Origin of the sequence: Allobosea sp. AAP35, assembly GCF_001295925.1 — a bacterium.
GTDB lineage: Bacteria > Pseudomonadota > Alphaproteobacteria > Rhizobiales > Beijerinckiaceae > Allobosea.
This window is the reverse complement of the sequence record NZ_LJHQ01000018.1, coordinates 167655-224227: the sequence shown is the minus strand read 5'-3', so window position 1 is coordinate 224227 and position 56573 is coordinate 167655. Positions and strand designations below refer to the sequence as shown.

The following is a 56573-nucleotide window of genomic DNA, read 5'->3' as shown; positions in this document are numbered from 1 at the left end:
ATCAAGGTCGGCTACACCGCCGGCGAGGCGATCGGCCCCGAATTGTTCAAGTTCTACCGCTCGATCGGCGTCAACCTGAAGCAGCTCTACGGGCAGACGGAAGCGGGCGTCTACATCACCATGCAGCCCAATGGCGAGATCCGGGCCGACACGGTGGGGCGTCCGGCGCCGCTGGTCGAGATCCGAATCGACGACAATGGCGAGGTGCTCTACCGCTCGCCCTCGATCTTCGGCGGCTACTACAAGGACCCCGAGAAGACCGCCGAGACGATGACCGCCGATGGCTATGTCCGCTCCGGCGATGCCGGCTTCTTCGACGATGAGGGCCACCTCAAGATCATCGACCGCGCCAAGGATGTCGGCAAACTCAACAGCGGCGATCTGTTCCCGCCGAAATACATCGAGAACAAGCTGAAATTCTATCCCAACATCAAGGAGGTCGTCGCCTTCGGCCAGGGCCGCGATTTCGCGACGGTTGCGGTGAACATCGACCTGACGGCGGTCGGCAACTGGGCCGAGCGCAACAACGTCGTCTACGCCTCCTACCAGGAGTTGGCCGGGCACGATCTGGTCTACGACATGATCGCCCAGCATGTGGATGAGGTGAACCGCTCGCTGGCAGCCGAGCCGCTGATGGGCGGGGCGCAGATCAGGCGCTTCCTGATCCTGCACAAGGAGCTCGACGCCGATGATGGTGAGCTGACGCGGACCCAGAAGGTCCGGCGCGGCTTCATCGCCGAGCGTTACGCGCCGCTGGTCAATGCGCTCTATGACGGCTCGCAGGCTGCCGACATCTCGACCGAGGTGACCTTCGAGGATGGCCGCAAGGGCGTGATCTCGGCCCGCGTCAAGGTCCGTGACGTCAAGACCTACCCCGTGACCGCGCCCGAGCGACCGATTCCAGCGAGGGTTGCGGCATGAACGCGGAACCGATGAACGTGACCGGCGAACCCATCGGCGAGAAAAGCGAGGTTCTGCTCGCCGTGCAGAACGTCTCGCTGCGCTTTGGCGGCGTGAAGGCGATCTCGGATGTCTCCTTCGACATCCGCAAGGGCGAGGTGCGCGCCATCATCGGCCCCAACGGCGCCGGCAAGACCTCGATGCTGAACTGCATCAACGGCTTCTACCAGCCGCAGGAGGGGCAGATCAGCTTCAAGGGCCAGCGCCGCGACAAGATGAAGCCGCATCGCGCGGCGGCTGCCGGCATCGCCCGCACCTTCCAGAACGTCGCTTTGTTCAAGGGCATGTCGACGCTCGACAACATCATGACCGGGCGCACGCTGAAGATGAATCGCGGCTTCTTCTGGCAGTTGCTGCGCCACGGCCCGGCGATGAACGAGGAGATCGAGCATCGCCGCGTCGTCGAGGACATCATCGACTTCCTGCAGATCGAGCACATCCGCAAGCTCCCCGTCGGCAAGCTGCCCTATGGGCTGCAGAAGCGGGTCGAGCTCGGACGGGCACTCGCCATGGAGCCGGAACTGCTGCTGTTGGACGAGCCGATGGCCGGCATGAACCTCGAGGAGAAGGAGGACATGTGCCGCTTCATCCTCGACGTGAACCAGCAGTTCGGCACCACGATCGCGCTGATCGAGCACGATATGGGCGTGGTGATGGATCTCTCCGACCGCGTCGTCGTGCTCGAATACGGCCGCAAGATCGCCGACGGCACGCCCGCCGAGGTCAAGGCCGACCAGAAGGTGATCGATGCCTATCTGGGAGTGGCGCATTGATGGCGAACGTCCCGTTCCCTCGTTCCTTGCAAATGCGCGCCGTCATTCCGGGCGCAGCGAAGCGGAGACCCGGAATCCATCCTAGAGCGCTGGCGCCCTTCGATGGATTCCGGATCGGCGCGGCTACGCCGCTTGTCCGGAATGACGCTGAGGATTTGAACAGCCGTCAGGATCAACAGCCATGAGCGACGTCGCCGCACGGCCCGCGCCGAACCTCCTGGCCAATGGCTGGGTCAAGGCCGGGCTGATCCTCGCCGGCATTGTCGCCGCCGCGCTGATCGGCGCCCGGCTCGATTCCTCCGGCACGCTCTACAAGATCTTCATCGACCCCTTCGACCAGATGGCGGCCGCGCCCGATCTTCTGGTACAGACGATCTGGGAGGGGCTCGTCACCGGCGTGCTCTACGCGCTGATCGCGCTGGGCTTCGTGCTGATCTTCAAGGCGTCGGGCGTGTTCAACTTCGCGCAGGGCATCATGGTGGTGTTCTCGGCGCTGACGCTGGTCGGCCTTTACGAAATGGGCGTGCCGGCCTTCCTGGCGGTGATCCTGACGCTCGGCGTCATGTTCCTGCTGGCGGTGACGATCGAGCGGGTGGTGCTGCGGCCCCTGGTCAATCAGCCCGACATCATCCTGTTCATGGCGACCTTCGGGATCACCTATTTCCTGATCGGGCTCGGCGAATCCGTCTTCGGCGGCAACCCCAAGCAGATGATCGCCGAGCAGCTCTATCTGCCCAAGGGCGCCATCGACCTGAAGATCCTCGGCGGGCTGGTGACGCTGCAGAAGATCGACATCGCCGCCGCCATCATCGCCTCGGTGATGATCGCGGCGCTGGCTGCCTTCTTCCAGTACACCCGGATCGGGCGGGCCTTGCGTGCGGTCGCCGACAGCCACAAGGCGGCGCTCTCGGTCGGCATCTCGCTCAACCAGATCTGGGTCATCGTCTGGTTCACCGCCGGCATCGTCGCGCTGATCACCGGCATCATGTGGGGCGCGCGATCCGACGTCTCCTTCGCGCTGGAGATCGTGGCGCTGAAGGCGCTTCCCGTTCTGATCCTGGGCGGCTTCACCTCGATCCCGGGCGCGATCATCGGCGGGCTGATCATCGGCATCGGCGAGAAGATGGGCGAGTTCTACTGGGGCCCGCTGATCGGAGGCGGCATCGAGAGTTGGCTGGCCTATTTCATCGCGCTGGGCTTCCTGCTGTTCCGGCCGCAGGGCCTGTTCGGCGACAAGATCATCGAGCGGATTTGAGGGCCAGAGCATGTTCTATCGCGAGGCCGGCCAGTTCAAATCCACCTACGCCGCCGACATGGCCGTGTTCCCGATCCGGCAGGACCGGATCGGGCTGGCGATCATCCTGGGCATCGCCTTCATCGGCATCCCGCTGCTCGGCAACGACTTCTTCATCACCTCGGTGATGATCCCCTTCCTCGTCTTCTCGATGGCGGCGATCGGGCTCAACATCCTCACCGGCTATACCGGGCTGATCTCGCTGGGCACCGCGGCCTTCATGGGGGTCGGCGCCTATGCCTGCTACAAGCTGACGACGGTGTTCCCCGATGTGAACATCATCGTGCTGATCCTGGCGTCGGGGTTCTTCTCGGCGGCGATCGGCGTGCTCTTCGGCCTGCCTTCGCTGCGGATCAAGGGCTTCTATCTCGCGGTGGCGACGCTGGCCGCGCAGTTCTTCCTGCAATGGGCCTTCGTGCGCGTGCCCTGGCTCTACAACTACAACGCCTCGGGCGCGATCGAGGTGCCGCAGCGCCTGCTCTTCGGCATCCCCATCACCGGCGCCTCGGCGACGCCTGAGACGCGCTACTACGTCTGTTTGGGGTTGGTGGTGGTCCTGACCTGGTTTGCCTCGAACCTCGTCCACGGCAAGATCGGCCGCTCCTGGATGGCGGTGCGCGACATGGATATCGCCGCCGAGCTGATGGGCATCAAGCTGCTCAACGCCAAGCTGCTCGCCTTCGCGGTGTCGTCCTTCTATGCCGGCGTCGCCGGAGCGATGATGATTTTCCTCTGGTATGGTGGCGGCGAAGCGGCCGATGCGTTCTCGATCCGCCTCTCCTTCAACATCCTGTTCATGGTCATCATCGGAGGCCTGGGGTCGCTGATCGGCTCGTTCTTCGGGGCGGCCTTCCTCTCGATCCTGCCTACTGCGATGAAATTCGGCCTGCCGGCGCTGGGCGTGCCGATGGCGGGCGCCACCGCCGAACATGTCACTTTCATGCTGATCGGCGGGCTGATTATCTTCTTCCTGATCGTCGAGCCACATGGCCTGGCGCGTCTTTGGCAGATCGGGAAACAGAAGTTGCGGACCTGGCCATTCCCCTACTGAGAGCGGGGCACGACCGAGACGACGATCCGCGTCGGCCTTCAAGGACGCGGACGACAAGCAGACCGGCCGGGCCTCGACGCCACGGCCGGAGGGAAACGAACGGAGGACACCGATGAAGACACAGCATCTGATGAAGGGCGCGGCACTCGGGGCGCTCATTGCCGCCGGTAGCGTCGCCGCTCCCGCCCTGGCGCAAGACTCAGTCTATTTCGCCAACAACGCCTATCGCACCGGCCCCTTCGCCGGATCGGGCATCCCGATCGGCGACGGCATGCGCGACTACATCACCATGATCAACGAGCGCGACGGTGGCGTGAACGGCGTCAAGATCGTCTACGAGGAATGCGAGACCGGCTACGACACCAAGAAGTCGATCGAGTGCTACGAGCAGGCGAAGGGCAAGAACACCATCGTCTATTCGCCCTGGTCGACGGGCGCGACGCTGGCCGCGATCCCCCGCGCCCATATCGACAAGATCCCGATCCTGTCGATGGCCTATGGCCTCTCGGCCTCGGCCGACGGCACCAACTTCCCCTGGGTCTTCATTCCGCCCTTCACCTATTGGGACGGCGCTTCGCTGATGGTGCGCCACATGGCGGCCGAACTCGGCGGCATGGACAAGCTCAAGGGCAAGAAGCTCGGGCTGATCCATCTCGATGCGCCCTTTGGCAAGGAGCCGATCCCGGTGCTCGAGAACCTCGCCAAGAAATACGGCTTCGAGGTCAAGCTCTACCCTGTCGCCGCCGCCGACATGCAAAATCAGGGTTCGCTTTGGCTCGGCATCCGCCGCGACCGGCCAGACTATCTCTACAACCAGGGCTGGGGCGCGATGAACCCGACCGCGGTGAAGGAGGCGATCAAGAACAACTTCCCGATCAACAAGCTGGTCGGCGTCTGGTGGGCCGGCGGTGACGATGATGCGCGCGCTGGCGGGCCCGAGGCAAAGGGCTACAAGTCGCTCAACCTGAATGCGGCGGGCACCAATTTCCCGGTCATCCAGGACATCCAGAAATATGTGATCGAGAAGGGCAAGAGCTTCGCGCCGAAGGAGAAGGTCGGCGAGAACCTCTACAACCGCGGCGTCTACAACTCGATGCTCGTGGTCGAGGCGATGCGCAACGCGCAGAAGCTGACGGGCAAGAAGGTGATCACTTCCGAGGACATGCGCCGCGGTCTGGAAAGCCTCAACATCACCGAGGCGCGGCTGAAGGAGATCGGCATGGAAGGGTTCGCCACGCCGACCACGATCTCCTGCACCGACCATTCCGGACACAGCAAGGCCTATGTCGCGGAGTGGGACGGCACCAAATGGACCAAGAAGGGCGATTGGCTGGAGCCGCTCAAGGACGAGGTCCGGCCGCTGATCGAGGCCAACGCCAAGGACTACACCGACAAGGCCGGCAATTGGCCCAAGCGGACGGAGCCCTGCGAGAAGTCGTCGTGAGCTGAAGCGGCAGCCGGAGAGATCCGGCCGTCGCACCCTCGCCGTCATCCTGGACAAGCGGCGGAAGCCGCGCCGCTCCGGAATCCATCGTCGGGCTCGACAGCGCCCTATGATGGATCCCGGGGCAAGCCCGGGATGACGTCGCGCTTTGTCCAAGCCAGCATGCTGGCAGCCGCCGGGAGACCGCCATGTCCACCGCCACGCTCGACCTGCCGACCGTCACCACCCCCACCACCGACAACATCCTGTCGCTGAACAACATCGAGGTGATCTACGATCACGTCATCCTCGTGCTGAAGGGCGTGTCGCTGCATGTCCCGCGCAAGGGCATCGTCGCGATCCTGGGTGCCAATGGGGCCGGCAAGACGACGACGCTGAAGGCGATCTCCAACCTGCTCAAGGCCGAGCGCGGCGAGGTGACCAAGGGCTCGATCGTGTTCGAGGGTGAGCGGGTCGACCGCATGTCGCCCAACGAACTGGTCCGGCGCGGCTGCATCCAGGTGATGGAGGGCCGGCACTGCTTCGGCCATCTCTCGATCGAGGAGAACCTGCTCACCGGCGCCTTCACCCGCCGCGACGGCAATGCCGCGATCAAGCGCGATCTTGAAAAGATGTATGAGCTGTTCCCGCGGCTGAAGCAGCGCCGCAACTCGCAGGCCGGCTACACCTCGGGCGGCGAGCAGCAGATGTGCGCGGTCGGGCGCGCGCTCATGTCGAAGCCCAAGATGATCCTGCTCGACGAGCCCTCGATGGGGCTGGCGCCGCAGATCGTCGAGGAGATCTTCGAGATCGTGCGCCGGCTCAATGCCGAGGAGGACGTGTCCTTCCTCGTCGCCGAGCAGAACACCAACATGGCGCTGCGCTACGCGACCTATGGCTACATCATGGAAACCGGCCGCATCGTCATGGATGGCGAGGCTTCGATGCTGCGCGAGAACGAGGATGTGAAGGAGTTCTATCTCGGCGTCTCCGAGGGCGACAAGAAATCCTTCCGCGAGGTGAAGAGCTACAAGCGCCGCAAGCGGTGGCTGTCGTGACCGGCGAACTTGCTCACTCCCATCGCGTGTCATCCCGGACAAGCGGCCCTCGGGTCCGGCCTCAGGCCGGCCCAAGGACAGGCTCCGCCGCGCCGATCCGGGATCCATTCCGGAACCCATCCGATCGAGGTTCCGGCATGGATCCCGGGTCTCCGCTTCGCTGCGCCCGGGATGACGAATCGCTTTTCGCCCAAAGCGTCACTTGAGGACGAGGCCGATGACCGAGCACCATGACGCTCTCGAAACCCGCTCCCCCGATGCCCGCGAGGCCGATCTCTTCGGACGCCTCCCGGCAGTGCTGGTGGCGGCGATGCAGGCGCCGGCCTATGCACAGCGGCTGGCGGGGATCGACCCCGCAGCCATCACCGACCGCAATGCGTTGTCCACCCTGCCTGTCCTGCGCAAGGCGGATATGCCGGCCCTTCAGAAGCAGGCGCTGCCCTTCGGCGGCTTCGTGCCCGTTTCGCCCGGCGGTTTCGGCCGGTTGTTCACCTCGCCCGGCCCGATCTTCGAGCCCGAGGGCACGGGCGCCGATCCCTGGGGGGCGGCGCGGGGGCTGTTCGCGGCGGGGTTCCGGCGCGGCGACATCGTGCTCAACACCTTCGGCTATCACCTGACGCCGGGCGGCTTCATCATGGATTCGGGTGCCCGTGCGCTGGGCTGTGCCGTCATCCCGGCCGGTCCGGGCAACACCGAGCAGCAGATGGAGGTCATCGCCGCCTACCGGCCAACGACGTATGCCGGCACGCCGGATTTCCTGAAGATCCTGGTCGAGGCCGCAGACAGCCGCTGCGTCGATATCTCCTGCATCAAGCGCGCGGTGGTGTCGGGAGCGGCCTTCCCGCCGTCGCTGCAGGCTTGGGTGCGCGAGCGCGGCATCGATGCCTACCAGCTTTATGCCACTGCCGATGTCGGCATCATCGCCTATGAGACGTCAGCCCGCGAAGGCCTGGTGCTGAACGAGAACCTGATCGTCGAAATCGTACGGCCCGGCACGGGCGATCCCGTGGAACAGGGCGAGGTCGGCGAGATCGTCGTCACCAATCTCGATCCACATCATCCGCAGATCCGGCTCGCGGTGGGGGATTTGACCGCGATCATGCCCGGCCTGAGCGCCTGCGGGCGGACCAACGCCCGCATCAAGGGGTGGATGGGCCGCGCCGACCAGACCGCCAAGATCAAGGGCATGTTCGTGCGGCCCGAGCAGATCGCCGAGATCGCGCGGCGCCATAGCGAGATCCACAAGCTGCGTCTTGTCGTCGGCCGCGCGGCGGAAGCCGACACGATGACGCTGAAGGCGGAAATCTATGCCGAACCGGCGGGTTTGCTCGACGCCATGTCCTCGACCCTGCAGCAGATCACCAAGCTCAAAGGTGTCGTCGAGATCCTGCCGCTGGGCGCCTTGCCGAATGACGGCAAGGTGATCGCCGACGAGCGGCCGATCGGCTGAGTTTTCGGCCGATCGGTGGCTTGACCGGGCTCAGGGACCCGGTGCGGCCGGCGGCGGCGGTGCACCTGTCGGCGCCTTGGTCGGATCGGGCTGGATCAGATCGGTGCGGGCCTTGTTCTGCAGATCGGGTTCGTCGGCGGCAAACATCGCGGCCGCCAGCGGCGACAGCATCATCACCGCGATCAAACCGGCTGCGAGATATTCCTTGGCTTCGAGACGCATCACGTCCTCCTGAAGATCTGAGAACCCCCGCCGTTCGAGCAAGCAACGTCACCCGGCCGGCCGATGTTCCGTCCGGGTGCGCTGCGGCACGACGGCATGGCCAGCCTGCGACGCGACCGGCGTCACCAGTGGATTTCCGATGCGCCTTGCTGCCTCAGCCAGACATTTGTCTGCGAGAACGGCTTCGAGCCGAAGAACCCGCGCCTCGCCGAAAGCGGCGATGGGTGTGGGCTGGCGAGTACGAGGTGGCGGGTTTCGTCAATGAGGCCGCGCTTGGCCAGTGCCGGATTGCCCCAGAGGATGAAGACGACATGGCGCCGCTCTCGCGAGACGGCGGCGATGATCGCATCCGTCACCGCGCCCCAGCCGAGCAGCAGATGCGAGCCCGCCTTGGCGGCGCCCTCGCGCACGGTCAGCGCCGTGTTGAGCAGCAGCACGCCCTGTTTCGCCCAGGGGGTGAGGTCGCCCCCGGCGGGCACGACGGCGTCAAGGTCGTCCGCCAGCTCTTTGCCGATGTTGACCAGCGAGCGCGGCAGCGGCGGCGGGCCGACATAGGAGAAGGCCAGCCCATTGGCGTGGCCCGGCGTCGGATAGGGATCCTGTCCGAGAATGACGACGCTGACCGTGTCCAGCGGCGTCAGCGCCAGCGCGGCGAAGATGCGCTCGGGCGCGGGCGCGACGACGTGACCGGCCTCGCGCTCGGCATCGACTGCAGCGCAGGCACGCTCGGCCTGCGCTCCGGCCTCGAAGACCGACAGTTCGCGCCACCCCTTCGCGGCATCGCTCGCGAGGAACGCCGCGAGCGCGGCTCGGCAGTTCACTTCAGGACGATCCGCCCCTCGACCCTGGCATCGATCGTGCCGAGCTTGCGCAGATAGACCATGACCTCATTGGCCATCAGCTTGCCGTCCGTCAGGCCGATCAACGTCTTGCCGCGCCCCAGGGCCGTATAGCCGTCGCCGCCGTCCAGCATGAAGTTGTTCGAGGCGACGGTGAAGCTCTGCTCCGGCTTGATCTCGGCGCCATCGACCTTGATCGATGTCACGCGCGAGCCGGGCGGTTGCTTGAGATCGGCCTCGATCGTCATGCCGGAGACAACCGGGAAGCGCCCGGAGCCCTGCGGCGCTGGACGAAGCCCGTTCTCGATCGCGTCCTTGACGTCCTTGCCGGTGATCTCGACCATCACGGTGGCGTTGCCGAAGGGCAATTCGCTGAGCACATCGCGCCGGGTCAGCTTGTGGCCGGCGGGATACTGCTTGTTGGCGCGGATGCCGCCTGCATTGGTGATGGCGAGCTGGGCGCCGGTCGCGGATTTGATCGCATCGGCGATGAGATTGCCGATCGCCGCCTCCTGCGTGCGGATGACGCCGGTGCGCGAATCGAGCGGGGCGGCGAGCACCGCGACATCGATGTCGAGTTCCTTGGAGAGCTCGGACTCGTAGCCTTTCACCAAGGCCGCGATTTCGGGATCGGGCGTGGCGGCGCGCGAATCGTTGACGCGGAAGGTTGGCGTCCAGGAGACCTGGCGGGCAGCGCCTTCGCCACGCACGCTGACGGCGATGTCGATCGCCGTGACGTAGTTGCCCTCCTCATTGGACTCGACCATCACGACCTTGCCGTCATAGGCGATGGCGAGGTCGTGGTCGTGCCCGGTGAGCAGGATGTCGACGACGCGCGAGCGCACGATCGCGTTGTCCATGCCGCGATCGGCATGAACGACGGCGACGAGAATATCGGCGCCCTGGCTTTTCAGCGCCTTCGCCTCACGCTGGAGCGCCTCCATGGTCGAGGAGAATTTCAGGTCGCCAGGGTTGGAGATCTGGGGCGTGGGATCATAGGCCGTGCCGATGACGCCGACCTTGACGCCGCCAAGTTCGAAAATCTGCGAATCCCGGTGGCCCGGGAGTAGTTGGCCGGCGGCGTCGCGCAGATTGGCGGCGAAGGTCGGGTAGTTCTGGGCGGCGGTGAGCTTGAGATAATTGTCCTTGCCGAAGTCGAATTCGTGATTGCCGGGCACGAAAACGTCGAGCCCCATCTTGTTCTGCATCGCGACGATATGGGCGCCCTGGTCGAAGCCCGACATCAGCGAGGGCGAGTAGCAGTCGCCCGCATGGCAAAACAGCACCGGCACGCCCTTGGCCCGCTCCGCCTTGGCGATGCCGGCGGCCCGCGCGAAGCCGCCGCGGCCCTTGTCGTCGCTCATCTTGTAGATGTCGTTGACCAGCAGCAGCGTGAAGGCAGGCGCCGGCTGCTGGGCCAGCGCGGCCGGGGCAGTGGCGGCCAGCGCGGCGGGGGCGGCGATGACGCCCAGCGCGTTTCGGCGAGTGAGCTTGGTCATGGGATGGGGCCTCTGTTGAGAACGTCTCCAGCGTAGCAAAGCTTGCGCCGTCCTGGCCAGCCAAAGGATGGTCGAGAGCGGGCGGACCGCGGGCGATGTCGCTCTCCAGTGTCGCACCCGGGTGGTCGAGACTGGACGAAACTGCCAACTCGTCTAAATCACGGCTGCGGTCCGTGATCCGTTGTCGTATCGGATCTCGTATCGCAGCCTTAAGCTTGTGCGTCGGCCCTTTTCCGAACACCGCGAATGCGGTTGTGGGCCGGTGCCTGAAGGACATCTGCGATGATAGTCGAGACCAAGCCGGCCCCCGTGCAGCACGCCGTCGTGCTCCCGCCAGACCATCCGCCGGTCAAGACCGGGCGTATCGGCGTGCTGATGATGAATCTGGGCACGCCGGAGGGCACGACCTACTGGCCGATGCGGGCTTATCTGCGCGAGTTTCTCTCCGACCGGCGGGTGATCGAGACCTCGCGCTGGCTGTGGTGGCCGCTGCTCAACCTGATCATCCTGACGACGCGACCGGCGCGCAAGGGCAAGGACTACGCCTCGATCTGGAACAACGAGCGCGACGAGGGCCCGCTCAAGACGATCACGCGCTCGCAGACCGAGCAGCTGGCGGCCCGGCTCGGGCCCGAGATGGGCGAGCGGCTCGTCTTCGACTGGGCGATGCGATACGGCCTGCCGGACGTCAAGAGCCGCCTCGAGGCGCTGCTCGCCCAGGGCTGCGACCGCATTCTGATGGTGCCGCTTTATCCGCAATACGCCGCCCCAACATCGGCCACGGCCTGCGACCAGGCCTTCCGCGCGCTGATGACGATGCGCTGGCAGCCGGCGGTCCGGGTCGCGCCGCCTTATCATGACGACCCAGCCTATATCCAAGCCCTGGCCGCCTCGATGCGCGCCTCGCTGGCGAAACTCGATTTCGAGCCGGAGGTGATCCTGTGCTCCTTCCACGGCATGCCCAAGGAATACTTGCTCAAGGGCGACCCCTATCACTGCCATTGCGCCAAGACCTGGCGGCTGCTGCGCGAGGAGCTGGGTTACAGCCGCGAGCGGTTCAAGCTGACCTTCCAGTCGCGCTTTGGGCCCGATGAATGGCTGCAGCCCTACACCGACGAGACGGTGAAGGCGCTTGCGAGCGCCGGGACGAAGTCGATGGCGATCGTCGCGCCGGGCTTCTCGGCCGACTGCCTGGAGACGCTGGAGGAACTCGATGTCGAGAACCGCGAGATCTTCATGCATCATGGCGGCGAGAAATTCGCCTATCTGCCCTGCCTCAACGACTCGCCCGAGGGTGTCGATGCCATCGAGGCGGTGGTGCGGCGCGAGCTGATGGGCTGGGTTTGAGCTCACGACCCCGGTTCTGCCGGCGATCTCGCATCATGCAAAAAGGCCGCTCGGGTGAGCGGCCTTCTCTTTGACGCCAGCGTCGCTGGGCGAAGCTTACTTCGCCGGGGCGAAGATGCCGATGCTGCTGGCGGTGATGTCGAAGGAGAGCGTGCCGACCACGGTCGGGTTGCACCAGTTCGAGGTGAAGCCGCCGCCGGCATTGCCGCGATTGATGCCGCGCGGATCGGAGGTCAGCGTGAAACATTCGGTCTTGGACAGGTTGGTGTCGTGGTAGCGGACATCCGCCGTCAGGTTCTTGTAGGTGTAGGAGACGCCGACATTCCAGTAATTGTAGTCGGGCAGGCGGATCGGCACCGGGAAGGCGATATTGGCGTTGGTGGTGCCGAGCCAGTAGCGCCCGAACTCGCCTGACACCGACAATCCCTCGACGAAGGGCAGGTTGTACTTGGCGGTTGCCGAGGCATAGGTGCCGTCCGCGCCGGTTCCCAGCCAATCCCAGGCGTGGAAGACGTTCGCGCCGACGACGACCTTGTCGTCCCAGTTATACGAGACCTTGCCGACGACTTCGGTGAAGTCGGTGTTGCGCGGAGTCCAGATCACACCGAGCGAATCGACGAAGCGTTTCTCGCTGGGGTAGTAGTACTGGACCACGCCGAAATCGAAGCTGACGGGGCCGAATTTCGGCCGGATACCGGCGGTGAAATCGATCTCGGCCGGCGGATTGGTGGCGAGATCGACATTCGACCCCCAGACGCCGACATAAAACAGATTGTCATAGAACTGCAGTTCGACGCCGCCCTGGATCGCGGGTTTGCGGTCGGTCTGGGAAATGCCGCGGAAATTGTAATCCGTGACGCCCTTGATGCTGATGGCTGCATCGATCCAGGTGATGCTCGGCGGGATCGGCGTGAGGGAAGCACCCTTGCGGCTTGGCAGATCCGCGGCCTGTGCCGCGCCGCCGAAGGCCGCCAGCGACAGGGTCAAACCGGCGATGGAAGACCGGACAACATCGAAGGCCATGATCTGCTCCGTGCCAAAACAGGCGCGAATATTCGCGCTTTCCCGGCAAAGAGGATGGCGGCGCCGCGTTTTTCGGCAAGGCGAGCTTTTTGGCAGATTGTTTTCGATTTAGGCAAAAGACCCCGCGAAGCGGGGCCTTGATGCCGCGAAAACCGTCTTGTTCGATGAAATGCTGCGACGTTGTATTTTCGTCACAATCTCGGGCGGCATTGCGCCGGGATCAACGCCTGGAAGGCTGGCTGGCAAACGCGGCCGCCGGCTCGTCAAGGCGGGTGGTCCTCAGCTTGTCGGACCGACGCGGCGGCAGGGGAGCGACCACATTCGTCGGCGCCGAGGGCACGACCGAGGCAACCGGCGCCGAGCCTTGGGTCTCCGCCTGACCCGCGTTGCCGATCAGCGGCACGAAACTCAGCGCGCGGCGATAGAAGGGCTCGTTCTCCACCGAGGCCGTGCCAAACGAGCCGGTCGCGGTCGGAACGCCATCGGCAGCGCCCGGCTGGACTTTGGCGAGCTGCGTGGCGGCGGTGGCAACAGGAGCAGCGGCAGGCTGGGTTGCCTCGGCCTTGACTGGCTCCGGCTTGGCGGCCGGCGTCACAGCCGACGAAACGGCGGCCAGGACCGCGTCGTTGTCGGCCGATTCAGCCCGCACCGTCGCCTTGGGTTTGCCCTTGTCGTCGAACACCACGACGCGCGGGCCGATGGTCAGCGCATCGGGGCGGCTGACACCGACATCGCGCGACGCCCAGGAGGCCGAGCGGTTGAGCGTATCGGAGCCGGCGGCGACAAGGGTGCGCTTGAAGGAGCCATGCTGATCGCCATCGTCATAGATGAGCTTGACGGCGGGCGTGCCCTTGGCGACGAGCGCGGCGACCTGGACCTCGTCCTGCTGGCGCTTCTGATGCACTGCCTGGGCGACGGCGGGGTCGCTGGTGCTGCCGTTGAAGACATAACGACCACCGGAGACGCCGACCTGGGGCTCATCGCCTGTGACGTCGAAATAATCGGTGCCTTCCTTCAAGTTCTTCCAGAAGGCGATGTTGGAATCGAGCCGGTGCTTGGCGAGATTCTGCGGCGTCATGCGGAAGGGCAGCGCCTGCATCTGCACGGCGCGCTGGCCGCCATTCTGCGCCTCGCGGACGAGTGCATAGATCTCGCCCATCTGATCGTCGGTCATCGAATAGCAGCCCGCCGAGGAGCAGGCGCCATGCACCATCAGATGCGCGCCGGTGCGGCCATGCGAACGGTCATAGGCGTTGGGGAAGCCCATGTTGAACGAGACGTAATAGGAGGAGTTCGGGTTCATCTGCGCCGGGGTGATGGCGTAGAAACCCTCGGGCGCCATGCGGTCGCCTTCGCGGATCTTCGGGCCGAGCTGGCCCGACCAGCGGCACATCGGATAGGTCTTGAGCAGGGCGTACTGGCCGTTGGGCTTGCGCTTCCAGATCTCGAGTTCCGACTCCTTCTTGTAGGAACGGATCAGGATCGGCTGGTCCTTGCTCATGCCCTTCTCGGCCATGAGCGTGTAGGTCGCGGACGGGATCGGGATGTGATGCCGCGCGGAACCGCGATAACGGTCCTCCTCGCAGGCACCCAGGGACAGGGCAACAAAAGTCACGAGCGCGATTTGCTTGAATGCCACGTCGTCAATCCCAATCGCTCGGCCGGCCCTGATGCCCGACCTTCTGCCTTCGCAAGACGGCTAAATTGTGCCGGCCATCCCGTTGTAGAAGCGTTAGCCTTGAAGCTTCCTTACCACAGGCTTCTGCCGCGTGGCCACATGGTGAAGGCGACGTTAAGCTCCGACGCCGCCGATGCCCGAGATGGACCGCGGCGCGGCCGTCAAAGGCTGCGGCCGATCGCCAGGAACTTCTCGGCGCGCTGCGCGACGATGTCCTCGGCAGACAGCCCGGAAAGCTCCGCCAGCGCCGCCGCCAGCGCATCGCCCGCCCGCGCGATCACGACGTCCCGGTCGCGATGGGCGCCGCCGGTCGGCTCGCTGACGATCCGGTCGATGACGCCGAACTTCAGCAGGTCCTGCGCCGTGATCTTCATGCCGGTGGCGGCATCCTGCGCGCGGGCGGTGTCGCGCCAGAGGATCGAGGCCGCGCCTTCCGGCGAGATCACCGAATAGATCGCATGCTCCAGCATCATGACGCGGCTGGCGGCCGCGATCGCGATGGCGCCGCCCGAGCCGCCCTCGCCTATCACCAAGGCGATGCTGGGCGTGCTCAGGCCGAGGAAGGCCTCGGTCGAGCGCGCGATCGCCTCAGCCTGGCCGCGCTCTTCCGCCTCGATGCCTGGATAGGCGCCGGCGGTATCGACGAAGCTGAGCACAGGAAGCCCGAAGCGGTCGGCGAGCTCGACGAGCCGGACGGCCTTGCGGTAGCCCTCGGGCTTGGCCATCCCGAAATTGTGCCGGATGCGGGTGTCGGTGGAATCACCCTTCTCCTGGCCGATGACGCAGACCGGCTCGCCGCGAAAACGGCCAAAGCCGCCGATGATGGCCTCGTCCTCGCCGAAGGCGCGGTCGCCCGCCATCGGCGTGAATTCCTCGATCAGCGCGGCGCAGTAATCCTTGAAATGGGGACGCTGCGGATGGCGCGCGACCAGGGTCTTCTGCCACGGCGTCAGGGCGGAATAGAGATCCTTCAGCGCCTGGCTTGCCTTGGCCTCGAGCCTGCTGATTTCTTCAGACAGCGCATAGCCCTCGCCCTTGGCGTCCAGGGCCTGCAATTCATCCACCTTCGCCTCAAGTTCGGCGACCGGTTTTTCGAAATCCAGATAGCTTCGCATGGTGATCCAGTTCAGTTTCGCACCGGTTCGGCGCTGGGCGCGCCGAGCGCTATGCGGGACCGGGCTCGCGAAAAGCGGCGGACCTTGGCCGCGAGCGGACTTTTTTGTCAACCCGGAGGGGCGCGGTCGCCGGCTGTGTCGGTTCGCTGCGTCGGGGCCGGCTGCGGCATCAGGATCGGGCGAAAAGCGAAGCTGCGGCGGGTCGCGCGCAGCGGAATACGGCGATAGACCTGCTTGGTCGCATCGATGACATGGACACCCGCGAAGGGCAGGGCCAGCCCCGCCCCGACGCGCTCCCAGGCCGAGGCCGAGCGCATCAGCAGCCGCCGACGCAGGGGAGGGACATAGAGCGCTTCAGTCCAGTTCTCGGGGGCAAACTCGGCGGCGCGCAGCAGCGATTCGAGCTGCGAGCGGCTGAACGGCCGGCCCTGTCCAAAGGGCGTGCCGTCCATTCGCGCCCAGAGGCCGCGCCGGTTCGGCACGACGAGGATCATCCGCCCGCCCGGCGACAGCACGCGCCCGACCTCCTCGATCAGATCATCGGGACTTTCCGTCTCCTCCAGCGCGTGAACAAGCACGACGCGGTCGATCGAGGCTGTCGGCAGGGGCAGCAGCGTCGGCTCGACCAGCGCGGACGCCGACAGGCCGCCGGTCGGCCAGTTCACCACACCCTGCGCCGCCGGCATGAAGGCGATCACCCGTTCGGCATTGACGCCGAGCACGGAGAGATAGGGCGTGGAGAAACCCAGGCCCAGCACGCGCTGTCGGGTGCAATCGGGCCAGAAGCGCAGCATGGCCGTGCCGATGAAGCGCCGCGCCACATGGCCGAGCGGGCTGGCATAGAAGGCACGCAGGTCGGCGACGTCGAGGGACATGGAGCCGCAAGATGCGGTGCCGCGTCGATGTGCGCAAGGGCAGGGCGCAAATGGCGATTGGCGAGGAGTGATCGGCGAATGGGGCTGGGCCTGCGTCGCGGGGTGGCGCTAAGGTCCGGCTTTGTCTATTCGGCACTCGCCATTCGCACCCCGTTCCGGAGTCCGCCATGCCGCTCGATCTCCATGTTTTTCCGACGCTGAGCGACAATGCCGGCGCATTGCTGCATGACCCCGCCACCGGGGCCTGCGCGGCGATCGACGTGCCCGATGCGGCGCAGGTTCTGGACGCGGCGCAAGCCAAGGGCTGGACGATCAGCGACATCTTCGTCACCCACGCCCATGCCGACCACACCCAGGGCGTGGCGCAGGTGAAGGCTGCGACCGGAGCCAGTGTTTGCGGGCCGGCGGATGCAGCGGGCTCCTGCCCGCTGGACCGGGTCGTCGGAGAGGGCGACACGGTCCGCTTCGGCGGTGAGACCTTCGAGATCTGGCATACGCCAGGGCATGCGCCGGGCCATCTCAGCTTCGTCTCGCGGGAGGCAAAGCTTGCCCTCGTCGGCGACGTCGTCTTCGTGATGGGCTGCGGGCGCGTCCAGCCGGGGCAGATGGCGGCGATGTGGACGTCGTTGTCGCGGATCATGGCGCTGCCGGGTGACACACGCTTGCTCGGCGGTCATGATTACACGCTGTCCAACGCTCGCTTTGCCGCCGCGATGGAGCCGTCCAACGCGGTGGTCGCGGCAAGGCTTTCCGAGGCGCAGGCCGCCAAGGCCGAGGGCCGCTTCTGGGCCCTGACCACGGTGGCCGAGGAGGCAAAAACCAACCCGTTCTTCCAGGCGGCCGAGACCACGCTCGCGGCTGCCGTCGAGCGCGTCGGCGCTCCCGCGGGGGAAGTCTTCGCCGCGTTGCGCGAAGCCAAGAACCGGTTCTGAAGGATCAGCGACGATGAACGGACTGACCGCCGCCGAGGTGATCCGCCTGCTCGAGCTCAAGCCGCATCCCGAGGGCGGGCACTACCGCGAGACCTTTCGCGACCCGCGCGAGATCGACGGGCGCAGCGTCTCGACCGCGATCTATTACCTGCTGGATGTCGGCGAGACCTCGGACTGGCACCGGGTCGATGCCGCCGAGACCTGGCACCATTATGCCGGCGCGCCGCTGGTGATCAGCGTCTCGCCCAACGGGCATGACGCCTCGGCGCATCATCTTGGCACCGATCTCGCGGCCGGCCAGCGCCCGCAATTCGTGGTTCCGGCGGGTTGGTGGCAGAGCGCGACCTCGCTGGGCGCCTGGACGCTGGTCGGCTGCACGGTGGCGCCGGGCTTCGTGTTCGAGGCCTTCGAGATCGCTCCGCCCGGCTGGCGGCCGACCCCGCGCAAGGCCGGTGGACCAGTATGATGACCGAGGAACGGACCGCGCTGAGTCAGGACGATCTGACGCTCGTGCTCGATTGCGAGCGGCGCATCGTCAATGCCTGGCCGTCGCCCGCAACGCTGCTGATCGGCGACTGGGTGGTGCGTTTCGCCGGCGGCTATTCGGGGCGCGCCAATTCCGCCTCGCCGCTGAAGCCAGGGGCCCAGCTCGACGAGAAGACACTTGCGCTGATCGAGGAGCTCTACCGGGCGGACGGCTTGCCGCCCTGCATCCGGCTGACGCCGCTTGTCGGCGAGGCGACGCGAGACTTGGTCCTGGCGCGCGGCTATGAGGTGAAGGACGCGTCATTGGGGCTGGTCCGGTCGCTCACCGACGTGGTGTTCGAGGCCGAGCCCGATCTCCAGATCGAGGCGCGGCCGAGCCAGGAATGGGTCGCCGGCGTCGCCGCGCGCCAGACGGGAATCAAGGCCGATCCGGTGAAGCTCTCGGCCATCGTCGATGCGGTGAGGCTGCCGGCGGCCTTCGCGACCTGGATGGTCGCAGGCGAGCCGGTCGCCTTCGGGATGAGCGTGGCCGAGCGCGGCATGGCCGAGATCGGCAGCGTCGTGGTCGATCCGGCCCATCGCGGCCATGGCTATGGCCGGCGCCTGATCGGCGGGTTGATGGGCTGGGCCCGCGCGATGGAGGCCGACTGGGCCTATCTGCAGGTCGACCGCACCAATGCGGTCGCGCTGGGCTTGTATGGCTCGCTGGGGTTCAGGCAGCTCTACACCTACGAGACGCGGGTGCTCGATCTGGCGGAGTGAGCGGGGGCGTCATTCGCGGGCGCGCCCCGGGAATCTCCGGCTCGATGAGGCGCCGGAGACATCTGGTCGCGAGGTGCTCGGGTCTTCGCACGAGATGCTCGGGTCTTGGCCCGAGCATGACGCGCTCGGCCCTCAGCCCAGGCTCGCCCGCTTCACGAAGACGCCGCCCTTCATGATCAGCGGCATGTGCTTGCCCTGACGGGTCAGCAGCGAGAGGTCCTTCAGCGGGTCGCCGTCGACGACGATCAGATCGGCATGGGCGCCCGCCGCGATCGTGCCGATCTTGCCTTCGAGCTTGAGAAGCCTGGCGGCGACATGGGTGGCCGAGCCGATCACCTCATGGGCCGGCAAGGCGCGGCCGCGGATGACGAACTCCTCGGACTGGTAGCGGTGCATCTCGCCCAGCAGGTCGCTGCCATAGGCCATGGCCAGCCCGGCTTGCTTCATGATGGCCAGCGAGTTCATGCCGGCCGAGCGCACGACATCGACCTTGGCGATCGAATCGGGCGGAAAGCCGAGCTTGGGGCCATCCGAGACCAGCTTGTCGTAGGTCACGAGGGTGGGCACCGCGACTGCGCCCTTCGACGCAGCGAGTTTGGCCGTCGCGGCCTCGATCAGGTTGCAATGTTCGAGCGAATGGACGCCGGCCTCGACGCAGCGGCGGATGGCCTCGTCGGTGTAGACATGGGCGGAGACATAGGTGCCTGCCATGCGCGCCTCCTCGACGATCGCATCCAGCTCGCTGACGGAGAAGCCGAGGAAATGGATCGGGTCGGTCGGCGAGGCGCAGCCGCCATTGGCCATGATCTTGATGAAGTCGGCACCGCCCTTCATCTCCTCGCGCGCGGCGCGGCGGACCTGGTCGAGCCCGTCGCAGATGCGCCCGAGCGCGCCGAGGCGGTGGCGGGTGAGCGGCGTGGCGGTATCGTTGTAGCGGCCGCGGAAATCGCCATGGCCGCCGGTCTGGCTGAGCGCCTTGCCGGAGATCACGAGCCGCGGCGTCGGGAATTGGCCTTCCTCCGTTGCCTGCTTGAGCCCGAAATCGGCGCCGCCGACATCGCGCACCGTGGTGAACCCACGCATCAGCATATCCCGCATGATCACGAAGGCCCGCGCCGTGACGAGCGAATCCGGAAGCTGCGCGTTGCGGCCGAGATCGGCGTCGCTGGCGACGACATGGACATGGGCGTCGATCAGGCCCGGCATCAGGGTCTTGCCCTTGAGGTCGACGACCCTGGCCTTGGGCGAGGCGACGGCCTTGCCGACCTCGCGGATCGTCGCGCCCTCGACGAGGACATTGACGGGAGCTCCCGCCTCGGGCGCGGTCCCGTCGACGATGCGGGCATTGGTGAAGAGCGTGCTGGCCATGATGGGTCTCGACGACAGGACGGGTGAAGGGAGGATCAGCGGGTGAGCAGCGCGGTGCCGTAAAGCCCGATGGCGAAGACGGTGTGGCCGGCGATGTTCATCAGCCGCACGGTGTTGGCGTTGGTTCGCTTCGAGGCGGCGATCCCCGCGCCCATGCCCGGCTGCAGGATGAACCAGCCGCAACCGACCGTGGCGAGGCCGACGATCAGGGCCGGCAGGAAGGTCGGGTTGCGGGCCCATTCGATCCCCCAGATCGCGAGCACGATGGCGGCGAAGAGGATGCCGACGGCGTAATGGGCGACCCAGCCGATGGCGCGCTCATTGGCGACCGGCTGCGAGCGGGCGATATCCTCATGCAGCAGGCGCCCGCGCGGCAGATGCGCGAACCAGCGCCCGACCAGCGCCCAGTTCGGCAAAGGCAGGCCGAAGGCCCGGTTGAGGAGCTGCGCCCAGAGATCGAGCAGCGCGGTTGCCCCGACGCCGAGAATCGCCGCCCGAATCCAGAAGTCCACCATGTCTTTCCCCCGCCCCCCGGAACGCCGGCATCTCGTCAGCCATCCGGGCTTGTCATGGAGCGATGCAAGGCCGCGAGCGTCAACTGGAGATGACCTCCGGATCGCTGCGCCGGGCGCAGGCACGCCATGCAGCGGGCGCCCCGCGCGGGAACACGAAGGACCAATAAGGGGTTGCGAGCCAACACCATTCATGGGGGGCTCGACATGGTCGGCAAAGCAGCCAAGGCAGCAGGCAAAACCGCAGGGACGGCACGCCAGCGTGAAACGGGGCCGCACGGACCCCATGGTGCGGCCGAACTGCCCTCCGTCAGCGTGGTCAGCTACAATCTCGAAATCCGCGACGAGGACGGCTTCGTCGGCGACAAGGCGAGCCGTTCGGCCTTCGTCGAGCATCTCGACGCGCTGCGGGCGGAGTTTCGCGAGCAGCGCGGCGATCCGCTGAAGGGCAAGACCGCCGAGATCAGCAAAGGCGATCTGGACGCCCTCCTGCGCGACGGCGATCCCCATGAGGGAGCGCTCATTCTCAGCGCGATCGAGAACTTCGCGCAGTCGCTGGCCTTCGTGATCCGGCGCTTCGTCCGGCTGAAGAGCTGGGCGCAGGTCGAGCGGATCGCTGTGGGTGGCGGCTTCCGCGACAGCCGCATCGGGGAACTCGCGATCGGGCGGGCCAATATCATCCTGACCATGGACGGCCACGGCATCGATCTGGTCCCGATCAGGCATCATCCCGACGAGGCCGGAATGGTCGGCAGCGCGCATCTGGCGCCGAAATGGATTTTCGACGGATATGACAGCCTGGTGGCGGTCGATATCGGCGGTTCGAACATCCGTGCCGGCATCGTCGCCCTGCGTCAGGACAAGGCTCCTGATCTGAGGAAGGCGAAGGTGTGCTCGTTTGAACTCTGGCGGCATGCCGATGACGAGCCGGGCCGGGACGAGGCGATCGCGCGGCTGGGCGAGATGATCAGGGGCCAGCTCAAGCAGGCGAAGAAGGACGGGCTGCGGGTCGCGCCCTTCATCGGCGTCGGCTGTCCGGGCCTGATCGAGGCGGATGGCGCAATCGAGCGCGGCGCCCAGAACCTGCCGGGCAACTGGGAAAGCAGCCGTTTCAATCTCGTCGAGAGCATCCGGGACCATGTGCCTGAAATCGGTGGTCACGAAACGCTGGTGACGATGCACAACGATGCCGTCATCCAGGGTCTCAGCGAAATGCCGGCCATGCAGGATGTCGAGCACTGGGCCGTGCTGACGATCGGCACCGGGCTCGGCAATGCGAGCTACCGCAACCGGACAAAGCCGGCAGGCAACGGCAAGGACAATTCCGAGAGCAAGGCCAAGTCGAAGTCCAAGGACAAGGCCAAGTCCAAGGCCAAGGCCGACGGAAAATCCGACAAGGACTGATAGCCGTCGCCTCGCCTCCGCTGGGCCGCGCCATGATGATGTCTGGTTTGGGCGCGAAGGAGGGCTGTCCTTCCGCGTCCGCTGCTCGGCACCAGGTGCCTTGCTCCGCTACAGACAGGTTTTGCTCTTGCTTCTCGATCGCCCGCGCGCGCCTTGCGTTGTGACCGAAGCTGTGACGAGGGTCGAGCCGGGATCGAATCATCAGGCTCAGCGAGGCCGGACCGGAATGGCTGCGCGCATCGGGCGATCGCCCTCATCACCCCGCCGCATGTGGCACGGCTTCATCATCGCTTTGACGCTGGTGATGGCGGGAATTGTTGTCTGTGGCTCCGCCTTCGCGCAGCAGCCCGCCACGGAGGCCGGGCTGCCGCGCGCGCGGCTCGATGGGATCCGGCTTGAGCTGACGCAGATCGAGGCAAGCCTGGCCGCCCCGACCGCGACGGAGGCCGAGCTGCAGCGCCAGCGCGTGCGCCTTCAGCCCTCGCTCGAACAATTGCGCCAGCTGATCGAGGAACAGATCCCCCGGGTCGAGCAGGCCAAATTGCGGCTCGAACAGCTCGGAGCCAAGCCCGACGCGGCGGCGCCGGCCGAAAGCGCCGAGGTGACGCGCGAGCGCGAGGCCCGTCTCAAGGCTTTCACCGACGCCGACGAGACGATGAAGATCGCCCGCGCCGCCTTCCTGCAGGCCGAACAGTTGCAGACCGCGATCGGAGACCGGCGCCGCGAGCTCTTCGCCAGGGCGCTCTTCGCCGCTGGGCCCACGGTTTTCAGTCCCGAGATGTGGGGCAGCGCGATTTCCACCGTGCCGGAGGATCTGCGCGCCTCGGGCTATATCTTCGGCGGCTGGCTCTCTGGCGTGGCCGATTCGATGTCGGGCTGGCGCGGCGGCGTGGTGGCGCTCGCCTTCATCGGGGCTTTGCTGCTCTACGTCGTGCGCGGCCGCTATCTGCCACGCTTCAAGGCGCGCTTCGGCAATACGCAGGACACGGGCAGTCTGCACTGTCTCTATATCGCGCTCGCCCATGTCGTCGCGGGCGCCGCGCCGCCGGCGCTGGCGAGCTGGCTGATCTATGCCGCCTTGAATACCGCCGGGCTGCTGCCCTTGCGGATCCAGCCGGTGATTGCGGCACTCGTCGCCGGGTTCGCCGTCGTCGCCTTCGTCCAGGCCGTGCTCGATGCGCTGTTTGCCCCAAGCCAGCCGCATCGGCGGCTGATCAGCGTGATGGATTCGACCGCGCGCGTCGTGGTCTGGATGGGCACCTCGCTGGCGCTGGTTTTGTCGGTCAGCAAGGTGCTCGAAGCCTGGCTGACGGCCATCGCGGCGGGCCTTGCGGTCTCGATCATCCTGCGCAGCATCCTGGTGATCATCTTCGCGGTCACGCTGGTCGCGGGGCTTTACCGCCTTCGCGACAATGACGAGGTCGAGGAAGAGGCCTGTCTGGGCCCCTATGTCGCGGTCGATGGCGCCAGCCTGGGGCCGATCCGCATTCTCGGCTGGGTCGTCGGCCTGGTGATGACGCTGGCCGTGCTCGGCGGCTATGTGATCTTCGCCTCGTTCCTGACCGAGCAGGTGCTGTGGCTTGCGATGGTGGCCTGCGTCTTCGTGCTGGCCTACCAGCTGGTGGATCTCGGCATCCCGCATTGGCTCACCGGCAAGGGGCGATTGGCGCTGACCCTGAAGGCGGGGCTCGGCATCCGTACGGGCACGCTCGACAAGATCGCCGTGATCGCGGCCGGCCTGCTGAAGCTGATCCTGGTCATCGTCGCCTTCCTGCTGATCATGGCGCCATGGGGGCTGGAATCGACGGATTTCCTCACCTCGCTGCAGGCGGCCTTCTTCGGCTTCCAGCTCGGCGGCGTCACGATCTCGCTGTCCTCGATCATCATTGCCGGGCTCTTGTTTGCCGCCGGCCTCACCGCCACGCGCTCGATGCAGAGCTGGCTCGAGGCCAAGTTCCTGCCGACGACGCAGCTCGACACCGGCCTGCGCAATTCGATCACCACGGCGGCGGGCTATGTCGGCTACATCGCGGCCGTGGCGCTCGCCGTCTCGGCGCTGGGGCTGAGCCTGGAGCGGCTGACGCTGGTGGCGAGCGCGCTTTCGGTCGGTATCGGCTTTGGCCTGCAATCGGTGGTGTCGAACTTCGTCTCGGGGTTGATCCTGCTCTGGGAGCGGCCCATTCGGGTCGGCGACCAGGTCGTGGTCGGCGACGCCGAGGGTATCGTCAAGAAGATCAATGTCCGCTCGACCGAGATCGCGACCTTCGATCGCTCCTCGGTGATCGTGCCGAATTCGAACCTCGTCTCGGGCGTGGTCAGGAACCGCGTCCGCAACGACCGCACCGGGCGCATCCTGATCGCGCTGTCGGTTCCCCGCACCCTCGATGCCGGTGCGGTGCGTGGCATGCTCAGCGATGTGGCGAGCGCGCATGGCGACGTCATGCAGAAGCCGCCGCCGACGATCCTGTTCAAGAAGATCGCCACCGCGACGATGGATTTCGAGCTCATCTGCATCGTCGCCGAAGTCGATATCGTGGCGCGCGTCACCAGCGACCTCAACTTCGCCATCCACAAGCGGCTCACGGAGATGGAGCCGGCGGTCGGCACGCCAGAATTACTGGTAAAGGGGCTCGAAGGGGTCGAGCAGTCGCTCGGCGATATCGCAGCCGCCGTGACGCGCGATGGCAAGGCGCCCGCACCACGACGGGCCAAGCCGGCAGTGCTGTCGGCATCGGGCCCACGGGCGGCGCTCGGGCCGGCCGGCGACGAGGATGGGGCCGATGCCCCCCCCGAACCGGCGCCCGCGCCCGCGCCGCCGGAACCGGCCAGGGACGACAACAAGGAATGAGACGATGTTCAGCTTCAATCGCGGCCTGGCGAAAGCCCGGCCGATGACATGCCCCGTGCTTTTCGCCGGAGCACTTGCCCTGATGGGCGTCGCAGGCTGCACCGAGCCTGTGCGCCCGAGCCAGCCGGCTTTCTACCGCGATCTCGGCTCGGCCTCGGCGCGCGTCGATGCCAATGAGGCGCGGGCGATGATCTCGGCCTATCGGCTCAATGCCGGGCTGAACACGCTCGTGCTTGATCCCGATCTGGTGGTGGCGGCGCAGCAGGAGGCCAGCGCGATGGCCGCAGCCGACAAGCCGGCCCAGGCAGAGGCCGTGAAGGCGAGGCTGGCGCGTGGCGGGGAGATGGGTACGGAGGCCAATCTCTCGGCGGGCTACCGCCGGCTGGCCGAGGCCTTCTCGGGCTGGCGCGATTCGCCGCAGCACGACCGGGTGATGAAGACGCCGGGTGCAAAGCGGATGGGCATCGCCACGGCCTATGCGCCGGGCTCGAAATACCAGGTCTACTGGGCCCTCATCCTCGCGCCCTGATCCTGCCACGGTGATCCTGGCGCCGCGATAGCGGGTCTCGGTCGCCTGGAGGCGGCGTTGCCCGGTGAAGGCGCTTTGGAATGCAAAGGCCGATGCGAGACCCGATCAGGGCGCCAATGTGCTGGGTAGGGACGGCGCGTCGGCCTTGAGCGTGAGGGAGATGCGCCGGTTCACCGCAAGATAGGGATTGTCCTTGATCATCGGCTCGGACGTGCCCTTTCCGGCGACCGACTCGAAGCGGTCGTCCGGCAGGCCGCCATTGGCCAGCATGTCGCGCACGGCCATGGCCCGGCCGACCGACAAGGCCCATTGCTCGCGCTCTCCGGGATGGCCGGGGCGGGCGGCGGCGGTGTGGCCGGAAATGACGATCTTGTTCGGCAGCCGCCGAAGCGTGGGGGCGATTGCGAGCATCAGTCGCCGCACGCGTTCGTTGGGCTGAAGCGCATTCTCGGCAAACATGGCTCGGCCTTCGAGGTCCACCAGTTGGATGTTCAGGCTGTCGTCCTCGACGCTGATGATGATGTTGGTCGCGAGTTCGGCGATTTCGGGCATCTCGCGCAGAGCCTGGCGCAGGGAGACGGCAGCGCTGGCAAATGCGCGGGCGGTCTCGGTCGGCGACAGCTTCTGGTCGCCCTCGGGCATGTCCTTCGGCGTGGTCAGATCCGAGGACGCCTCAGGACGCTCGGGGCCGACATTCTTCAGCTTCGTCCGAAAGGGCTGGCCGTCGATCTCGATGATGCCGGAATAGCGGATCTCCTTTTGCGTGCCGAAAGCCTCGCGCATCGAGCCCGCGACGACCTGCAGCTTCTGCTTGTCCTGCGTCGAGTAGGCCGCGAGCATGACGAAGAAGGCCAGGATTGAGGCCAGCAGATCGGCGAAGGTCACCATCCAGACCGGCGCTCCGGCGACCGGGGCGACTTTCTTGCGCGCCATGGCTCAGGCCTCGACGAAGGCGGCGCGATGGTGGTCCGGCAGGTAGGCGACCAGCATTTCCTTGACCAGCGTCGCGCTCTTGTTGTCCCGGATCTGCAGCACCCCATCGATCACCATGTTGCGGATGACCTCTTCGGCCTCCAGCTTGACTGCAAGTTTGTCGGCCAGCGGCAGGGCGAACAGGTTCGAGATCACCGCGCCATAGAGCGTGGTCAGCAGGGCGATCGCCATCGCGCCGCCGAGTTTCGAGGGGTCGGACATGTTGGCAAACATCATGATCATGCCCAGGATGGTGCCGATCATGCCCCAGGCGGGGGCTGCATCTCCGATCGCGCGATAGACCTTGGCGCCGGCATCGAGGCGCATCAGGAAGTTGTCGCGGTCGCGTTCCATGGTGCTGACGATGAATTCGCGATCATATCCGTCGGCAAGGTAGCGCACGCCCTGCGCCAGAAAAGCCTCGGAGACCTTGACGTTCTCGAGCGCCGTCACACCCGACTTCCGCGCGATGTCGGCAAGCTTGGTGATCTCGTCGATGATGCCGCGGGGTGTCGAGCCCTTGTTGGTGAAGGCGTAGCGGGCGCCGATGGGCAGGCCGGCAAGCATCACGGACAGGGGGTAGCGGATCATCGTGCCGGCGATGGTGCCGCCGAGAACCATCACGATCGAGAGCGTATCGACGAACATGTCGGCGCCGCCGCCGGACAGGACAACGATCATCACGATCGTGCCGACGCCCAGCACGATTCCAAGGCTTGTCGCGATGTCCATGATTTTACGCCCTCAACGCAACGGACACACAGCTATTCCGACTGCACGCCTTGCAAATTTCTATGCGCGGCGCGTTGAAGGAAGGGTTAAGGATGACGCTCCTTTCGGTCCGGCGTGTCGCCAGGGTTCATCGATGTCATTGTTTGCGATCTATATGCGCGTCCTTGGCGAGCTCGGCCCGGAAAAGCGGCTGGGCGTGGTCCTGGCGCTGGCCAATGTGCTGCTGGCGGCTGCAGCCTTCGCCGAACCGATGCTGTTTGGCGCCCTGATCGACCGCCTGTCGGCCTTCCAGGGTTCGGGCCAGCGCCCGGCCTGGAGCGATCTCAACGCGCTGATTTTCGCCTGGGCGGGTTTCGGCCTGTTCTCGATCGCCGCGTCCGTCTTCGTCTCGCTGCATTCGGACCGGATCGCGCATCGGCGGCGCCTGGCGGTGATGGCGAATTATTTCGAGCACGCCCTGACGCTGCCGCTGGCCTATCACACGCAGACGCATTCGGGCCGCGTGCTCAAGGTCATGCTCGAAGGCACCAGCGGCATGTGGGCGCTGTGGCTGTCCTTCTTCCGCGAGCATTGTGCCAGTTTGGTCGCGCTCTTCATCCTGCTGCCGTTCACCGTGTGGAAGAACTGGCAGCTGGGGCTATTGCTGATCTCGCTCGTCGTGCTGTTTGGCGCGCTGACGGCCTATGTGCTTCGCAAGACCGACACGCTGCAAAGCAATGTCGAATCCTACCACTCGAATCTTGCCGAGCGCGCCTCGGATGCACTCGGCAACGTGCCGGTGATCCAGAGCTTCACCCGGATCGAGGCGGAGGTGCGCGGCCTGCGCTCGACCATCGCCAGCCTGCTCGAGGCGCAGCTCCCCGTCCTGTCCTGGTGGGCGATCGCGACGGTGGCGACGCGCGCCTCGGCGACGCTGACGGTGCTGGCGATCTTCGTCGTCGGGGCGTGGCTGATGATGCAGGGGCTCACCACGGTGGGCGAGATCGTCACCTTCATGGGCTTTGCCACCATGCTGGTCGGGCGCCTCGAGCAGATCGTCGCCTTCGTGAACTTCATCTTCATGCAGGCACCGAAGATGCGAGAGTTCTTCGATGTCCTCGATACGCTTCCCGCCGTCCGGGATCTGCCGAGCGCACCCGATGCCGGTCGGCTCTCGGGTGCGGTCGCCTTCGAGAACGTGTCGTTCTCCTATGACGGCAAGCGCGCCGCCGTGCAGGATATGTCGTTTTCGGTGCTGCCAGGCGAGACCATCGCCATCGTCGGCTCGACCGGCTCGGGCAAGTCGACGACGCTGGGCCTGCTGCACCGCGCCTTCGATCCGCAATCGGGCCGGATCACGGTCGATGGGCAGGATATCCGCGAAATCTCGCTGTTGTCGCTGCGCCGCAATATCGGCGTCGTCTTCCAGGAGCCGATGCTGTTTGCCCGTTCGATCCGCGAGAATCTCTCCGTCGGCAAGCCGGATGCGACGGAAGAGGAGATGCTGGAGGCGCTCGACCGGGCGCAGGCGAGCGAAGTGATGGCGCGGCAGACCGACGGGCTCGACACGCTGGTCGGCGAACGCGGCCGCACGCTTTCGGGCGGCGAGCGCCAGCGTCTGTCGATCGCGCGCGCGCTTTTGAAGAACCCGCCGATCCTGATCCTCGACGAGGCAACCTCAGCGCTGGACGCCGCCACCGAGGTCAAGCTGCAAAAGGCGCTGGAGGAGGTGATGAAGGGGCGCACCACCTTCGTCATCGCCCACCGCCTGGCCACCATCCGCAATGCCGACCGCATCCTGGTGTTCGAGCAGGGCCAGGTCATCGAAATGGGCACCTTCGACGAACTGGTCGCCAAGGGGGGACGTTTCGAAGCGCTGGCGCGGGCGCAGTACCTCGTCACGGACAAGGCGGCCGCACTGGCTGAGGAGGCGGCAAGCCCGCTGGCGCGCACCATCGCGGTCGATTGAGGTCGCCGGAGAGCGCGTTGACGGCTACGCGCGGCGAACCCAATCGCCTCTGAGGCGTTGACTTGCCGTGGGCTGCAAAACGGCCTGTCTTGGCATGGCCATTTCCCCGTCATTTGTATCGCGAGCACTGTCTTGAAGGCCACGATCGTTCGCCTGTTGTGTACCTGGGCGACCGTCGCCGCCTTCCTGCTCTCGGGGGAGGCCGTGCTGGGGCAACTCGGCCAACCACTGCCGTCGATCCTCATCTTCGGCTGGCTGCTGGGCATCATCATCTGGGCGGCGTTCGGCGTGGTTCACGAGGCCGACATCCTGGCCGCCCGGCTGGGCGAGCCGTTCGGCACGCTGATCCTGACCTTGTCGATCGTGATCATCGAGGTCGCACTGATCTCGGCGGTGATGCTCGGCGCCAAGGGGGCGCCGACGCTCGGCCGCGACACCATGTTCGCCGTCCTGATGATCGTGCTCAACGGCGTCGTCGGCATCGGTCTCCTGGTCGGCGGGCTGCGCCATTTCGCGCAGAGCTACAATCTCAACGGCGCCTCGTCCTATCTGGCCATCATCATCCCCCTGACGGTGATCCCCCTGGTGCTGCCGAATTTCACCACGTCGACCGGGCTGGGGACGCTGACCTCGATGCAGGCGATCAGCTTTTCGGTGTTCACGCTGGCGCTCTACGGCGTGTTCCTGGTGCTGCAGACCGGGCGCCACCGCAGCTTCTTCCAGCAGCCGACCGGCGATCAGGCGCCTGTGGTGCGGACCGCGGCGCGGCAGGAACTCAACGTCGAACGGCATCTCGATCATCACGATCCGGGCGGGCGGACGCGGGTTCGTGTCGTCCTGCTGCTCGCCAACATCCTGCCGATCGTCATCCTGGCGAAGAGCCTCGCCACCGTGCTCGATTTCGGCATCGTCCAGCTCGGCGCGCCGGTCGCGCTTGGCGGCATCCTGATCGCGATGGTCGTGTTCACGCCCGAATGCATCGCGGCGCTGCGCGCGATCAACGCCAATCAGCTGCAGCGCGCGATCAATCTCTGCCTCGGCGCGGCTGCCTCGACGCTGGGCCTCACCGTGCCCGCCGTGCTCGCGATCGGCCTGTTCACGGGCCAGGAGGTCGTGCTGGGGCTGTCGAACGCCAATATGGTCGTCCTGGCGATGACGCTTCTGCTGAGCTCGATCACCTTCACCGGCACACGCACCACCATGCTGGAGGGCGCCGTGCATCTGTCCGTGTTCTTCGTCTTCCTGGTGCTGGTGTTTAGCCCGTAGAGACAAGCAACGTCATCGTGCCAAATCCGATGAACCTTCAAGGCGATCAAAGCGTTGAAGATGCTGTTCATGATTTGCTGATACGCCTCCTGCCTCATCGGGAACCAGTTTGTGACGATTGATTGCGCCAGATGCCGGGATGGCGTTTCGTTCCCGATCCCATTTTCGATGGCTTTCCAGCCGATCATCGATGTGTCGACGAACCAGATCTTCGCCCATGAAGCGCTGGTGCGCGGACAGAACGGCGAAGGCGCAGCCTCGGTGATGGCTTCGGTGGATTCTGCCAACCGCTATGCCTTCGACCAGCAATGTCGTGTCAAGGCGATCGAGCTGGCCTCGGATCTGTTCAATCCGGGCAGCGATGTCGGCCTTTCGATCAATTTCATGCCCAACGCCGTGTACGAGCCGCGCGCCTGCATCCGCCAGACGCTCGCGGCGGCCAGCCGGGCCGATTTTCCGGCGCGGAAGATCATTTTCGAGTTCACCGAGGATGAGGAACTCGACACCGCCCATCTGTTCAAAATCCTCAGAGCCTACCGCGAGATCGGCTTTCGCACCGCAATCGACGATTTCGGCGCGGGACATGCGGGACTGGCGCTGCTGGCGGCGTTCCAGCCCGATATCGTCAAGCTCGACATGGGCCTGATCCGGGGTATCGACGGCGACACAGCGAGACGCAAGATCGTCAAGCACATGGTGGCGATGCTCGACGATCTCGGCGTGATCGCGATCTGCGAGGGCGTCGAGACAGCTGAGGAGTTCAGGGCCTTGCAGGATGTCGGCGTGACGCTGATGCAGGGGTATTTTTTCGCCCGCCCGGCCTTCGAGGCACTGGCAAAGCCGGGCACCGCCCATGACGCCGCCTGAAGCCGCACGGTCTTGGCTATTGACGGCCTCGGCTACAAGCGCGGAAACCGCTCGGCAGCCGCGCTCAGGACGCCGCTGACTCGCCTGCCAGCTCGCTTTCGATGAACGCTTCGACCTCCTCCGCGGCAACGCCGGGTGCAATAAAGCTCCTGCCGATGCCGCGTGCGAGGATGAAGGTCAGTACCCCGCGCCTCACCTTCTTGTCCTGGCCCATCGCGGCGACGATCTCCTGGGCCGAGCCAGCGCCGCCCGGCACCTGCTGGAGCGTGGTCGGCAGCCCCACCGCATCGAGATGGCGCGAGACCCGGGTCGCATCCTGGCCCGGGCACAGCCCCAGCCGCTGCGAGAAACGGAAGGCGAGCGCCAGTCCGATCGCGACCGCCTCGCCATGGACCAGCCGGGCGGAATCGTAGTTGGTCAGTCGTTCAAGGGCATGGGCGAAGGTGTGGCCGAGATTGAGAAGCGCGCGGTCGCCCTCCTCGCGCTCGTCGCGGGCGACGATGGCCGCCTTCGCCTTGCAGGCGACGGCAACCGCATGGTCGCGCTCGGGGCCGCCGGCGATGATGCGGCTCCAATTGACCTCGCACCAGTCGAAGAAGGCGGGATCGTCAATCAGCCCGTATTTCACCACCTCGGCATAGCCGGCCTTGAACTCGCGCTCGCTCAGCGTATCGAGCAGGGCGGTGTCACAAATGACCAGCGCGGGCTGGTGGAAGGCGCCGATCAGATTCTTGCCATGGCTGGAATTGATCCCGGTCTTGCCACCGACGGAGGAATCGACCTGCGCCAGCAGCGTCGTCGGAATCTGCACGAAGCGCACGCCCCGGCGCAGCACGGCCGCTGCAAAACCGGTGAGATCGCCGACGACGCCGCCGCCAAGCGCAATGACGAGGTCGTCACGCTCGATCTTCGCCGCCAGCAGCGCATCACAAAGCCCGATGAAGCGGGCATAGGATTTCGTCGCCTCGCCCGGCGGCACGGTGATGCGGGTGGAATGAATGCCTTCCTGCTGCAGGCAGGCCTCCAGCGCCGGTGCATGCAGGGCCGCCACGTTCTCGTCTGTGACCAGCGCGACCTTGGCACCGGGTGCCATCGCCGCGATCAGGGCCGCAGCCTCGCAGAGTTGGTGACGGCCGATATGGATGTCGTAGGCGCGGCCTTCCAGCGCAACCGGCACCACGAGCCGGACGCCGGGATTTTCACTGGCCGGAACGGTCATGACATGGGCTTTCGATCCGGGTCGGCGCGCAGATGCCGCTCCAGCGCCGTGATCGCCGCGCTGACGACGACGTCATGCGGCTCGTCGCGAGAGACCAGCGTCAGATCCGACAGCGCATAGACCGGCTCGCGCTCGGCCAGCATCGCGCGCAGCGTGCCTTCCGGATCGGCGGTCTGAAGCAAGGGCCGGTTCGAGCGCTTGCGGACCCGCCGCATCAGCACCTCGGGCTCGGCCTTGAGCCAGATCGAGATGCCGAGATCGGCGATGCGCGCGCGCGTCTCGGCGTTCATGAAGGCGCCGCCGCCGGTCGCCAGGACGAGGGGGGTGCGCGTCGTCAGGATGCGGCCGATGACGCGGCGCTCGCCATTGCGGAATTCGGTCTCGCCGCGCTGGGCGAAGATCTCGGAGATCGTCATGCCGGCGGCCGTCTCGATTTCGGTATCGGCATCGACGAAGGGCAGGCCGAGCCGCGTTGCCAACCGGCGTCCGACCGAGCTCTTGCCGGAACCCATCATGCCGACGAGCACGATGGCGCGGCTACCGATCGCAGCGCGCAACTCGTCTCGGTCCAGGCTGTCGATGGGGTCGGCGACGGTCATTCTGGCGTATCCATGAAAGCCCGTTTAGCATGAGGGATCATGCGGCGTCATGCCCTGCGACGGCAGGATTCAAGGGGAACTGCCACGCGGTGTGCCCTTGCGTCCGGGGGCCGGCATCGGGAATAAGCGATGGGGCTCCCCATCGGGGATGCGAAGCGATTCGAGGGCCGCCGCACCGTGCCGACGCTGTTCAGATTCGTCGCGATCCTCGCCTTGCTGGCGGGCCTTGTCTTCGGCGGCATGGTCGCGCTGGTCACCTTCGTCCAGCCCGTGCCGCGCGAGATGATCGAGACCGTGCCGCCTTCCAAGCTCCAGCCGAAATGAGCCGGATCGCGCAGGCGCGGCGCAACGGCTTTCTCGACATGCTGGCCGCCGAGCGCGGCGCCGCCCGCAATACGCTGGACGCCTATCAGCGCGACATCGACGATTATCTGGAATTTCTCGGCGGGCGCGGGCTCGATACGGTCTGTGCCGACGATATCCGGGGCTGGCTCGCGGACATCTCGGCGCGCGGGCTGAAGGCCTCCTCGGCAGCGCGGCGCCTCTCGGCCGTGCGCCAGTTCCACCGTTTCCTCTACACTGAGGGCTTCGCCACGGGCGATCCGTCGGCCGCGATCGAGGGGCCGCGGCAGGGACGGCCACTGCCCAAGGTGATTTCGGTGACCGATGTCGACCGGCTGATCGAGGCCGCACGGTCGGCCTGCGAGCGCGAGGGGCTGTCGTCGGCGGCGCGGCTGCGGGCGCTGCGCATGCGCTGCCTGATCGAGATGCTCTATGCCACGGGTCTGCGCGTCTCCGAACTGATCGCGCTGCCGCTCTCGGCAGCGACGACGCGCGAGCGCTTTCTCGTCGTGCGCGGCAAGGGCGACAAGGACCGGCTGGTGCCGCTCAACGATCCCGCGCGCGAGGCGGCGCGCGCCTGGCTTTCGGCGCTGCGCGAGAGCGGCGCAGCCGACAGCCGCTGGCTGTTTCCCTCCGAAGGCGAGAGCGGCCATCTCACGCGCCAGGCCTTCGGGCGGGATCTCAAGGCGCTCGCCGGCGCGGCTGGGCTGTCAGTGAGCCTGAGCCCGCATGTGCTGCGGCACGCCTTCGCCAGCCATCTGCTGCAGAACGGCGCCGATCTGCGCGTCGTGCAGGAATTGCTGGGCCATGCCGACATCGCCACGACCCAGATCTACACCCATATCCTCGATGATCGCCTGAAGAGCATGGTGCGAGACCTGCACCCGCTGGGCGACGAGACCTGACGAGAGACCGCCGATGCCCCCAGCCGTGTCGATGCCGCCGATCCTGACGCCCCTGGCTCCGGACAGTTTTCGCAGCAAGCCCTGGAAGAATGGCGGCGGCGTCACGCACGACATCGCCGATGCCTGCCGAACCGGCGCCGACCCCGCCGGCTGGGAGGGCATGATCTGGCGGCTCGGGCGCACGGCCATCGTACAGCCCGGGCCGTTCTCTGATCTCACCGGCTATGAGCGGCTGCAGGCGGTGATCACCGGTTCGGGGCTGGTGCTGGAGGGGGCCGATGCGGAGATCGATCTTCGCACCGCGTTTCGCCCGGTGCGCTATGATGGCGGCATGCCGCTGGTGAGCAGGCTCGAGAACGGCCCTGTCGAGGTCGTCAATCTGATCGTCGATCGGGCGCTTTGCACTGCCGACCTCCGCGCTCCCCCGATCGGCGAGACGCTGACGCTCGAGGCCGCAATCCACATCCTCTACGCGCCGGGCGATGGCGTGCGGGGGCGCTGCGGCACTGCCGAGATCGTCATCGCGCCGGGGCATGCGCTGCGGATCGATGCCGAGGCGGAGGCTGCGTTGACGCTGGTGGCAGGCCGGGCCCTGCTCGCGACAATCCGGCTGCGCTGAGCCCGGGCCCAGCCGTCAATGCCAGCCGAACCGCGTGGATCATTATGTCCGGCGTCAGGAGGCCGCCGGCTCGTCGCAGCGGATCGGCATGGCCTTGCGCGGCATTTCGCCGATCGCGGGGACAAACTGGCCGGTCAGCGGGTCCAGCAGCATCAACACCCCGGTGGCGACAGCGAAATAGGCGCCATGCAGATGTAAGCGCCCCTTGCCCTCGAGAATCTGGACGCAAGGGAATGTGCGCAGATTGGCCAGCGACTGCTGGATCGAGGAGAAGGCCAGGCGTTCGACATAGCCATCGAGGCCCTCATGGCGTCCGCGCCCGCCGGTGCGCTCGGCGGCAGGGCCGATCAGCGTGATCCATTTGCCGATGAAGTCGCCCGAGGAGAGCGGGCCCTGCGCATCGTCGGCAAAGGCGCGGATGCCGCCGCAGCGGCCATGGCCGAGCACGACGATATGTTCGACCCGCAGCGCCTGGACGGCATATTCGAGCGCCGCCGACGTACCGTGGAGCCCGTCATCGGGCGAGAAGGGCGGCACCAGATTGGCGACGTTGCGCACGACGAACATCTCGCCGGGCCGCGCATCGAAGATCACCTCCGGGGAGACGCGTGAATCGCAGCAGCCGATCAGCATGATCTTCGGCGTCTGGCCGGTTTCGGCAAGCTGCTCGTAGCGATCCTTCTCGCGGTCGAAGCGATCGTCCAGGAAGGCGCGGTAGCCGTCGGTCAACCGGTCGGGAAAGGGAGAAACGGGCTTTTCCATGCCTCTTTCGAACAGCAGGCGCGCTGTTTCGTCAAGTGCAATGCTGCGGCGCGGCATGCGCGCATCGATCACCTGCGCGCGATTTTCGCTTCCAGCCGGGTTGTGAGGCCGCTCGCCTCGCCCGTCAGCAGCACGGTCTTCAATCTCGCCGTGGCGCCGGCGACGAGAGCTACAGCCGAGCGGGGCAAATCGAGTTCGCGGGCCAGCAGCGCTATCAGCGCCGCATTGGCCTCGCCCTCAGTTGGCGCGACGCGGACCCGGACTTTCAAGACGGCCCTGCCATCGGCGAGCGTCTCGATGCCGTCGATCGCGTCGCGGCCCCCGCGCGGGGTCAGCCTTACCGCCAGCCGGAGCCCGTCAGGTCCGAGCGACCAGGGCGGGCTCACCCTCAGAAGACGGCGGGGTAGAGATAAAGCACGATCACGCGTTCGATGAAGAAGATGATCAGCAGCAGGACGATCGGCGAGAGGTCGATTCCGCCCATGTTGGGGAGCATATTGCGGATCGGCCGCAGCACCGGCTCGGTGATCCGATAGAGCATGTCCCAGACGGTGGCGACGAACTGGTTGCGGGTGTTGAGAACGTTGAAGGCGATCAGCCAGCTCAGCACAGCCGAGAGGATCAGCAGCCAAGTGTAGATCTGCAAGGCCAGCAGCACCACGTCGAGAACGGCACGCATCGTCATTCCTCTAGATCGTCGTTGGCAGATGCGCCGTGCCTGTGCGCGGCATGATTCACATGGCGCAGGCGATTGACAGACACGCGACGCAAGGCCTAGAAGGCCAGCGCCTCGGGGCTGTAGCTCAGATGGGAGAGCGCTGCAATCGCACTGCAGAGGTCAGGGGTTCGATTCCCCTCAGCTCCACCAAGGCCCTGTGAAAGCCGCCGATGCAGCGGTGTTTGCCGGCCTTGGTGGAACGTCCCCCCGACGCCGAGTTCCCCTGCAATCTGCGATCGGCAAGCCGTTGCGCGAAGATGTCGCCTGCTTGCGCGGCGGCCGCCCTCTGGGGTTGTCTGGCGCGGGGCATGAACCGAAGCGCGGGCAACACATCGCTCCGATCGCCGGCTGCCGGCCTTCGACAGCAGGCCTCGGCGCCCGCCGCCCGGTTGCTCCCACCCGCAAGGTCGATGGTTTGGACGATCCCGATGGGCACCTACTCAACCGGCGGGTGACCGTCATCATCCGCAAATGGGCTATGCCGCTCAGCCGTGCTGAAGTTCATCCATATAGGCGGCTTCCAGCATCTGGCGGCAGGCGGCGGCCTGCTCGCGCACGGCCTCGAGCGAGACGTGGTTGCCGATGTCGATCAGGTCGCGCAGCGCGAAATCCACTGCCGACATGAGATCGAGCGGCTGGCCGGCCGGTGCGTGCGCCTGCGCCGGCGGAAGTCGAAACTGCAGAACCTGACCCATATCACTCTCACTGTTGGCGAATCGCCTGCAGTGTGACGCGAACAGGGTCAGCAATCGGTTAATGCCGGGCCGATGGTTTCAGTTCTGGATGAAGTTGGTCGGCAGGGGTCGCACCGCCGGGCCGCTGAACGAGCCGGTCCTGGCGTCGTTGGGCTCGGCATGGCTGAAACCGAGCGCGGCTGCCGGGCTGGGGCCGGCGATCGGGGTGCTGGCGGGCGCGGTCGTGCGCGCACGGGCGGTCGCGACGGTGGTGCTTCTCCCGGCCGGCGTCGGCGTGCGTGCAACCGCCGCAAACAGCGAGTCGAGGCCGGAGCGGTCGGCGTCATAGGCCGCCACGATCGGCGTCGGCGCGGCGCGCGCGGGTGCCGCCGCCGCGACGCTGACGCCACCGCTGCCGGGACGGCTCGGAGGCAGCGGATGGGTCACTGTGACGAGACGGCCTTGCGGGACAGGCGACGCAGCTACGACAGGCTGGGCTCCGATGTCCCAGCCGCGCAGGCCCGGCTCTGCCGCAGGGCTCGACTGGCCGGCGAGGGCGAAACCGGCCAGTTCCGTCGGGCGCTGCGGCGGCAGCGGGGCGTTGCTCGGCCGGCCGGCGACAATGGTTTCGGGCAAGGCGGCGATCTCGCCGGGACGGCGCGGCGGCAAGGCGGCGAGTATCAGCTTCTGGTCGGGCATCGCGGTCGCAGGCGCGAAAGCCAGCGCGCCGCCATTCGCGGGCAGTGCCGCGACCTGGACGGCGCCTTCGGCTTCGCCCGGCAGCGTCAGTCCGCGTGGTCGCGCCAGCGGGATCGGCGCATCGACCAGCGCCGGCCGGTTTTCCTGAGGCGGGGCGGCTGCGGCATTGACGGGCGCGACGGCCCGCTCGGCGGGGGGCTCGGGGGCGCGAGGCGACAAACGCTCCGAGCGTTCCTCCGCCAGCGAGCGCATCGCCGGGGCCGTCGGGGCGACCGCCACCGCGAAGCGGCCGCCATCGGAGGCATTGCTGTCGACATAGCCGGTGTTGGCATAGGCCATGACGGTCGGCTGCGGCTTGGGCGTTGCGCGGCGACCACGGGTCGGGCGGGCATCCGCCTCCTCCTCGTCGCCGCCGAAGAGCGAAGCCCAGAGACTTTTGCGGCCCGAGGAGATCACCGCGCCCTCGTCGAGATCGGCCGCCGCATAACCGGCAACCGCGCCGCCGCCGGACAGGATTTCGGCCTTGGCGATTTCGTAGCCGCCCAGTGGCTGGCCATCGGCCGGCAGATGCACGGTCTTCTCGTCCGGGAACAGGCGTACGAGCTGGTCGCGTGTCATGCGCGGCCAGGAGCGCACCGAGCCGGCGTCGAGATGGATGAAGGGCGTATGCGCGCCAGGATAGAAGCCGACGCCGCCGCGCTGAAGCCGCATGCCGGCCTCGCGGATGCGTGCGGTGGCGGCATCGGGCAGGTAGAAATCCATGGCCTTGCCCAGCGTATGCTGGCTGTGCTTGGCAACCGCGCGCGAGCGGCGCCGCAGCATCGAATTGGTGCCCGGCGAACGATAGGCCGACACGACATGGAAGGGCTGCTCGGAGCCGACCTGGCGCTGGACCTCCCAGGCGACGTCGAAGAGACGCGGGTCCATCCGGATCGGCTCGTCGGTGCGCCAGTCGCGCAGGGCCCAGTTCAGCTTCTCGAGGCCTTCGGCGAGATAGCGCCCGTCACGCTTGAAGGTGACGGTCGTCTCCTCCTTGGTGTGCATGTGCCGGATCGAGATGGTGCGCGTATCGCCATTGGCGACGGCATCCTGCGTGCCACGAGCGCCCAGGAGCAGCGCGCCGGCCGCGATACCGAGTGTCAAGGCTCGACGGAGCACCCGGCTTGTCCGCCATGAGGCTCGCCCCCGAAGCGTGGCGTCTGAACTGCTCAAATCTGCCTGACCCGTCTCGATGCCGCGCGCAGCGGCGCGATGAACGTGAACGAACAGTTGCGGAGAAGCGTTAACGACTCGTTAGCAAGCCGGCAATTGCGTGCCAGCCATTTCTGCACCAAGGCTGGCTAGCTGTCGATCATGGCGAAATGGTGCCCCGTATCAGCCATTGGGCGATGATGGCGCCTTCACCCCATATCAGCCGCGTTGTTCGAGCGCCTGCCGCACCAGGCGATGAAAGCCGTAGAGATCGTCGTAGGTCGTGAGCTGGCCGTCGGCGCCGACGACATGGGTGTTGTAGACCAGATGGATCGAGAGCGGCTGCGGCAGGTTGATCCTGCGCTCGCCTGAACCGATCAGCCGCTTCAGCCGCTCCTGCGTCCATTCCGGCCCCAGCACCTGGTCGGCGAGCAGGAAGGGGTTGTCGACGCGCACGCAGCCATGGCTGAAGGCGCGCTTCTCGTTGGCGAAGAGCCTCCGGTTGGGCGTGTCGTGCAGATAGACGGCATGGTCGTTGGGGAACATGAACTTGATCCAGCCGAGCGCGTTGCGCTCGCCCGGCGGCTGGCGCACCGAAATGCTGCCGTTCCGGCCGCGCGTCACGACATAGCCGCGCTTGGTCGCGTAGTCCGGGTCGGCTGCCAGTCCGGGGATGAATTCCTTCCTCAGGATCGAAGGCGGCACATACCAGGACGGGTTGACGATGACATGGTCCATCCTGTGCGAGAAGATGGGCGTCGCGGTCTCGGGCTTGCCGACGATCGCGCGGGTTTCGTGGACGATCTGCCCCTGGCGGATGACGCGAACGCGGTATTCCGGGACGTTGACCATGATGTGGTCTTGGCCGAGATCGGCCGGGAGCCAGCGCCAGCGCTCCATCTGGGCGATGATGTCCTGCTCGCCGCGCGCCGTTGCGGGCGTGCCGAGCGCGGCCAGCGTCTGCGCGCCGAGGATGCCGTTGGCGGGCAGGCCGGCCCGTTTCTGGAAGGTGGCCAGCGCGGTCGCGGTCGAGCGGTCGAAGACCGGCTCCTGCGTCGGGCCGAGGCCAAGTCGCGCGCGCACCAGCGGCACGCGTTCGTCGCGCATGCCGAGCTTCAACGCGGGCCCCGACGGAATCCGGACCAGCGGCGTGTCGTCGAGGTGTTCGCGCAGCCTGGCGAGATTGGCCCGCAGGCGGCGGTAGCCCTCATGGGGCGGGTTGTAGGCGGCGAGCACGGCGCCTGCATCGGTCGCCCCGGTGAGTTCGGACAGGACCTCCGTCGCGGAGGGCAGGGACAGGGTCGGCGTCAGCAGTTTCGACAGGCGGCGCGGATCGATGCGCGCCCCGCGGGCGTCACGGGCATAGAGCACGGCCAGCGCCGACAACCTGACATCGGCTTCGGCAAGGCTGCCCTTGTCGCTGATTTCGAAGGGCGGCAGGGGATAGTCGGTCGGTCGCAACCCATCCTCGCCCGCGCGGCTGAGCTGTGCGGTGAGGCGCAGGCCTGCCTCGCTCCAGCCCTTGGCATCGATCCAGAGCGGCTTGTGGCCGTTGGCCTCATAGGCAGCCAGGATGTCGGTCCGCTCGCGCTCGCCCAGGCGCGGCAGTGCCAGGGCATCGGGGGCGCGGGCGGCAATGTCGGCGGCGAATTCCGAGCCCGCCGGCAGATCAATGACGACCTTCGGCAGGTCTGGCGGGGGGACCAGGGGCTCGGCCGACCGCAAGGGTCCGGCTCCGGACCGGCTGTTGAACGGGGCGATCAGGGCCGGATCGGCCGGCGGCAGCTCGATCTCGGGGATGTCGAGCGTGATGGGCTCATCCGCCACGCCGGGGGTCGCGGCGGGCGTCATCGGCAGTTCCGGCGTGGCGAGGCTCGCCTGCGGTTGTGCCGAGGGCTTGACTGCGCCCGTCACCATGCCGGGTTCGGGCGCGGCCTCCGCGCTCGCCTGCGCCCGCGGGAGAGCAGGCTTCTCGTCGTCGAGGAGGATCAGCGAGGGCTGTTCCGGCAACGGAATTCCAAGGGTCGGGTCGATGGCACCGGCGCCTTGTGCCGATGCGGCGGCGGATCCGAGCGCAAGGGCAAAAGCCGAGACGCAAGCCAGATTCGCCCATTGGCGACGACGCATGGTGGGCTATCCCTCATTCTGCCGAGAGCCGCATTCCTGCGTGACTCGGGTTGTTTCGACAAGATGCGAGGGCGCAACAGGCGCCTGCATTCGGTGTGTCGCGGCTCAGGCCGCGTCGGTTTCATCGGCGGCCGCTTCAGCCTCGATCAGCCCGTAATCCTTGAGCTTGCGGTAGAGGGTCGAGCGCCCGATGCCGAGCTTGCGCGAGATTTCCGACATGTGGCCGCGATAATGGGCCAGGGCGAATTTGATGATCTCGCGTTCGAGATCGTCGAGCTTGCGCATGTCTGTGCCTTCGACGAGATCGAGCGCGTTGGGGTCGCGCACCGGCATCTGGATGATGCGCGGGGTCTCGTTGCGTGCCTCCATAGGCCCCAGCGAGGCCGGGGCTGGCGGAATGCGGACGTCGTAGCCCTCCATCTGCGCGGCGATCTGGGGGAATTCGGTGATGGTGAGTTCGTCGCCATCGGCCAGGACGACGGCGCGGAACATGGCGTTCTCGAGCTGGCGGACATTGCCCGGCCAGTCATAGCCTGAGATCAGCGACAGGGCCTCGGCCGAGATGCCGCGCAGCTTCTTGCCTTCTTCGGCGGCGAAACGCGCCAGGAAGCCGCGCGCCAGATCGGGAATGTCCTCGCGGCGCTGGCGCAGCGGCGGCAGCGTGATCGGGAAGACGTTGAGGCGGTAATACAGGTCTTCGCGGAATTCGCCGGCCTTTACCTGATCGAGCAGGCTTTTGTTCGTCGCCGAGATGATGCGGATGTCGACGCGCACCGACTTCTTGCCGCCGACAGGGTCGACCTCGCCTTCCTGGATCGCGCGCAGCAGCTTCACCTGCGCGTCGAGCGGCAATTCGCCGACTTCGTCGAGGAAGAGCGTGCCGCCGCTGGCCTCGACGAATTTGCCGACATGCCGTTCCGTCGCGCCGGTGAACGAGCCCTTCTCATGGCCAAACAGGATCGATTCGACGAGATTATGCGGGATCGCGCCGCAATTGACCGTGACGAAGGGCTTGCCCTTTCGGTCGCTTGAGCCCTGGATCGCGCGCGCCAGCACCTCCTTGCCGACGCCGGATTCGCCCTCGACCAGGATCGGGATGTTGGATTTGGCGGCGCGCTCGGCCAGGCGCACGACGCGGGCCATGTCGGCGCTCTTGGTGGCGAGGTCACGAAAGCCGAGCGTGCCGGAGTTGCGGCGCTTGATGTGGCGCAGCTCATGTTCCAGCGCGCCGAGCTTGAGCGCGTTCTTGAGCGAGATCTGCAGGCGCTCGGCGCCGACCGGCTTGACGACGAAATCGATCGCGCCGGCGCGCATCGCCTGGACCACGGTCTCGATCGAGCCATTGGCCGTCTGCACGATGACCGGCGTCTCAATGCCGCGCTCGCGCAGGCCGGCCAGCACGCCCATGCCGTCGAGCTCGGGCATCACGAGATCGAGCACGATGGCGTCGAAGCGGTCGCCCTCTGGCCCGGCCAGAAGCTGCAGGGCCATGCTGCCGGTCTCGGCGGTGACGACGTCGTAGCCCGACCGCTTGAGTATGGCGTCGAGCAGGCGCCGCTGGACGGGATCGTCATCGACGACGAGGACGGTTGCGGTCATGAAGGAGCCTGGCAAGGGGATGCTGACATCGGGCGTGCGGAATCGCTGTTCCGTTCTGGGGCATCCTCGACCAGAACGGTTAAGCGCTGCTTAAACGCGGTGCGCGCGGGCCTGCGGCGCCATCGGTCTCAAAGCGACATTGATCCGGTGATCCGCCTTGCGCATATGAGAGTCGAGTTCGGCCAGTCCGCGAGGTGATCCAGACATGACGATGGCGTTTGACGAGGCGATGCGCGCCAGCCCGGCCGAGACGAAGGCAGCCAGCACCGCCAAGGCGCTGGGGCCCCTGCCGGAATGGGATCTCAGCCATCTCTATTCGTCGATGGAATCGGACCTTCTGAAGGCCGATCTCGACCGGGCCATGAGCGATTCGCAGAGCTTCGCCGGGCTTTATCGCGGCAAGCTGGTGGCGCTGGCGGAGCATGAGGATGCCGGGAAGCTCCTCGCCGAGGCCGTCAAGGGGTTCGAGGCGCTCAGCGATCTGCTGGGCCGGATCGGCGCCTATGCGGGTCTGGTTTATGCCGGCGACACCACCGATCCGCAGCGCGCCAAGTTCTATGGCGACACGCAGGACAAGCTGAACGCGGCCGTGACCGAGCTGTTGTTCTTCGAGCTGGAGCTCAACCGCATCGAGCCGGCGCTGCTGGCGCGCCTTTCGGCAGAGGGGCCGTTGTCGCACTGGAAGCCCTGGCTCGAGGATCTCGCCAAGGACAAGCCGCATCAGCTCGAGGACCGGATCGAGGCGCTGTTCCACGAAAAGTCGATGACCGGGCATGCCGCCTGGAACCGGCTCTTCGACGAGACCATCGCCTCGCTGCGCTTCACGTTCGGCGACGAGGAGTTGACGCTCGAACTGACGCTCAACAAGCTGCAGGATGCCGATGGCGCGGTGCGCAAGGCCGCCGCCGAGGCGCTGAGCGAGGTGTTCCGCGCGCATTTGCGGACCTTCGCGCTGATCACCAACACCCTCGCCAAGGACAAGGAAATCTCCGACCGCTGGCGGAAGTTCGAGGATGTTGCGGATTCGCGCCATCTCGCCAACCGCGTCGAGCGCGAGGTCGTCGACGCCCTGGTGTCCGCCGTGCGCGAAGCCTATCCCCGGCTCTCGCACCGCTATTACAAGCTGAAGGCCAAGTGGTTCGGGCGCGAACAGCTCGATTTCTGGGACCGCAACGCGCCGCTGCCGAAGGTCGAGCAGCGCACCATTCCCTGGACGGAGGCACGCGACACGGTGCTCGACGCCTATGGGGCGTTCTCGCCGGAAATGGCCGGCATTGCGCGGCGCTTCTTCGACGAGAAATGGATCGACGCGCCGGCGCGGCCCGGCAAGGCGCCGGGCGCCTTCGCGCACCCGACCGTGCCCTCCGCGCATCCCTATGTGCTGGTCAATTACCAGGGCAAGCCGCGCGACGTGATGACGCTCGCCCATGAACTCGGCCATGGCGTGCATCAGGTCTTGGCGGCCCCCAATGGTGCGTTGATGGCACCAACGCCGCTGACGCTCGCCGAAACCGCGAGCGTCTTTGGCGAGATGCTGACCTTCCGGCGCCTGCTCGACGGCACCATGGATCAAAAGCAGCGCAAGGCGATGCTGGCGGCCAAGGTCGAGGACATGATCAACACGGTCGTGCGCCAGATCGCGTTTTATTCCTTCGAGCGGAAGGTCCATGAGGCGCGCAAATCAGGCGAACTGACCGCCGAGGCGCTGTGCGAACTGTGGATGAGCGTGCAGGCCGAGAGCCTCGGGCCCGCGATCCGGCTTGGCCCTGGCTACGAGCCGTTCTGGTGCTACATCCCGCACTTCATCCATTCGCCGTTTTACGTCTATGCCTATGCCTTCGGCGACTGCCTGGTGAACTCGCTCTACGGCGTCTACCAAAACGCGGCGGAGGGCTTCCAGGAGCGCTATTTCGCCCTGCTCTCGGCGGGTGGAACCAAGCACCATTCTGAGCTGCTGGCACCCTTTGGGCTCGACGCACGCGATCCCGCCTTCTGGCAGATCGGCCTGACGATGATCGAGGGGATGATCATTGAGCTGGAGGGGATGGAGTAGGGGAGGTTCGGCGTCATGGTCGGGCCTGACCCGACCATCTCTGAAATCAGTGCCACTGGTCTTGAGATTCTCGGGTCAAGCCCGAGAATGACGCGGGTGGTCAGAACTGCACCCTCAGCCCCACCTGCGCGACGTTCGCCGTGTAGTCCGAGCCCTGCGCCGTCGAGTTCAGCCGCTCCTGGGTGAAGCTCGCGCGCACCGCGAAGGTGCGGGTCAGCTTGTATTCGATGCGGGCGCCATAGCTTGAGAAATCCTCGCGCAGGCCCTGGCCGTCATACTCGGTGCGGCCAAAATTCGTGACACCCGTGACGATCAGGTTGCGGCGCAGAGCATGGGCGACCTCAAGCGAGACACGCCTTACCGTGGTGCCCGACGAGCCGGCGATGGTGGTGTCGCCGAGTTCCGAGGTGCCGCGCAGCGTCACCGTGGTCAGCGGCGTTGGCGACCACAGGATCGCGGCGTCGCCGATGAAGCCCTTCAGGTTGCGCAGCCGGCCATCTTCGTATTTGCGGTTCTGGTAGCCGACGGAGACCTCGCCGGTGAGCTGGCGGCTGATCTCGAAGGTCGAGCCGACGCGGCCGGTGGCGCCATCCGAGGAGCGCCGGTAGCCGCTGGAATCGATCGCCTGGTCGAATTCGCGGGTGTCGACCTCGCCCTGGACGAAGGGCTTGAAGCCGGGCGTCACCTCATAGGCCGCGCGCAGGCGCAGTCCATATTGCGTCTGGTTGCGGTCGCGCTGGCTGACGATGCCGCCATTGCTGAGCTTGCCGTCCTCATAATCGCTGCGGTCGACCGAGCCCCGCAGCGTCATCTGCAGGCGGTTGATGTCATGGGTGACGCCGGCCGAGGCGCCGTATTGATAGATCAGCGGCCGGCCGGTGACGGCGGCGGTCAGGTCCGGCGAGCCCGGACGCTGCGTGTCGAGCCGCGCGCGGGTCTCCAGCAGGATGCGGGTGTCGCGGGAGGCGTCGAGCCGCAGATCGAGATTGCCCTCGCCGTCGGGGCGCGAGGCGTCGCGGTCGCGGAAGTACTCGCTGTAGCCGCCGCGCAGGCGGCCCTTCAGCTCATGCACGTTCCAGTCAGACTGGATCTCGACCTCCGCGTCATGCCGGCTGAAAGGCGAGCCCTTGCGGGTCGATCCGGCCGTGCGCTGTGGATTGGTGTCGTAGCCCACGCCGTTCGTGATCGCGGGCTTCAGCACCACGCTGCCCAGCCGCAGGCCAAGCGGAGCGTAGGGGTCCTCCTCGGTCGCAGCGTTGCGACGGGGCGGCGGCGGCAGGGGAGTGGACGGCGGCAGACCTGTCACCGTCGGCTGTGGCGCGCGAAACTGGCGCTGTGTCACGCCGCGCACGCCGCTCGCCCGAACCGGGCGGCTGGCATTGGGCGGAGCGCTGCGCGAAATCGCCGAGGGCTGGTCCTGGATCAGCGCGGCGGGATCGCGCACGGAGTCGGGTGTCGCCGAAAAGCTGGAGGCGGATGGCTGGTCAGGGGCGGGCTGTTGGGCGACATAGGCCGGGACGGTGGGGCGCAGGGGCGCGCGGCGCGTCTGCTGGGCCGAGACGATGCTCGCCGCCAGCACGAGGCTGGCCGCGGCGGTGCCGGTCAGGAGCAGGGTGGCACGGCGGGACACGGGGCTTCGATCGCTCCAGGCATAAGCCTCGGCGCATCCGGGATGGCGCGCATGGTTAACGGAGTTAGAACGATCGCGGTTAACGGGGCGTCAATAAGCAGCGGGGCGAGGGCGAGAACTGGAACCCTTGGCTGTGCCTGTGCTAGAGCGCCCGCCATGACAGCCGATATCCGCGCCTCCGCGCTCCGCACCATCGCCACCGAGCGCGCCGGCCTCGACACGCTCCACGCCGCGCTCGGCAACGGGCTGGGCGAGCCCTTCAGCCAGGCCGTCGCGATGATCCGGGCCGCCGGGGGGCGCGTCGTCGTCTCCGGCATGGGTAAATCCGGCCATGTCGGGCGCAAGATCGCCGCGACCTTGGCCTCGACCGGCACGCCCGCACTGTTCGTCCACGCGGCCGAGGCCAGCCATGGCGATCTCGGCATGGTCCAGCCCAATGACGTCGTCATCGCCCTGTCCTGGTCGGGCGAGACGGCTGAGCTCGCGGCCATCGTCGCACATACGCGGCGCTTCCGCGTCGGGCTGATCGCGATCACCGCCAATGCCGACAGCGCGCTGGGCCGCGAAGCCGATATCACCCTGCTCCTGCCGAAGGCGGAAGAGGCCTGCCCGAACGGGCTGGCGCCGACGACCTCGACGACGATGCAGATGGCGCTGGGCGATGCGCTGGCCGTCGCGCTGCTCGAGGCGCGTGGCTTCTCGCGCCAGGATTTCTTCGTCTACCACCCCGGCGGCAAGCTCGGCGCGCAGTTGAAGACCGTCGCCAGCATCATGCATCGCGATGGCGCGCTGCCGATCGTCGGGCTCGATGCGGCGGTGCCCGATGTCGTCGCGATGATCTCGGCCAAGGGTTTTGGCTGCGCCATCGTGATCGACCCCGACGGGGCGCTCGCCGGCGTGGTCACCGATGGCGATCTGCGTCGCAAGCTGATGGGTGGCGGCTTGGCGCAGCGGGCGCGGGATGTGATGAGCGCCAATCCCCGCTGGATCGCGCCCGATGCCCTGGCGGGCGAAGCGCTCGAGATGGTCAACCGGCTGCGGATCACCGCGCTGATCGTCGCCGATGCCGATGAGCGGCCGGTGGGTCTCGTGCATGTGCACGATCTGCTGTCGCTGGGGGTGGCCTGAACAGCCTCCGCTCAGCCTCTAAGCGGATCGTTCTCGATCAGGATCGGCTGGCCATGCGGCGTCGCCTCGGCGGCGCGAGCCCAGGAGGCCGCCAGCGCATCGACACCGTCATGCGAGGCGACGCCTTTGGCGATGAGCAGGTGTTCCAGCGCCTCGCACCAGCGCTCGTAATAATCGGAGCCGTCGCGGCAGCCGCCATTCGCGACCGCCTCTCGGATCTCGGTGCCCAGCGCCTGCGCCCATTCATCGGCCGTGAACACGCCCCGCTCCTGCAACTGGACGACGAGCGCGAAGACCATCGCCTGCCAGGGTTCGGCGAAGACCGGCCCCTCAGCATCGCGCGGGATCGGCGTTCCGGCCGCCAATGTCATCGCGAGGTTGGGATCAGGCCGGTTCAAGATAGCTCTCCCAGGCCTCGATCGAGACGGATGATGTCGCGTCGGCGTTGCGGCCCCAGAGTTCGGGGCCGGTGAAGACGACGGTGTAGAGCCATTGCGCCGTCTCGGGCAGCCCCTGCGCGCCGGTGTCGGGAAAGACATGGCAGCCCGTGACGCGTTCGATCACGCCTGTCTTGCCGCGGGCATAGCGCGGCAGTCGGGTGTGGTGCTGCGGGTGCATCACGATGGTGCGGACCGCATCGCCGACGGCGAAGCGCGCGGGGGCGGCTGCCTCGCGCTCGTAGGGGAAGCCGCGTCGCAGAACGCTTGCGACCTCCTCGCCCTTGAGAACGCGCTTGGGCGTCTTCGCCGGACTGAGCGGTTGGCCCTGCGTGAGCTCCTCGGGCGTGACGAAGCCTTTCTCGACCAGCATCCGGTGCAGCCCGGCCAGCCAGATCTCGTAATAGGAGGAAGACAGGTACTCCGCCGGCGGCAGGCTCTCGCGGGCTGCGCGCATGCCGTCGATCGTCCAGGCGCCCATCGCCCCGGCCGCGACATTGATCGCGAGCACGCGCTTCTCCCATTCGGCGTGGAAGATCGGCTCGTTGGGTTCGGGCTGGACGGGCCCGAAGCCCATCTGCCCGCCGAGATCCTGCCCGCCATTCATGATGCAGTCCCCGTTTCGGCATCCTCCACGCACGGCAGCCCGGTACCGATCATCGCGTCGCGGTTGACGATTGTCGCGAGCTTGTCCTCCGACCAGCCCTCGGTGCCAGCAGGGCGCATCGGAATTACGAGGAAGCGCGTCTCGGCGGTGGAATCCCAGACGCGGATGCGCTGGCCGTCGGGCAGGGTGATGCCGAAATCGGCGAGCGTGCCGCGCGGGTCGATCACCGCCTTGGATCGATAGGGCGGGGATTTGTACCAGACCGGCGGCAGGCCGAGCAGCGGCCATGGATAGCAGGAGCAGAGCGTGCAGACGATCAGGTTGTGCTCTTCCGGGGTGTTGAAGCAGGCGACGGTATGCTCGCCGCCGCGCCCGCCAAAGCCGAGTTCGGCGACGGCGGCCGTGCCGTCCGCCTTCAGCCGCGCCGCGAAATCCGCATCGACCCAGGCGCGCGCCACGACGCGGGCGCCGTTGCGCGGGCCGATCTTTGTTTCATAGGTGTCGATGATCGCGTCGAGCGCGGCGGGGTCGACATAGCCCTTCGCCACCATCAGCGATTCCAGCGCCTTCACCCGCGCCTCGATCGGGGTGAAGTGGTTGTCGTGATCGTGGTCGTGGTGGTGGCCGCTCATCGGCTGTCCCCTTCAGACGTCTCACCCTCGCCGTCATTCCGGACAAGCCGCGAAGCGGTGCCGATCCGGAATCCATCATAAGGCGATATCGGTGCCCTAGGATGGATTCCGGGACGGCGCTTCGCTTGCCCGGAATGACAGCGAATCATGAGGGCTTAGGCAAGCCTCATCAAGCGATCCGGATACGGGCAGCCCGCTCGAACTTCGTGGCGAAGGCGATCAGCGACTTGTCCGAGCCCTTCGGCCCGAGCAGCGAAAGGCCGAGCGGGGCGCCCTCGCGTCGCGCGACCGGGATCGTCACCTGCGGAAAGCCCGAGAGCCCGCCGAGGCAGAGCAGGCGCAGCGCCCGGTTGCGGAAATCGTCGAGCTGGTCTTCCGGCGCGCTGACCAGCGGCGCGATATCGGGCACGGTCGGCAGGATCAGCACGCCGTCCTGGCCGAGCAGCTTGGCGAGCCTGGTGCGGAAGGCCTTGCGGACGGCCTCGCCCTTGGCATGGTCGGCGTCGGTGATCGCCTTCGAGAAGGCGAAACGCTCGGCCACGCCGGGGCCCAGCGGCAGACCGAAGCGCTCGATCATGGCGCCGTCGGCGGTCCAGGCCTCGCGGCCCTGGAGCCAGCGGAAGGCCCAGTAAAGGCCATCGAGATCGCGCACGGCCTTGACCGACTCCGGCTCGCCGAGTTCGGGCACGATCCGCTGCACGACATTGCGCAGGATCGTCTCGGCTTCCGGCACGGCCTGGGCGAACATGTCGTCGGCCAGCAAAAGCCGCGGCGCGACCGGCAGGGCGAGCTTGTCGGAGCCGAGCAAGACCTCGCCCACACGGGCGAAGACCTCGCCATCGCGCGCAAACCAGCCCGCCGTGTCGAAGGAGTCGGCCAGCGGCCAGACGCGCTTGAGCGAAAGCCTGCCATGGCTCGGCCGGATGCCGAACAGCCCGCAATAGCTCGCCGGCGCTCGCACGGAGCCCCCTGTGTCGGAGCCGAGCGCAATATCGACGAGCCGCCCCGCCACGGCCGCTGCCGAGCCTGAGGACGAGCCGCCGGTGATGCGGTCGGGCGCGGCCGGATTGATCGGCGAACCGAAATGCGCGTTCTTGCCGTTGAGCGAGAAGGCGAGTTCGTCCGTATGGGTCTTGCCGACGAAGCGCGCCCCGCCATCGAGCAGCGTCTTCACGATCGGTGCGGTCTTGGTCTTGATGCCGGACTGGGCGAGGACGATCGGCGAGCCAGCCCCCGTCGGATAACCCTTGATGTCGAACAGGTCTTTGACCGCGAGCGTCAGCCCGGCGAGCGGCCCGGCCGGCGCATGTTTCACGGGCACTTCCGGATAGGGAACGAAGCAGCGGAACGGGTCGTCGACGAGCATCTTGTTTAAATCCCCCTGGCACGATTTTTGGCGTGGACCCACGCCGTCATCCCGGGCAAGCCGCGAAAGCGGCGCAGCTCCGGGATCCATCATAGAGTTCTGTCGACGCCCTATGATGGATCCCGGGACGACCTGCGGTCGCCCGGGATGACGGGCGTGTTTCCGCGTGAAATCATTCCGCTTCAGCAGCCCCTGGCATCGCCGTCGGAGCGCGGATCATGCGTCGCTTCGACATGGCCCTTCTTGTGCTTCACCAGCATGCCGGCATGGCCGAACTGGTCGGAATAGGCTTCCGAATATTCCTCGACCGGATGGCCGGCGCCGGTCAACCGGGCGAGCAGCATCGGGTCGAAACGGCTTTCCAGCTTGAGCGAGAGCGAGCCGGCGCCCCAGGTCCGGCCAAACAGCCAGCGCGGCGCATCGACGGCTTGGGCCGGGCTCTGGCCGAAGCGATAGCGCGACAGGATCTGCGCCTGGAACTGGGGCTGACCGTCGCCGCCCATCGCGCCATAGGACATGATGCGGCCGTCGTCGAAACGGGCGAAGGCCGGGTTCAACGTGTGGAACGGTTTGCGGCCGGGCTGCAGGGGGTTGAGCGCCCTGGCGTCGAGCGAGAAGGAGACGCCACGGTTCTGCCAGTTGATGCCGGTGCGCGGTAGGATGCAGCCCGAGCCATATTCCCAGTAGATCGACTGGATGTAGGAGACGGCAAGGCCCGACCCGTCGATCGCGCCCATCCAGACGGTGTCGCCATCGCCGGTCTTGAACGGCCAGGCGGCGGCGCGCCTCTTGTCGATCGCCTCGGCCTCGCGGGCGAAAACGGCCTCGGTCAGGACGCTTGCCGGATCGACCTTGGCGAAGGCGGGGTCGGTGACGATTTTGTCCCGGATCGCGAAGGCGCGCTTGGTCGCCTCGACCAGGCCGTGATGGTGGTCGAAGCCCTCGGCGCGGGCGATGGCGAGCTTCTCGAAGATGCCGAGGATCATCAGGGCGGCGACGCCTTGCGTCGGTGGCGCGCAGTTGTAGACGGTGAGGCCGGGCAGCCTGATCGACAGCGGCGCGACGAGGCGGGCCCGGTAGCCTTCCATGTCCGCACGGGTGACCGGCGTGCCGATCCTCTCGAGGTCGGCGGCGATCTCGCGGCCGATATCGCCGCGGTAGAAATCCGACAGGCCGGCATCGGCCAACTGACGGAAGGTCGCGCCGAGCGCGTCGGGCTTGCGCCGCGCGCCGGCCTTGGGCTGCTCGCCGCCCGGCCAGAAGAATTCGCTGAAGCCGATCGCCTCCTTCACGGCATCGACCTGCTGCGGCCACGTCCGCAATTCCGACGGCGAGATCTCGTAGCCATCGGTGCAGTGGCGGATGGCATCGGCGAGCAGATCCTTCAGCGGCATGCGGCCGCCGAGCGCTGTCGAGAGCGACAGCGCCGCCTCCCAGCCACCGATCGCGCCCGCGACCGTCAGCGCCGAATCCGCCCCGCGCTGGGGAATGACGTCGTGACCCTTCTCACGGTAGCGCTCTATGGTGGCGAGCGCGCCGGCAGGGCCGCAGGCCTCGACCGCATGGACCTTGCCGCCGGGCTCATGGATCAGCCAGAAGCCGTCGCCGCCGATCGCGTTCATATGGGGGTAGACCACCGAGATGGTCGCAGCCATGGCGACCATGGCCTCGATGGCGTTGCCGCCCTCTGCGAGAATGGCGCGTCCGGCTTCGGAAGCGAGATGGTGGGGGGCGGCGCAGGCCGCCGAACCGAAGACAGGCGTATCGATCATCAGGGTCTTTTCAAGCTTGGCGGGAGAGACCATTTCAGCCGGACGGCGCGATTTTGTTGCATGCTGGAGCCGGCTTCGCTAGAGCTTGCCTCCGAAAAGTGGCTCCCGCTGCGTGCCACGACCAAGGACCGAAGACATGGCCGCAAGGCGCACCAACTGGCGCAACCTGATCATGGTGGTTTCGCTCGGCATCCTGATCGCGGTCGAATTGTTCGGCGTCGCCCTGGCTTCGGGCTGGGCGCTGGCCGGGCTGTTCGAGCTCGGACCCATCGTCGGCTATGTGCTGATGGCGCTGTTTGCCGGTTTCGCAGCCTATGGATTGCTCAATCTGATGCGCCGCGTGATCAAGGTCGAGCGGCTGACCGAGGGCGCCTGAGCCTCAAGGGCACGCCTTCAGAATCACCGGATCGGCTTCGGGCGGGAGATAGTCCCCCATCGGCCGGCAGGCGCCGGCCACACAGACCTGCCAATCGGCAGTGGCGCCCGAGCGACGCATCACGATCTCCCGCTGCGCCGGCAGCTGCGGCCTCCAGCGCCAGAAACCCTCGACGAGCCTGGCCTCCGGCGGCGCCTCCATGCCGGCTCCCGAGCCCTGGATGCGCGCCTCCATCATCATGAGCCCGTCGGGCGTATCCCGCCAGACCTCCGCCCAAAGTGTTTTCTGAACCGAATGGCGCCAGGCCAGCGTGATCTCGCCGGCGCCCAGCGACACGACAAGGGCGCCGGCCGCCAGGCACAGGCTCATGCTAGCGACGATCTCATGCTGACGCGCGCTCGGCAGATCGGGCGCGCCAGAGATGCAGGCCGATCAGCAATGCGGCCAGGCCGAAGCCGATTTCGTCGGTGATCGGCAGCGCCAGCACCAGCGAGGCTGCGGCCGCTGCAGCCAGCGCCCGCTCCCAGACGGCCATGTCGCGCTTGAGGAAGCCGATCGTGGCCGCGCCCCAGAGGCAGACGGCCAGGAGCGCCTTGCCGATGATATAGATCGCGCCGAGCACATAGGCGAAGCCGGTGACGCCCTGGACCGGCTGCAGCATCAAGGCGGGGTCGTAGACGGCCATGAAGGGGATAACGAAACCCGCCATGGCGATCTTGATGGCCTGGAACGAGATCTTGAAGCCGGATTCCTTGGCGATCGGTGCCGCCGCGAAGGCCGCCAGCGCCACGGGCGGCGTCAGATCGGCCATGATGCCGAAATAGAACACGAACATGTGGCTGACGATCAGCGGTACGCCTAGTTTCAGCAGGATCGGCGCGGCGATCGAGGAGGTGATGATGTAGTTGGGGATCGTCGGGATGCCCATGCCGAGGATCAGGCTGACGATCATGGTCAGCACCAGCGCCAGGAACAGCGACTGCTCGCCGACCGCCACGACGGCGTTGCCGAAGATCGTGCCGACGCCGGTCAGCGTCATGGTGCCGATGACGATGCCGACCACGGCGCAGGCGACGCCGACGGGGATGGCCTGGCGCGCACCGTCCGCCAATGCCTCGCGACAGGCGGCCACCGTCTCGGTTCCGCCGCGTGTCATCAGGCTGGCAAGGATGAGCAGGAGCACGATCCCCACCATGACCAGGATGCCGTACCAGAAGAAGAAGGCGCAGAGCAGCCCGAGCCCGACCCAGAACAGCACGCGCAGGGCGATCGGTCCGATGCCGAGGGCAATCGAGCCGCCCAGGATCAGCACCACCGTCAGCGCCAGGCCGACCGAGCCGGAGAACAGCGGCGTATAGCCGGAGAACAGCAGGTAGACGAGAACCGCCAGGGGCAGGATCAGATACCATTTTGTTGCCAGCGCCTTGCCGGCGCTGGGCAATTCATGGCGCGGCAGACCGACCAGCCCACGCTTGCCTGCTTCCAGATGCACGGCGAGGAAGGCGGCGGTGTAGTAGAGAATCGCCGGTACGATCGCCGCCTGGACGACATCGGCATAGGGCACGTCGATCGTCTCGGCCATGATGAAGGCGACCGCGCCCATCACCGGCGGCATGATCTGCCCGCCCATCGAGGCCGTGGCCTCGACGCCGCCGGCAAAGGCCGCCCGGTAGCCGAAGCGCTTCATCAGGGGAATTGTGAACTGGCCGGTCGAGACGACATTGGCAACGCCCGAGCCCGAGATCGTGCCCATCATCGCCGAGGAGAACACGGCGACCTTGGCCGGCCCGCCGCGTGCGCTGCCGAACAGGCCCATGGCGATGTCGGTGAAGAGCTGGATCATGCCCGCCTTCTCGAGGAAGGAGCCGAACAGGATGAACAGGAAGATGAAGGTGGCCGAGACGCCCGTCGGCGTGGCGTAGAGACCCTCGGTGCCGAAGGCCATGTGCTCGATCACCTGTTCGAGCGAATAGCCGCGATGGTTCAGCGGCGCGGGCAGCCATTGCCCGAACAGGCAATAGGCGAGGAAGAGGCCAGACACGATCGGCAGGGCCGGCCCCATGAAGCGCCAGCAGATGATGAAGATGACGGTGATCGCGCTGATGCCGACGACGAGATCGGCCGGCGTGACCTCGCCGGCGCGCGACACGAGTTCCTCGTAGAGAACCCAGTGATAGAGGCCGATGACGAAGCCGATGCCGGCGAGCGACCAGGCCAGGACGCGGGCCGTGGTCGTGTGGCTCTTGTGCTGGGCGAGCAGGCCGCCGGCGACCAGGCAGAGAAAACCGACATGCAGCGTCCGCAGGATCTGGTTGGGCAGCGAGCCGCCGAAACGCGCGAGCAGTTCGACCACGACGAAAATCGGGATCCAGGCGAGCACCATGCCGAGATAGGGCTGCGACCGCACGGCCTGAACGACGATCCAGACGAGCCAGACCGCCATCGTCGCGCGCAGGACATCGACCAGGGTGATGCCGATGAAGCGATGATCGAGCGGGACGTTGAAGGCGGTGGCGATCTGGAACAGCGAGAAGGCGACCGCAATCCAGAACAGCAGCCGGCCCGGCCAGCCGGGTCCGAAGCCCGGCGGCAGGCCATGCTCGGGATCGACCGGGACCGCAGGCGTCTGCGTGTGAATGCCGCCGATATCGGGCACCGCCAGTGGCTGCGTCTCGTCTTTGCTCATCGTCTCATCATCCACTCAGAGAAAAGGCGAGGCCGGTTGAACCGGCCTCGCCCGTGATTTTTGCCGCAGGATCGGCTCAGGAGCCGACCTTCAGGCCCTTTTCCTTGAAGTAGCGCGCCGCACCCGGATGCAGCGGGATCGGCATGCCTTCGAGCGCGCCCTCGAGCTTGATCGAGCGGGCAGCGGCATGCGCGGCGCCGAGATCGCCGAGGTTCTCGTAGATCGACTTGGTCATCTCGTAGACGGTCTCTTCCTTCATGCCCTCATGGGTCACGAGGTAGTTCATCACCGCCGCAGCGGGGACCGCTACCGTCTGGCCGGTATAGGTGTTGGCCGGGATGGTGGCCTGGACGAAAGGCGCGCCAGCCTTCTCGACCGCGGCGGCCGGCACCTCGACGACGACGATCTCGACCGAGGTGGCGAGATCGCGCAGCGAGGCGACGCCGAGGCCTGCCGATTGCAGCGTGGCGTCGAGCTGGCGGTTCTTCATCAGCTCGACCGATTCGGCGAAGGGCAGGTACTCGACCTTGCTGAGGTCCTTGTAGCTCATGCCGGCAGCCGCCAGCACGGCGCGGGCATTGAGCTCGGTGCCGGATTTCGGCGCGCCGACCGACAGCCGCTTGCCCTTGAGATCGGCGAGCGTCTTGATGCCGCTGTCCTTGGAGGCGACGATCTGGATGAAGTTGGGGTAGATCGCGGTGACGCCGCGCAGCTTCTTCAGCGGGGTCTTGAAGCCCGCTTCCTCGTCGCCCTTCCAGGCGGCGGCGAGCGAATCGCCGAGCGTGAAGGCGATCTCGCCCTTGGCCTGCTGCAGCAATTGCAGGTTCTCGACCGAGGCCTTGGTGGCCTGAACGGTCGGGCGGACATTCTTGATCTTGTCGCCATAGATCTTGGAGAGCGCGACGCCGAGCGGGTAGTAGACGCCCGAGGTGCCGCCAGTGAGTACGTTGATGAAGTCCTGTGCGCGGGCGCCGGCTGGTGCGAGCGCGATCAGGGCCGCAGTGGCGATGCCGGCGAGAGTCCGGCTGGATACAAGCTTTTTCATGTCACCTCCCAGTGATCAATGCCGGCGTCGAATGCCGGTCTCGCTCCCTTTGTAGATCAGGCAGGCATCAAAATGAAAGGCGCCGGACACCCGCCAAAAGGCGAGTGCCGTTTCGGCGTGACGCTTTCGCCATGATTGCCCGCCATCGAAGTGT

Annotated in this window: 52 protein-coding genes and 1 tRNA gene (1 of these 53 only partly in view); 24 read left to right on the top strand and 29 right to left on the bottom strand. The window is 66.6% G+C overall.

The window, feature by feature from the left end:
• The 7 genes from IP69_RS07935 to IP69_RS07905 all read left to right on the top strand — a co-directional run.
• Positions 1 to 921, top strand: the 3' end of a protein-coding gene (locus IP69_RS07935) for an AMP-binding protein (RefSeq protein WP_054142256.1). 1068 nt of this gene lie to the left of the window's left edge; only the last 921 of its 1989 coding nucleotides appear in the window; its start codon lies beyond the left edge, outside the window; its stop codon occupies positions 919 to 921.
• On the top strand, positions 918 to 1733 hold the full coding sequence (locus tag IP69_RS07930; protein WP_054142255.1) for an ABC transporter ATP-binding protein: 816 nt from the start codon (positions 918 to 920) through the stop codon (positions 1731 to 1733). The genes IP69_RS07935 and IP69_RS07930 overlap by 4 nt, the downstream gene beginning before the upstream one ends.
• A gap of 340 nt (positions 1734 to 2073) precedes the next feature.
• The gene (locus tag IP69_RS07925) at positions 2074 to 2988 is read left to right on the top strand and encodes a branched-chain amino acid ABC transporter permease (RefSeq protein WP_054142292.1); all 915 of its coding nucleotides are present in this window, start codon (positions 2074 to 2076) and stop codon (positions 2986 to 2988) included.
• 10 nt (positions 2989 to 2998) lie between these two features.
• Entirely contained in the window at positions 2999 to 4078 is a 1080-nt protein-coding gene (locus tag IP69_RS07920; RefSeq protein ID WP_054142254.1) for a branched-chain amino acid ABC transporter permease, read from the top strand.
• Positions 4079 to 4190: 112 nt separating this feature from the next.
• On the top strand, positions 4191 to 5522 hold the full coding sequence (locus IP69_RS07915; protein WP_054142253.1) for an ABC transporter substrate-binding protein: 1332 nt from the start codon (positions 4191 to 4193) through the stop codon (positions 5520 to 5522).
• Between the two features lie 188 nt (positions 5523 to 5710).
• Complete coding sequence (locus tag IP69_RS07910) at positions 5711 to 6559, top strand: ABC transporter ATP-binding protein (RefSeq protein ID WP_054142252.1); 849 nt, start codon at positions 5711 to 5713, stop codon at positions 6557 to 6559.
• A 217-nt stretch (positions 6560 to 6776) separates the two neighbouring features.
• The gene (locus IP69_RS07905) at positions 6777 to 8009 is read left to right on the top strand and encodes an AMP-binding protein (protein ID WP_054142251.1); all 1233 of its coding nucleotides are present in this window, start codon (positions 6777 to 6779) and stop codon (positions 8007 to 8009) included.
• A gap of 30 nt (positions 8010 to 8039) precedes the next feature.
• On the opposite strand, the gene IP69_RS07900 is transcribed toward IP69_RS07905, so the two are convergent.
• From IP69_RS07900 to IP69_RS07890, 3 genes are all read right to left on the bottom strand, one after another.
• Positions 8040 to 8231, bottom strand: coding sequence for a hypothetical protein (locus IP69_RS07900; RefSeq protein WP_054142250.1), 192 nt, complete (start codon positions 8229 to 8231; stop codon positions 8040 to 8042).
• A gap of 122 nt (positions 8232 to 8353) precedes the next feature.
• The gene (ung, locus tag IP69_RS07895; RefSeq protein ID WP_054142249.1) at positions 8354 to 9052 is read right to left on the bottom strand and encodes a uracil-DNA glycosylase; all 699 of its coding nucleotides are present in this window, start codon (positions 9050 to 9052) and stop codon (positions 8354 to 8356) included.
• Entirely contained in the window at positions 9049 to 10569 is a 1521-nt protein-coding gene (locus tag IP69_RS07890; RefSeq protein WP_054142248.1) for a bifunctional UDP-sugar hydrolase/5'-nucleotidase, read from the bottom strand. The genes ung and IP69_RS07890 overlap by 4 nt, the downstream gene beginning before the upstream one ends.
• Before the next feature lie 282 nt (positions 10570 to 10851).
• On the opposite strand from IP69_RS07890, the gene hemH reads away from it, so the two are divergent.
• A complete protein-coding gene (gene hemH / locus IP69_RS07885; RefSeq protein ID WP_054142247.1) occupies positions 10852 to 11916 on the top strand; it encodes a ferrochelatase in 1065 nt (354 codons plus the stop codon).
• 96 nt (positions 11917 to 12012) lie between these two features.
• Here the strand turns inward: hemH and IP69_RS07880 are convergent, their stop codons facing one another.
• The 4 genes from IP69_RS07880 to IP69_RS07865 all read right to left on the bottom strand — a co-directional run bounded on the left by IP69_RS07880 (position 12013) and on the right by IP69_RS07865 (position 16607).
• The gene (locus IP69_RS07880; RefSeq protein WP_054142246.1) at positions 12013 to 12939 is read right to left on the bottom strand and encodes a TorF family putative porin; all 927 of its coding nucleotides are present in this window, start codon (positions 12937 to 12939) and stop codon (positions 12013 to 12015) included.
• Positions 12940 to 13159: 220 nt separating this feature from the next.
• Positions 13160 to 14578: a murein L,D-transpeptidase family protein gene (locus tag IP69_RS07875; protein WP_054142245.1), complete on the bottom strand. Its 1419-nt coding sequence runs from the start codon at positions 14576 to 14578 to the stop codon at positions 13160 to 13162.
• Positions 14579 to 14778: 200 nt separating this feature from the next.
• The gene (locus IP69_RS07870) at positions 14779 to 15732 is read right to left on the bottom strand and encodes an acetyl-CoA carboxylase carboxyltransferase subunit alpha (RefSeq protein WP_054142244.1); all 954 of its coding nucleotides are present in this window, start codon (positions 15730 to 15732) and stop codon (positions 14779 to 14781) included.
• A 107-nt stretch (positions 15733 to 15839) separates the two neighbouring features.
• Positions 15840 to 16607 carry a class I SAM-dependent methyltransferase gene (locus IP69_RS07865; protein WP_054142243.1) on the bottom strand — a complete coding sequence of 256 codons (768 nt, stop codon included), beginning with the start codon at positions 16605 to 16607 and terminating at the stop codon, positions 15840 to 15842.
• Between the two features lie 167 nt (positions 16608 to 16774).
• Here IP69_RS07865 and gloB point away from each other — a divergent pair, with 167 nt between their 5' ends.
• Genes gloB through IP69_RS07850 form a run of 3 tightly spaced genes read left to right on the top strand, consistent with a single transcriptional unit; the run spans position 16775 to position 18787 of the window.
• Complete coding sequence (gene gloB, locus IP69_RS07860) at positions 16775 to 17539, top strand: hydroxyacylglutathione hydrolase (protein ID WP_054142242.1); 765 nt, start codon at positions 16775 to 16777, stop codon at positions 17537 to 17539.
• 13 nt (positions 17540 to 17552) lie between these two features.
• Complete coding sequence (locus IP69_RS07855; RefSeq protein ID WP_054142241.1) at positions 17553 to 18005, top strand: cupin domain-containing protein; 453 nt, start codon at positions 17553 to 17555, stop codon at positions 18003 to 18005.
• Positions 18005 to 18787 carry a GNAT family N-acetyltransferase gene (locus IP69_RS07850; RefSeq protein ID WP_197279735.1) on the top strand — a complete coding sequence of 261 codons (783 nt, stop codon included), beginning with the start codon at positions 18005 to 18007 and terminating at the stop codon, positions 18785 to 18787. Before IP69_RS07855 ends, IP69_RS07850 begins: the two co-directional genes overlap by 1 nt.
• Positions 18788 to 18919: 132 nt before the next feature.
• Here IP69_RS07850 and IP69_RS07845 read toward each other — a convergent pair whose 3' ends face one another.
• Both IP69_RS07845 and IP69_RS07840 read right to left on the bottom strand, forming a co-directional pair.
• Positions 18920 to 20155, bottom strand: coding sequence for an amidohydrolase family protein (locus IP69_RS07845; protein WP_054142239.1), 1236 nt, complete (start codon positions 20153 to 20155; stop codon positions 18920 to 18922).
• Positions 20156 to 20190: 35 nt separating this feature from the next.
• A complete protein-coding gene (locus tag IP69_RS07840; RefSeq protein ID WP_054142238.1) occupies positions 20191 to 20670 on the bottom strand; it encodes a DUF2938 domain-containing protein in 480 nt (159 codons plus the stop codon).
• Between the two features lie 204 nt (positions 20671 to 20874).
• Here IP69_RS07840 and IP69_RS07835 point away from each other — a divergent pair, with 204 nt between their 5' ends.
• From IP69_RS07835 to IP69_RS07825, 3 genes are all read left to right on the top strand, one after another.
• On the top strand, positions 20875 to 22071 hold the full coding sequence (locus IP69_RS07835) for an ROK family protein (protein WP_248306752.1): 1197 nt from the start codon (positions 20875 to 20877) through the stop codon (positions 22069 to 22071).
• Positions 22072 to 22297: 226 nt separating this feature from the next.
• The gene (locus tag IP69_RS07830; protein ID WP_082359123.1) at positions 22298 to 24919 is read left to right on the top strand and encodes a DUF3772 domain-containing protein; all 2622 of its coding nucleotides are present in this window, start codon (positions 22298 to 22300) and stop codon (positions 24917 to 24919) included.
• A gap of 4 nt (positions 24920 to 24923) precedes the next feature.
• Complete coding sequence (locus IP69_RS07825) at positions 24924 to 25448, top strand: CAP domain-containing protein (RefSeq protein WP_054142236.1); 525 nt, start codon at positions 24924 to 24926, stop codon at positions 25446 to 25448.
• Positions 25449 to 25553: 105 nt separating this feature from the next.
• On the opposite strand, the gene IP69_RS07820 is transcribed toward IP69_RS07825, so the two are convergent.
• A complete protein-coding gene (locus tag IP69_RS07820) occupies positions 25554 to 26381 on the bottom strand; it encodes a flagellar motor protein MotB (RefSeq protein WP_054142235.1) in 828 nt (275 codons plus the stop codon).
• A gap of 3 nt (positions 26382 to 26384) precedes the next feature.
• The gene (locus IP69_RS07815; RefSeq protein WP_054142234.1) at positions 26385 to 27152 is read right to left on the bottom strand and encodes a MotA/TolQ/ExbB proton channel family protein; all 768 of its coding nucleotides are present in this window, start codon (positions 27150 to 27152) and stop codon (positions 26385 to 26387) included.
• Positions 27153 to 27285: 133 nt separating this feature from the next.
• On the opposite strand from IP69_RS07815, the gene IP69_RS07810 reads away from it, so the two are divergent.
• The 3 genes from IP69_RS07810 to IP69_RS07800 all read left to right on the top strand — a co-directional run bounded on the left by IP69_RS07810 (position 27286) and on the right by IP69_RS07800 (position 31233).
• Positions 27286 to 29100 carry a glucan ABC transporter ATP-binding protein/ permease gene (locus IP69_RS07810; protein ID WP_054142233.1) on the top strand — a complete coding sequence of 605 codons (1815 nt, stop codon included), beginning with the start codon at positions 27286 to 27288 and terminating at the stop codon, positions 29098 to 29100.
• Between the two features lie 132 nt (positions 29101 to 29232).
• On the top strand, positions 29233 to 30366 hold the full coding sequence (locus IP69_RS07805) for a calcium:proton antiporter (protein ID WP_156323339.1): 1134 nt from the start codon (positions 29233 to 29235) through the stop codon (positions 30364 to 30366).
• 168 nt (positions 30367 to 30534) lie between these two features.
• Complete coding sequence (locus IP69_RS07800; RefSeq protein WP_054142232.1) at positions 30535 to 31233, top strand: EAL domain-containing protein; 699 nt, start codon at positions 30535 to 30537, stop codon at positions 31231 to 31233.
• Between the two features lie 64 nt (positions 31234 to 31297).
• Here IP69_RS07800 and aroB read toward each other — a convergent pair whose 3' ends face one another.
• Together aroB and IP69_RS07790 are read right to left on the bottom strand one after the other, a co-directional pair.
• Positions 31298 to 32452, bottom strand: coding sequence for a 3-dehydroquinate synthase (aroB, locus tag IP69_RS07795; RefSeq protein ID WP_054142231.1), 1155 nt, complete (start codon positions 32450 to 32452; stop codon positions 31298 to 31300).
• Positions 32449 to 33051 (bottom strand): shikimate kinase, encoded by a 603-nt coding sequence (locus IP69_RS07790; protein WP_054142230.1) that lies wholly within the window; start codon positions 33049 to 33051, stop codon positions 32449 to 32451. Before IP69_RS07790 ends, aroB begins: the two co-directional genes overlap by 4 nt.
• Positions 33052 to 33228: 177 nt before the next feature.
• Between IP69_RS07790 and IP69_RS07785 the strand changes: the two genes are divergently transcribed.
• Genes IP69_RS07785 through IP69_RS07775 form a run of 3 tightly spaced genes read left to right on the top strand, consistent with a single transcriptional unit; the run spans position 33229 to position 34917 of the window.
• Complete coding sequence (locus tag IP69_RS07785; protein WP_054142289.1) at positions 33229 to 33375, top strand: hypothetical protein; 147 nt, start codon at positions 33229 to 33231, stop codon at positions 33373 to 33375.
• Entirely contained in the window at positions 33372 to 34298 is a 927-nt protein-coding gene (locus tag IP69_RS07780) for a site-specific tyrosine recombinase XerD (protein WP_054142229.1), read from the top strand. Before IP69_RS07785 ends, IP69_RS07780 begins: the two co-directional genes overlap by 4 nt.
• A gap of 13 nt (positions 34299 to 34311) precedes the next feature.
• The gene (locus tag IP69_RS07775) at positions 34312 to 34917 is read left to right on the top strand and encodes a HutD family protein (protein ID WP_082359120.1); all 606 of its coding nucleotides are present in this window, start codon (positions 34312 to 34314) and stop codon (positions 34915 to 34917) included.
• Positions 34918 to 34971: 54 nt separating this feature from the next.
• Here the strand turns inward: IP69_RS07775 and IP69_RS07770 are convergent, their stop codons facing one another.
• From IP69_RS07770 to IP69_RS07760, 3 genes are all read right to left on the bottom strand, one after another.
• Positions 34972 to 35679, bottom strand: coding sequence for a carbonic anhydrase (locus IP69_RS07770; protein WP_054142288.1), 708 nt, complete (start codon positions 35677 to 35679; stop codon positions 34972 to 34974).
• A 68-nt stretch (positions 35680 to 35747) separates the two neighbouring features.
• Entirely contained in the window at positions 35748 to 36065 is a 318-nt protein-coding gene (locus IP69_RS07765) for a DUF167 family protein (protein ID WP_054142227.1), read from the bottom strand.
• A 2-nt stretch (positions 36066 to 36067) separates the two neighbouring features.
• Positions 36068 to 36358 carry a YggT family protein gene (locus tag IP69_RS07760; RefSeq protein WP_054142287.1) on the bottom strand — a complete coding sequence of 97 codons (291 nt, stop codon included), beginning with the start codon at positions 36356 to 36358 and terminating at the stop codon, positions 36068 to 36070.
• Between the two features lie 113 nt (positions 36359 to 36471).
• On the opposite strand from IP69_RS07760, the gene IP69_RS07755 reads away from it, so the two are divergent.
• Positions 36472 to 36547, top strand: a tRNA-Ala gene (locus tag IP69_RS07755).
• Between the two features lie 335 nt (positions 36548 to 36882).
• Here the strand turns inward: IP69_RS07755 and IP69_RS07750 are convergent.
• The 4 genes from IP69_RS07750 to IP69_RS07735 form a co-directional block, all read right to left on the bottom strand.
• Positions 36883 to 37092, bottom strand: coding sequence for a hypothetical protein (locus tag IP69_RS07750; protein ID WP_054142226.1), 210 nt, complete (start codon positions 37090 to 37092; stop codon positions 36883 to 36885).
• A 78-nt stretch (positions 37093 to 37170) separates the two neighbouring features.
• Positions 37171 to 38913, bottom strand: coding sequence for a DUF882 domain-containing protein (locus IP69_RS07745; RefSeq protein ID WP_054142225.1), 1743 nt, complete (start codon positions 38911 to 38913; stop codon positions 37171 to 37173).
• A 267-nt stretch (positions 38914 to 39180) separates the two neighbouring features.
• On the bottom strand, positions 39181 to 41088 hold the full coding sequence (locus tag IP69_RS07740; protein ID WP_082359117.1) for a L,D-transpeptidase family protein: 1908 nt from the start codon (positions 41086 to 41088) through the stop codon (positions 39181 to 39183).
• 105 nt (positions 41089 to 41193) lie between these two features.
• On the bottom strand, positions 41194 to 42687 hold the full coding sequence (locus IP69_RS07735) for a sigma-54 dependent transcriptional regulator (RefSeq protein ID WP_054142223.1): 1494 nt from the start codon (positions 42685 to 42687) through the stop codon (positions 41194 to 41196).
• Positions 42688 to 42916: 229 nt separating this feature from the next.
• Here IP69_RS07735 and IP69_RS07730 point away from each other — a divergent pair, with 229 nt between their 5' ends.
• Positions 42917 to 44740 carry a M3 family oligoendopeptidase gene (locus IP69_RS07730; RefSeq protein ID WP_054142286.1) on the top strand — a complete coding sequence of 608 codons (1824 nt, stop codon included), beginning with the start codon at positions 42917 to 42919 and terminating at the stop codon, positions 44738 to 44740.
• A 100-nt stretch (positions 44741 to 44840) separates the two neighbouring features.
• Here the strand turns inward: IP69_RS07730 and IP69_RS07725 are convergent, their stop codons facing one another.
• Positions 44841 to 46370 (bottom strand): outer membrane beta-barrel protein, encoded by a 1530-nt coding sequence (locus IP69_RS07725; protein ID WP_054142222.1) that lies wholly within the window; start codon positions 46368 to 46370, stop codon positions 44841 to 44843.
• Between the two features lie 156 nt (positions 46371 to 46526).
• Between IP69_RS07725 and IP69_RS07720 the strand changes: the two genes are divergently transcribed.
• Positions 46527 to 47498: a KpsF/GutQ family sugar-phosphate isomerase gene (locus IP69_RS07720; protein WP_197279734.1), complete on the top strand. Its 972-nt coding sequence runs from the start codon at positions 46527 to 46529 to the stop codon at positions 47496 to 47498.
• 11 nt (positions 47499 to 47509) lie between these two features.
• On the opposite strand, the gene IP69_RS07715 is transcribed toward IP69_RS07720, so the two are convergent.
• The 5 genes from IP69_RS07715 to IP69_RS07695 form a co-directional block, all read right to left on the bottom strand.
• Positions 47510 to 47869, bottom strand: a complete 360-nt coding sequence (locus tag IP69_RS07715) for a nitrile hydratase accessory protein (RefSeq protein WP_054142221.1) — start codon at positions 47867 to 47869, stop codon at positions 47510 to 47512.
• A gap of 13 nt (positions 47870 to 47882) precedes the next feature.
• Positions 47883 to 48542 carry a nitrile hydratase subunit beta gene (gene nthB / locus IP69_RS07710; RefSeq protein ID WP_054142220.1) on the bottom strand — a complete coding sequence of 220 codons (660 nt, stop codon included), beginning with the start codon at positions 48540 to 48542 and terminating at the stop codon, positions 47883 to 47885.
• On the bottom strand, positions 48539 to 49174 hold the full coding sequence (gene nthA, locus IP69_RS07705; RefSeq protein WP_054142219.1) for a nitrile hydratase subunit alpha: 636 nt from the start codon (positions 49172 to 49174) through the stop codon (positions 48539 to 48541). The genes nthB and nthA overlap by 4 nt, the downstream gene beginning before the upstream one ends.
• A gap of 169 nt (positions 49175 to 49343) precedes the next feature.
• Complete coding sequence (locus IP69_RS07700) at positions 49344 to 50540, bottom strand: amidase (RefSeq protein WP_054142218.1); 1197 nt, start codon at positions 50538 to 50540, stop codon at positions 49344 to 49346.
• Between the two features lie 182 nt (positions 50541 to 50722).
• Positions 50723 to 52312 carry a gamma-glutamyltransferase gene (locus IP69_RS07695; RefSeq protein ID WP_054142284.1) on the bottom strand — a complete coding sequence of 530 codons (1590 nt, stop codon included), beginning with the start codon at positions 52310 to 52312 and terminating at the stop codon, positions 50723 to 50725.
• A gap of 136 nt (positions 52313 to 52448) precedes the next feature.
• Between IP69_RS07695 and IP69_RS07690 the strand changes: the two genes are divergently transcribed.
• Positions 52449 to 52688, top strand: coding sequence for a hypothetical protein (locus IP69_RS07690; protein WP_054142217.1), 240 nt, complete (start codon positions 52449 to 52451; stop codon positions 52686 to 52688).
• A 3-nt stretch (positions 52689 to 52691) separates the two neighbouring features.
• Here the strand turns inward: IP69_RS07690 and IP69_RS07685 are convergent, their stop codons facing one another.
• The 3 genes from IP69_RS07685 to IP69_RS07675 all read right to left on the bottom strand — a co-directional run bounded on the left by IP69_RS07685 (position 52692) and on the right by IP69_RS07675 (position 56419).
• Entirely contained in the window at positions 52692 to 53057 is a 366-nt protein-coding gene (locus IP69_RS07685; RefSeq protein WP_054142216.1) for a DUF1850 domain-containing protein, read from the bottom strand.
• Between the two features lie 13 nt (positions 53058 to 53070).
• Positions 53071 to 55374, bottom strand: a complete 2304-nt coding sequence (locus tag IP69_RS07680) for a TRAP transporter permease (protein ID WP_082359132.1) — start codon at positions 55372 to 55374, stop codon at positions 53071 to 53073.
• A 76-nt stretch (positions 55375 to 55450) separates the two neighbouring features.
• A complete protein-coding gene (locus IP69_RS07675; protein ID WP_054142215.1) occupies positions 55451 to 56419 on the bottom strand; it encodes a TAXI family TRAP transporter solute-binding subunit in 969 nt (322 codons plus the stop codon).
• Between the last annotated feature and the right edge of the window lie 154 nt (positions 56420 to 56573).

Coding starts and splice junctions, on each gene's coding strand:
- IP69_RS07930 (WP_054142255.1), top strand. CDS start 918: ATGAACGCGGAACCGATGAACGTGACCGGCGAACCCATCGGCGAGAAA.
- IP69_RS07925 (WP_054142292.1), top strand. CDS start 2,074: ATGGCGGCCGCGCCCGATCTTCTGGTACAGACGATCTGGGAGGGGCTC.
- IP69_RS07920 (WP_054142254.1), top strand. CDS start 2,999: ATGTTCTATCGCGAGGCCGGCCAGTTCAAATCCACCTACGCCGCCGAC.
- IP69_RS07915 (WP_054142253.1), top strand. CDS start 4,191: ATGAAGACACAGCATCTGATGAAGGGCGCGGCACTCGGGGCGCTCATT.
- IP69_RS07910 (WP_054142252.1), top strand. CDS start 5,711: ATGTCCACCGCCACGCTCGACCTGCCGACCGTCACCACCCCCACCACC.
- IP69_RS07905 (WP_054142251.1), top strand. CDS start 6,777: ATGACCGAGCACCATGACGCTCTCGAAACCCGCTCCCCCGATGCCCGC.
- IP69_RS07900 (WP_054142250.1), bottom strand. CDS start 8,231: ATGCGTCTCGAAGCCAAGGAATATCTCGCAGCCGGTTTGATCGCGGTG.
- IP69_RS07890 (WP_054142248.1), bottom strand. CDS start 10,569: ATGACCAAGCTCACTCGCCGAAACGCGCTGGGCGTCATCGCCGCCCCC.
- hemH (WP_054142247.1), top strand. CDS start 10,852: ATGATAGTCGAGACCAAGCCGGCCCCCGTGCAGCACGCCGTCGTGCTC.
- IP69_RS07880 (WP_054142246.1), bottom strand. CDS start 12,939: ATGGCCTTCGATGTTGTCCGGTCTTCCATCGCCGGTTTGACCCTGTCG.
- IP69_RS07870 (WP_054142244.1), bottom strand. CDS start 15,732: ATGCGAAGCTATCTGGATTTCGAAAAACCGGTCGCCGAACTTGAGGCG.
- IP69_RS07865 (WP_054142243.1), bottom strand. CDS start 16,607: ATGTCCCTCGACGTCGCCGACCTGCGTGCCTTCTATGCCAGCCCGCTC.
- gloB (WP_054142242.1), top strand. CDS start 16,775: ATGCCGCTCGATCTCCATGTTTTTCCGACGCTGAGCGACAATGCCGGC.
- IP69_RS07855 (WP_054142241.1), top strand. CDS start 17,553: ATGAACGGACTGACCGCCGCCGAGGTGATCCGCCTGCTCGAGCTCAAG.
- IP69_RS07850 (WP_197279735.1), top strand. CDS start 18,005: ATGACCGAGGAACGGACCGCGCTGAGTCAGGACGATCTGACGCTCGTG.
- IP69_RS07845 (WP_054142239.1), bottom strand. CDS start 20,155: ATGGCCAGCACGCTCTTCACCAATGCCCGCATCGTCGACGGGACCGCG.
- IP69_RS07840 (WP_054142238.1), bottom strand. CDS start 20,670: ATGGTGGACTTCTGGATTCGGGCGGCGATTCTCGGCGTCGGGGCAACC.
- IP69_RS07835 (WP_248306752.1), top strand. CDS start 20,875: ATGGTCGGCAAAGCAGCCAAGGCAGCAGGCAAAACCGCAGGGACGGCA.
- IP69_RS07830 (WP_082359123.1), top strand. CDS start 22,298: ATGGCTGCGCGCATCGGGCGATCGCCCTCATCACCCCGCCGCATGTGG.
- IP69_RS07825 (WP_054142236.1), top strand. CDS start 24,924: ATGTTCAGCTTCAATCGCGGCCTGGCGAAAGCCCGGCCGATGACATGC.
- IP69_RS07820 (WP_054142235.1), bottom strand. CDS start 26,381: ATGGCGCGCAAGAAAGTCGCCCCGGTCGCCGGAGCGCCGGTCTGGATG.
- IP69_RS07815 (WP_054142234.1), bottom strand. CDS start 27,152: ATGGACATCGCGACAAGCCTTGGAATCGTGCTGGGCGTCGGCACGATC.
- IP69_RS07810 (WP_054142233.1), top strand. CDS start 27,286: ATGTCATTGTTTGCGATCTATATGCGCGTCCTTGGCGAGCTCGGCCCG.
- IP69_RS07800 (WP_054142232.1), top strand. CDS start 30,535: ATGGCTTTCCAGCCGATCATCGATGTGTCGACGAACCAGATCTTCGCC.
- aroB (WP_054142231.1), bottom strand. CDS start 32,452: ATGACCGTTCCGGCCAGTGAAAATCCCGGCGTCCGGCTCGTGGTGCCG.
- IP69_RS07790 (WP_054142230.1), bottom strand. CDS start 33,051: ATGACCGTCGCCGACCCCATCGACAGCCTGGACCGAGACGAGTTGCGC.
- IP69_RS07780 (WP_054142229.1), top strand. CDS start 33,372: ATGAGCCGGATCGCGCAGGCGCGGCGCAACGGCTTTCTCGACATGCTG.
- IP69_RS07775 (WP_082359120.1), top strand. CDS start 34,312: ATGCCCCCAGCCGTGTCGATGCCGCCGATCCTGACGCCCCTGGCTCCG.
- IP69_RS07770 (WP_054142288.1), bottom strand. CDS start 35,679: ATGGAAAAGCCCGTTTCTCCCTTTCCCGACCGGTTGACCGACGGCTAC.
- IP69_RS07760 (WP_054142287.1), bottom strand. CDS start 36,358: ATGCGTGCCGTTCTCGACGTGGTGCTGCTGGCCTTGCAGATCTACACT.
- IP69_RS07750 (WP_054142226.1), bottom strand. CDS start 37,092: ATGGGTCAGGTTCTGCAGTTTCGACTTCCGCCGGCGCAGGCGCACGCA.
- IP69_RS07740 (WP_082359117.1), bottom strand. CDS start 41,088: ATGCGTCGTCGCCAATGGGCGAATCTGGCTTGCGTCTCGGCTTTTGCC.
- IP69_RS07735 (WP_054142223.1), bottom strand. CDS start 42,687: ATGACCGCAACCGTCCTCGTCGTCGATGACGATCCCGTCCAGCGGCGC.
- IP69_RS07730 (WP_054142286.1), top strand. CDS start 42,917: ATGCGCGCCAGCCCGGCCGAGACGAAGGCAGCCAGCACCGCCAAGGCG.
- IP69_RS07720 (WP_197279734.1), top strand. CDS start 46,527: ATGACAGCCGATATCCGCGCCTCCGCGCTCCGCACCATCGCCACCGAG.
- IP69_RS07715 (WP_054142221.1), bottom strand. CDS start 47,869: ATGACATTGGCGGCCGGAACGCCGATCCCGCGCGATGCTGAGGGGCCG.
- nthB (WP_054142220.1), bottom strand. CDS start 48,542: ATGAATGGCGGGCAGGATCTCGGCGGGCAGATGGGCTTCGGGCCCGTC.
- nthA (WP_054142219.1), bottom strand. CDS start 49,174: ATGAGCGGCCACCACCACGACCACGATCACGACAACCACTTCACCCCG.
- IP69_RS07700 (WP_054142218.1), bottom strand. CDS start 50,540: ATGCTCGTCGACGACCCGTTCCGCTGCTTCGTTCCCTATCCGGAAGTG.
- IP69_RS07695 (WP_054142284.1), bottom strand. CDS start 52,312: ATGATCGATACGCCTGTCTTCGGTTCGGCGGCCTGCGCCGCCCCCCAC.
- IP69_RS07690 (WP_054142217.1), top strand. CDS start 52,449: ATGGCCGCAAGGCGCACCAACTGGCGCAACCTGATCATGGTGGTTTCG.
- IP69_RS07685 (WP_054142216.1), bottom strand. CDS start 53,057: ATGAGCCTGTGCCTGGCGGCCGGCGCCCTTGTCGTGTCGCTGGGCGCC.
- IP69_RS07680 (WP_082359132.1), bottom strand. CDS start 55,374: ATGAGCAAAGACGAGACGCAGCCACTGGCGGTGCCCGATATCGGCGGC.
- IP69_RS07675 (WP_054142215.1), bottom strand. CDS start 56,419: ATGAAAAAGCTTGTATCCAGCCGGACTCTCGCCGGCATCGCCACTGCG.